The organism is Pseudoalteromonas piscicida, from assembly GCF_002744175.1.
Taxonomy (GTDB): Bacteria; Pseudomonadota; Gammaproteobacteria; order Enterobacterales; family Alteromonadaceae; genus Pseudoalteromonas; species Pseudoalteromonas piscicida_B.
The window spans coordinates 1-57671 of the sequence record NZ_NKHF01000029.1 but is presented as its reverse complement, the minus strand read 5'-3'; the positions used below and the strand labels follow the sequence as shown (position 1 = coordinate 57671).

Here is a 57671-nt window from a genome sequence, read left to right as displayed (position 1 = left end):
TGGTTTCGATGGGCAACTACGAGATGCCATGCGAACGAGCTAAAACTGATGATGCCAATCGTTTTGGCAACAAACTGTTTGTACCTGCGGTGCTTATCCCAATCATCACTGTGATTTGTACCATAGTGTTGAGTGACCTTCACTTCGGCACAATATATATCTTCGATCAGAACCACGTTACCTTATCGGCATTAACCCTTGCCTGTACTGCAGCTCTACTAGTTAGCTGGAAGATAACCAAAGGAAGTCCATTACAAGCACTTTCGGAATCGAGACGACTGGTAGACTCCATTGGCTGGGCGGCAATATTGCCACAAATGCTGGCCATGCTTGGCGGCGTCTTTATTGTAGCTAACACCGGTAACGCCATTCAGGAACTGGTGACATTATTCATATCGCCAGACAACCGCTTTATGTTAGTTGTACTCTATTGTGTCGGTATGGCGCTATTTACTATGGTGATGGGTAATGCATTTGCCGCTTTTCCAGTGATGACCGCAGGCATTGCCTTGCCCTTTTTAATCCAAGGCCATGGAGCTGATCCCGCTCCGCTCGTTGCAATCGGCATGTATTCAGGCTATTGCGGCACGTTGATGACTCCGATGGCCGCCAATTTTAATATTGTGCCGGCTGCACTACTGGATTTAAAAGATAAGTACCAAGTCATTAAAGTGCAAATACCAACCGCTATAACTTTATTAGTGATTAATATTTTCCTTATGTATGGAGTCGTTTTTTAATGTCCAGCTACAGTAAACCTTGCGTCTTAGTAACGGGATTTATGCCTTTTGGCGGTGAATCCATCAACCCTTCTTGGCAATTAGCCCAACAACTTGAAGGCGAATCCATCGAAGGTCACGTCGTACACACCAAAGAATTACCTTGTGAGTTCGACAAAAGCATTAGTGCATTAACACAAGCCATAGATAAGTATCATCCAAGTGTGGTGATATGTTTGGGGCAAGCAGGTGGTCGTTGTGATATTTCCATCGAACGTATCGCCATCAACATCAATGATGCTCGGATCCCAGATAATCAAGGAAAGCAACCAATTGATACACCTGTAGTAGAGCATGGACCGGATGCCTACTTTGCTTCACTGCCAATAAAAAGCATGCTGAGTAGCGCACTGCAAGCCGGAGTCCCCGCTAGTATCTCAAATACCGCTGGCACCTATGTATGTAACCATGTGATGTATGGATTACTACATTATCTAAAAACTCATGATCTCGTTTGCCGTGGTGGGTTTGTACATATTCCCTACTTACCATCTCAAGCTGCGCACCACCCTGGTGCACCCAGTATGGAAATTGATACATTAGTGAAAGGCATAAAGATACTGTTAACAAGTGCTATTACGCAAAAACAAGATATTAAGCTTATCGCCGGTACAACCCACTAACCCGCTCGCCCCACAATGGTGCAAACCCGCACCATTGTGCATCACAAAAAATTCACATTTTCGCTATTTCATTGTGTGACTTATCAAATTATTTTTGGTAGAACTGAACTAACCCAATGGCGCATAAGTTGGCATTGGCAATAATAATTTGTTGGTATAAAACCAACACATCGATAGGAATGAGGAAATATGTGTTCAATTTTCGGCGTACTTGACATTAAGACCGATCCCCTTGCCCTTCGCGAGCAAGCGATCGAAATGTCAAAAAAACTAAGACACCGAGGTCCTGACTGGTCCGGGGTGTATTCAAGTGAAAAGGCTATTCTAGTTCACGAGCGTTTGGCCATTGTTGGGGTATCTAGCGGTGCACAACCTTTATTTAACCCAGAAAAGACGCATATTTTGGCGGTCAATGGTGAGATTTATAATCACAAAGAACTTGCCAAATCACTGACGGTCCCCTTTACATTTCAAACACAGTCCGATTGTGAAGTGATTTTAGCCCTTTACAAACAAAAGGGCCCTGAGTTTTTAGATGATCTCAATGGAATTTTTGCGTTTTGTCTTTATGATGAAACCGAAGACGCTTTTTTAATCGGTCGAGACCATATTGGGATCATTCCACTTTATACCGGCCGCGATCAGAGTGGCAATCTCTATGTCGCCAGTGAAATGAAGGCATTAACCCCAATTTGTACACAAATTGAAGAATTCCCTCCTGGTCACTATTGGTATTCAAAAGAAGGAGGTCCTAGGCCTTACTACCAACGCGATTGGCAAGATTTTGCGGCAGTTAAAGATAACCAAGCAAGTCCAGAGGCGGTGAAAAATGGCTTAGAAGCGGCGGTTAAACGCCAACTTATGTGCGATGTTCCATACGGTGTGTTGTTATCCGGTGGCTTAGATTCGTCGGTCATTTCAGCCATTACACAGCAGTTTGCAGCAAAGCGTATTGAAGATGACGACGCATCTGATGCATGGTGGCCAAAGCTGCATTCATTTTCAATCGGCCTAGAAGGCTCGCCTGATCTCGCTGCAGCACAAAAAGTAGCGGATAAGATTGGTACAGTGCACCACCCTATTCACTTTACCGTACAACAGGGTATTGATGCACTGAAAGAAGTGGTTTATCACTTAGAAACCTATGATGTAACTACCATTCGAGCTTCTACGCCAATGTATCTCATGGCGCGCTATATTAAAGCGATGGGGATTAAAATGGTGCTGTCGGGCGAAGGCGCTGACGAGCTGTTTGGTGGTTATTTATATTTCCACAAAGCGCCTAACGCTGAAGAATTTCATAACGAGCTAAATCGCAAAGTCTCGAAACTCCATATGTTTGACTGTTTACGTGCTAATAAATCCATGGCTGCTTGGGGCGTGGAAGCAAGGGTGCCATTTTTAGATAAAGAGTTTGTAGATATCGCCATGCGCACTAATCCAGACTACAAAATGTGTAAAGATGGTCGTATTGAAAAGCATATTATTCGCGAGGCATTCGACGGTTACTTGCCAGATGACGTACTGTGGCGCCAAAAGGAGCAGTTCTCTGATGGTGTTGGCTACAGCTGGATTGATTCGTTAAAAGACTATGTTGAGCAGCAAGTGAGTGATAATGATTTGGAAAATGCACATTACCGTTATCCAATCAATACACCAGATAGTAAAGAGGCTTATTACTATCGCACCATTTTTGAGTCGCACTTTCCGGGTGAAGCCGCAGCTAAGTGTGTACCACATGGTAAGTCAGTGGCATGCTCAACACCAGAAGCGCTTGCTTGGGATGAGGCATTTCAACGTAATGCCGACCCATCGGGTCGAGCAGCAAGCTCACACAATGAAGCGTATAAGCAACAATAATCAATAAAAAAGGGACTAACGTCCCTTTTTAACTAGCATTAAATAAAGCGTTTAATAATAAAGTCGACCTTAACGCGCTTGGCTTGACCAAGTAGTTTTTTAACTGGTGCAGGATAATCAGCCAGTGTTTCTAGGTCTTCATGGCTTTCGATCCTGCGACTATGCGTTAAAATAGCTTGCTTTTCCAGTTCGATTTGAGGGAGTAGCGACTTATCAGGGTCTTCAATCAAGATCCCGTTTTCAATATCCAGGCCCCACGCTCTAGGATTGAGGTTGTGACCACTCATTAAATGGGTGTCCCCATCTTTACTAACGCCTTTGAGATGAAATGAGTTATTGCCATCTTGCCAAAGGTATACGTCTAGTAGTCCCGCGCTAATAAAACGTCGCTGCGATTTGATAAACTTGTACAAAATCGTTTCGTATAGATAAGGCAAGGCACCAATTCGACTAAATGGTTGATCGGGACTAATGTAAAAGTCGTTTGCAGTCTTATCACCAACCACTATTGTCACTTTTTTACCTGTTTTCAGTAAGCGACGTAATGAACGTAGCAAAGGCGCCGGAAAATTAAAGTAAGGTGTATACAGGACCAACTCATGTTCAGTGGTATCAAACAAGGCTTTAATCAAACGATTTAATTTATTCGTTCTGCGGCCAAAGCCTAAAAATGGTCGAACTGTTAGACCGCTTTTACTGGTGGCATTAGAAATATCATAGCTGGCCTTTTTAAGCTGTTTCATCAGCTGCTTTTGATCTGCCCGAATATCCAACAAGGTAGGTAAAGGTCTCACATCTAATCTTGGCACTGCATCAGATGCAATAAGTACATTATCTGTAAAGTGACAAAAGCTGTCAGCCAATTGAGCTTGCTTGATCACAAAATAGCGATCGAGACGGTATTTTTCGCCCTGATGTAAGTAGACGTTATTTAAACTAGCGCCGCTATAAAGCAAAATATCATCTATTACAAACCCTTTGAGGTGCAGCACACCAAACAACTCTTTTGCCTTGACGGGTACGCCATACACTTGAACTTGCGTACCGAGTTGTTCTTTTAAATCGCAATAAAGTTTGGCATTGCCTTCAGACTTTTCAGCACCAATAAGCCCTCGTTGAGCACGATGAAAATCGACTAACACTTTTACGGTTAAGTCTGGGTTTTGCTTCGCGGCTTCATGCAACGCATGCAATATTTCACGACCGGCCTCATCATCTTGAAGATAAAGTGCTGTGATATAAATACGTGTCTTCGCCTGCGAGATTAACGTTAAGAGTGTCTGATGATATTGTTTAGCATCAGTTAACACCTCACAATCTTGCGCACTTAGCCCAAAGCCTGGGGTATTCTGCCAAAATGCCATATGTACCTTTTCAATTAGACTATCAACTCGTGATAGCAAAACAAAATTCTCTAAAACATATCAAAAAAATTTCGTGAGGTCATGAATTACTGTCGTTTTTTGACTTTAGCTTATCGGATTGCTCAATGTATAGACAGTTTAAATCACAACAGTACAAATTTTTTGACAACTTTCCAATTTACAACAAATCGGATTACGTTTTTTTATTTACTTCCCTATTGAATTACATAGAATCGAACAAACTTTTGCTTAATAGCATTTTTTAGAATATTAGTTAGGAAAATTACATGAGCGATGCAAAACACTGCAAACTGTTGATTCTAGGTTCAGGCCCTGCAGGTTATACGGCGGCAGTATATGCTGCGAGAGCTAACTTAAACCCAGTACTTATCACTGGCATGCAGCAAGGTGGTCAGCTGACAACAACAACAGAAGTTGAAAACTGGCCAGGTGATGCACATGGTCTAACGGGTCCGGCACTAATGGACCGAATGAAAGAGCATGCAGAACGCTTTGAAACAGAAATTATTTTTGATCATATCAACAAAGTCGATGTGACCAAACGCCCGTTTACATTAACAGGTGATCAAGGCACATATACTTGTGATGCACTGATTATCGCAACTGGCGCTTCGGCGAAGTATCTTGGTCTTGAGTCAGAAACAGCATTCCAAGGTCGTGGTGTATCTGCATGTGCAACATGTGACGGTTTCTTTTACCGTGGCCAAAAAGTTGCTGTTGTAGGTGGTGGTAATACTGCGGTAGAAGAGGCACTGTACCTTTCAAATATCGCTGAAGAAGTACATGTTATTCACCGTCGTGATTCTTTCCGCAGCGAAAAAATACTTGCTGACCGTCTAATGGACAAAGCGGCTAATGGTAACGTGGTACTGCACCTAAATCGCACACTAGACGAAGTGCTTGGCGACGACATGGGTGTAACCGGTATCCGCATCAAGGACACTGACTCTGATGCAACTGAGCAACTAGATCTTGCTGGTGTGTTTATTGCGATTGGTCATAAGCCGAATACAGATATGTTTGAAGGCCAGTTAGAAATGAAAGATGGCTACTTAGTGGTTCAGTCTGGTTTACATGGTAATGCCACACAAACAAGCGTTGAGGGTGTTTTTGCTGCAGGTGACGTGTCAGACCATATCTATCGCCAAGCAATCACTTCTGCCGGTACTGGATGTATGGCAGCACTAGATGCTGAACGCTTCCTAGATAGCCAAAAGTAATTTAACCGACCTATCGGGTCAGTAAACACTGGCCCGCTTTCCTCCTAGCCTCAATTTGCTATATTGAACTAAATAGCAGTCCTATAGTTTGTTCTATGATCCAACAATTGTTTCACTTGTCTTATGACGATTTTAGATTTCCACCTAATCATTACGCTTTATTGGAACCTGATGGCCTCTTAGCTGTTGGAGGTTGCCTGCAGGTCGAGCGATTAAAACAAGCATATGCCAATGGTATTTTCCCTTGGTTTAATGAAGGTGAGCCTATTATGTGGTGGAGCCCAAGCGAGCGTGGCATTCTTGAATTGAACGACTTTCATTGCGGTAAAACACTAAGAAAGGCTCAACGTAAGCTAAACCCAACAATCACTGTTAATACAGCTTTTGATAAAGTAATAGAAGCTTGCCGCAATCAAAGAATGGCGGCAGAGGGAACCTGGATCACCAACGCCATGCTGAATGCTTACCAGCAAGCGCACATTCAGGGTATAGCGCATAGTGTAGAAGTCTGGCATGAGGAAAATTTGGTTGGCGGGCTATACGGTATTATGCAGTCAGGCGTGTTTTGCGGGGAATCTATGTTCCACACAATACCCAATGCCTCCAAAATGGCGATGTGGGCATTAGTCAATTGGATGACGGCACACAATGCCCACTTTATTGATTGCCAACTAGAAAATCCTTATTTAACAAGTTTAGGATTAAAAGTTGTACCAAGGACTGAGTTTTTGACTAGACTTAAATTGGCGGATCAATTTGAGATCCCAACATCAATGTGGCAGCCTCAGGAGTTGAAAGCTATCTATGAATGAACACTTTCCTTCTAAAATTGGACTGAGCCAACAATTTAGTTGTAGTTATTTACCTGAGCAGAAGGAACAGTTACTGGTTATTCTCGACCCGAATTGTTACAGCCCAGATAGGTTTGAACAGTTACTAGCGTTAGGTTTTCGTCGCAGTGGGGATCAAATATACCGACCACACTGCCCTGCGTGTTCAGCTTGTCAGTCAGTTCGAGTATTAGCTGCGCAATTTAAACCAAGCAAATCACAAAAACGTAAGCGTAATAAAGTTAAGCAAGACTACCAAATTGTTGTGAGTCATCAAGAGCGTCCAGAATATTACCCATTGTATGAAAAGTACATTACAGTTCGACACAGTGATGGCTCAATGTACCCGCCTAATCACTTACAATATGAAAGCTTTTTGTTTTGCCGTTGGATGAACATTATTTTTGTTGAATTATGGCACCAAGACAAACTTATCGCTGTCGCAGTGACAGACTCGATGCCAAGTTCATTATCAGCTATCTACACTTTTTTTGATCCTGATTATGAAGACTTAAGTATTGGCACTATCATGATCATGGCGCAAATCGAACAGGCAGCAAAACAAAATAAACCTTACTTATATTTAGGCTATCAAATTGATGAGTGTAAAAAAATGCGCTACAAAACGCAGTTTCTTCCAGCTCAGAAATTGGTTAAAGATATCTGGCAAGATATCGACCCTAAAGCGACTACGCCCTGCGGATAACCAGATAACGCTCCCTTGTAGTACACTATCGAAAAGGAGTTCCAACCGCATTACCACTCATGGTTAAATTCCAACGTTACTAGACGATTTAGTTATGCTAAAATCTAGTACTTGCCAATTCTGTTCATATCATTCAATTGAACCATAGTGGCAAATAAGCAGAAAATTTAAGGTGTAGAGGCTGAAAACAAGTGCAAACTAACAAAAAATCGGCTTGTAACTTTACTTATTCCCCGCTTTTGGGCAAAATCTGCATCGTTTAATTTAACCAAGAGGTGATACGCTACACATGGCGAAAGAAGACGTAATTGAAATGCAAGGCACAGTCCTTGATACGCTACCAAACACAATGTTCCGTGTTGAACTAGAAAATGGTCACGTGGTTGTTGCACATATTTCTGGAAAAATGCGCAAAAACTACATTCGTATTTTGACTGGTGACAAAGTTACCGTTGAAATGACGCCTTACGACCTAACAAAAGGACGTATTGTCTTCCGTGCTCGTTAATCTGCGTGTGTAGATTTGTACTAAGTTGATGCTGTAAACTCGTTGATACCCAAGAAACCTCATCAAAATTGAAGTTATTTAGGTATAGCCAAGTTCATTCAAACAATTAGTATACACGAACGACTAACACTGAGTTTAAGCCGACATGGCTAGTATTAAACTGAGTGATAACAAAGAGCCCAGTCTGTCTGGGCTTTTTGTCGTTTACACTACAACCATATCGAACTGCGATTCTGATATGCTATACGCCATCAGGAAAAAGCCAGCTTTAGCACAGCGTATCTCTGCGAGTATCTCCCTGCATAGTTATTAAGAGCACTTCGCTTTTCTAACTTTTCTATTCGACCCGAAATCTTACAGTGAACCAAAATCAAGCTGTCACCTTCCCATAAAGCGCGACATGCACCACCTGACAAAGCGACAAAGTAAAACTACCACACAACAAAAAGCCCAGCTTAGCTGGGCTTACAAAAACTATCACAATAAGTCGTGCGCTTACGCAGAGACGGCTTCCGTTTGATAGTCAAAAGACAGTTTATTGTCTTTTACTGTCACCTTAACCGTACCACCATCAGCTAATTGGCCAAATAGAATTTCGTTCGCCAGTGGCTTTTTCAGATTATCTTGGATCACTCTCGCCATTGGACGTGCCCCCATGGCTTTATCATAGCCGAGATCTGCTAGCCAGTCTCTTGCTTGTGTGGTGAGCTCAAGGTTCACTGATTTCTTATCAAGCTGCGCCTGAAGTTCTACAATGAACTTATCAACAACTTGCAAGATAACCTCTTTTTCAAGATGGTTGAACCAAATAATATTATCTAGACGGTTTCTAAACTCCGGTGTAAACACCTTATTGATTTCCACCATGGCGTCATGAGTATAGTCCTGTTGCTGGAAGCCAATCGACTGACGAACCGTCTCTTGTACCCCTGCGTTTGTTGTCATTACTAACACAACATTTCTGAAATCAGCTTTACGACCATTGTTGTCGGTTAGCGTACCGTGATCCATAACTTGTAGCAAAATGTTATAAATGTCCGGATGCGCCTTTTCGATTTCATCGAGCAACACTACGGCATGAGGATGCTTAATTGCGGCCTCAGTTAGCAATCCGCCCTGTTCAAATCCAACATACCCTGGAGGCGCACCAATTAGGCGACTCACCGCATGGCGTTCTGCATATTCCGACATATCAAAGCGAATAAACTCGATTCCCATACACTTAGCAAGCTGCTTAGTCACTTCGGTTTTACCCACCCCAGTTGGACCTGCAAATAAGAACGAGCCTACTGGCTTGTCTTCATTAGCCAGTCCTGAGCGTGATAAGCGAATTGCTGATGTAAGTGCATCAATTGATTCGTCTTGGCCAAACACCAACATCTTCAAATTGCGATCTAAGTTCTTCAGTGTTTCTTTATCGCTGGATGATACACTTTGCTGTGGAATACGGGCCATCTTAGAAACAATGGCCTCAATATCAGAGACATTGATGGTCTTTTTACGTCTAGAAGACGGCTGCAATCTCTGATTAGCACCAGCCTCGTCGATTACATCTATCGCTTTGTCAGGCAAGTGACGTTCATTGATGTATTTCGCACTGAGCTCTGCGGCAGCTTTCAGCGCTTTTTGTGTATAGCGAATGCCGTGGTGCTCTTCATACCGCTCTTTTAAACCATGCAAAATCTTTGTGGTGTCTTCAACGCTAGGCTCCACGACGTCAATTTTTTGAAAACGACGAACCAAGGCTCTATCTTTTTCAAAGATATTCTTGAACTCAGAATACGTGGTAGATCCCATACAACGAAGCTGTCCACTAGACAACAATGGCTTAATCAAGTTAGACGCATCCATCACTCCACCCGATGCCGCACCGGCACCAATAATTGTGTGGATTTCGTCGATAAATAAAATCGCATGGGGCTTAGACTGCAATTCTTTAAGTAGCGCTTTAAAGCGTTTTTCAAAATCACCGCGATACTTAGTACCAGCAAGCAGGGCCCCCATGTCTAATGAGTAAACAACGGCATCAGCGATAACATCTGGTACTTGGTTGTTAACAATACGATAGGCAAGCCCTTCAGCGATAGCCGTTTTACCAACCCCAGCTTCCCCGACCAAAAGCGGGTTATTTTTCTTACGGCGACATAAAACCTGTACCGTACGCTCTACCTCTTCATCACGACCCACTAACGGATCGATGCGACCTGACTCGGCCTGAACGTTGAGGTTCGAGGTAAAGTTCTCCAGCTTGGTTTTTTCTTCCTGTTGTATATCACCACTGTCGTCTTGCATCTCCTCATGATCTTCTTGCTCGTGTTCATCTTCGATTTTAGAAATACCGTGGCTGATGAAATTAACAATATCTAAGCGACTCACGTCGGCTTTTTTAAGGAGATAGACAGCTTGACTCTCTTGTTCGGAGAAAATTGCAACTAGTACATTCACCCCAGTCACTTCAGAGCGGCCTGAGGATTGAACATGGAATACGGCGCGTTGCAACACACGCTGAAAGCCAAGTGTAGGTTGTGTTTCTCTGTCTTCCTCTAAATCAGGAATAACAGGTGTCGTTTCATCAATAAACTCTGATAACTCGCGCTTTAACGTGTTCATGTCGACACCGCAGGCATCTAGCGCTTCACTAGCAGAGGGGTTATCGATCAATGCAAGTAATAAGTGCTCGACAGTCATAAATTCATGACGACGAGAACGAGCCTCACGAAACGCGGCGTTAAGAGTAAGTTCTAAGTCTTTGTTTAGCATTGGCAACCCCCAACAAGATATTAATAGGTCATTCCTGCTCACAACTACAGAGCAGCGGGTGCTCGTTGTCACGAGCATATCGGTTTACCTGCTCAGCCTTGGTACTGGCTATGTCCGCAGGGTATACTCCACATACCGCTTTTCCCTTGTGATGCACTTCAAGCATCACCTCAGTTGCTCTCTCGCTATCCATATTGAAGAATGTCGTCAATACCTCGACAACAAAATCCATGGGCGTGTAATCATCATTATTCAAAATCACTTTATATTTTCGCGGCGGTTGAAGTTTTTGCTTCTGTTCCTCGCGAACGGCGTCCAATACACCAGAATCTTTTGTCCCACTCATAATTAAATATAGTCTTGTCTTATATACTCAAGCAAATAGATTTGAGAAATAAATAAAATGTTAAAAAAAAGAGCAAAAAACTTGACTGCTTGCTCATATAAACTACAGTCTTACATGACTGTCTAATCTATGGGCAGTTTAGCAAAATTAAAAGAGTAGATTAACTTTAATTTAGTCAACTTATAGAAGGATGTAGAAGTATGGCTTGCGGAAAAGTCAAATGGTTCAATAACGCCAAAGGGTTTGGTTTCATCGTAGAAGACGGCAGTGACGAAGATATCTTTGCTCATTACTCAACGATTGTAATGGATGGATACAAGACGCTTAAAGCTGGTCAGGATGTATCATTCGAGCTACAAAAAGGGCCCAAGGGTCTGCACGCGACCAACATCGCACCGATCACGGAAGATGTTGTTTAAGTGTTAGTAGTTTTTGGCTAAAGCGGGTTACATTCGTGCTCGCTTATTCCTCTCCCCGTTAACCTATCCCCTTTAGATCAATTCAGTCTTCAACATATGCACCAGTCGCTTACTTAGCGTTTTCTTATAGAAATTGTTATAACTTTTCACTTTTACACTTTAAATTTAATAATTAGCCCCCATATGCAATCACTGTTAGACTAAAGCACGCTTGCAATCTCTATCATAGGTTGGTTAGATATTTCTACTTTAGCATGTATCGCTTGCTTCATCGCAAATGACTACATGCACTAAAAGAGTAGCAATACCTAATAAACTTGCTAACGCAACGCACGTATTGCCAGTTGATATAATTAAACAGACAAGTTGGAGGCGAAGCACACTATTTGTTAGCCATAAAGAGATTTTTATTCATCTTAGACAAAAATCGTCAATAAGGTTGACTCAGTGCAGCGTATCCACACTACACGTAATTATTTCAATAGGCTCTGAGCTGTAGGTCGTATGTTGGACTTTGCTCAGGTTTGTCGCTCACGCTCCCGTATTAACGGTGAGTATTGAGCACTTAACACTGTGTTGCTTAGTCCTAATAGCAATTGTTGAACGGCGCAAGCCCACAACTATCTAGGAATGATGATGACATCGAAAATTATCTATACCAAAACAGATGAAGCACCAGCATTAGCCACTTATTCGCTACTGCCAATCATCCAAGCATTCACCAAGCCTGCAAATATCGAAGTAGAAACGCGCGATATTTCGTTAGCAGGACGCATCATTGCGATTTTCCCTGAATATTTAAAAGAAGAACAACGCATTGGTGATGCATTAGCAGAATTGGGCGACCTCGCAAAAACGCCTGAAGCAAACATCATCAAACTACCTAATATCAGTGCATCTATCCCACAACTACGTGCAGCAATCAAAGAATTGCAAGCAAAGGGCTATGCATTGCCAGAGTATCCTTCAGAACCAAAAACTGAGGAAGAGAAAGAAGTTAAGGCACGCTACGACAAAATTAAAGGTAGTGCAGTAAACCCAGTACTTCGTGAAGGTAACTCTGACCGTCGTGCACCGACGTCTGTAAAAGGTTACGCACGTAAAAACCCACACTCGATGGGCGCCTGGTCAAAAGACTCAAAGTCTTATGTAGCATCAATGACTGACGGTGACTTTTTCGGTTCTGAGCAATCAGTAACGGTTGCTGAAGCAACAGATGTTCGTATTGAACACGTGGCGAACAATGGCGATATCACAGTGCTAAAACAGAGCACACCGCTACTTGCAGGTGAGATCATCGACGCGTCACGTATGAGTGCAAAAGCATTACGTGAATTCTTAGCAGCACAAGTGCAAGAGGCAAAAGAAAAAGGCGTGTTGTTCTCATTACATATGAAAGCAACCATGATGAAAGTGTCAGATCCAATCATCTTTGGCCACGCTGTTAAAGTTTTCTACAAAGAGGTGTTCGAGAAGCACGCCGCAACGTTTGCTGAAATCGGTGTTGATGCAAGCAATGGTGTTGGTGACGTTTACGCTAAAATCGAATCTCTAGATGATGCTAAACGTAAAGAAATTGAAGCAGACTTAGCAGCAGTTTATGAAACAGCTCCAGATATCGCAATGGTTGACTCCGACCGTGGTATCACAAACCTACATGTGCCAAGTGATGTGATCATTGATGCATCTATGCCTGCTGCAATTCGTTCAAGCGGCCAAATGTGGAATGCTGAGGGCAAGCAACAGGACACTGCTTTTGTGATCCCTGACCGTTGTTACTCAGGTGTTTACAGTGCGACTATCGACTTCTGTAAAGAACACGGTGCATTTGACCCTCGCACTATGGGTACTATTCCTAACGTCGGTCTAATGGCTCAAAAAGCAGAAGAGTACGGCTCTCACGATAAAACGTTTGAAGCACCATCAGCTGGCACAATTCGTGTAGTTGATACTGCAGGCAACACTTTACTTGAGCATGCAGTTGAAGAAGGCGACATCTGGCGCATGTGTCAGGTAAAAGATGCACCAATCAAAGACTGGGTGAAACTGGCGGTAAATCGTGCTCGCGCAACCAACACTCCAGCAGTATTTTGGTTAGACGAAAACCGTGCACACGATGCTGAGTTGATCAAAAAGGTTAACGCATACCTACCTGAGCATGATACAAGCGGCCTAGAAATCCTAATCAAAGCACCTGTTGATGCTACGCTTTACTCTCTTGAGCGTATGAAGAAAGGACAAGATACTATTTCTGTAACAGGTAACGTGTTACGTGACTACCTAACAGATCTTTTCCCAATTCTAGAGCTTGGCACTAGTGCGAAAATGCTATCTATCGTGCCACTAATGAATGGCGGTGGCTTATTTGAAACAGGCGCAGGTGGTTCTGCACCTAAGCATGTTCAGCAGTTCGAAAAAGAAAACCACTTACGTTGGGACTCTTTAGGTGAATTCCTAGCGACGGCTGCTTCTTTTGAACATTTAAGTCAAACAACAGGTAACGCTAAGGCACAGGTTCTTGCCGATACTCTAGATGCTGCAACAGCGAAATTCTTAGATGAAAACAAGTCGCCTTCACGTAAAGTGAAAGAACTTGATAACCGTGGTAGCCACTTCTATCTTGCAATGTACTGGGCACAAGAACTAGCCGCGCAAGATAAAGACACTGAGCTTAAAGCTAAGTTTGAGAAAGTAGCTGCAGAGTTAACAGCTAAAGAAGCGGAAATCGTTGCGGCCCTAAACGAAGTTCAAGGTCAAGCAATGGATGTTGGCGGATATTATCAGCCAGAAGACGATAAAGCGTTTGCGGCGATGCGTCCATCAGCTGTATTTAATGACATTCTAGCTTCACTGTAAGTGTTAGGTTAGATGACTAAAAGCGGCCTATGGCCGCTTTTTGCTTTCAGGCGACACATCTGCCTAATTACGTTAATATAGCGCTTTTCGTGAATACTAGGAATATGGCGATGAGCACAAGTAATAGAGCCAATACAAACAACCCCAGAACACAGCAACGGAAAAAACCACCTCACTCTCAACGCTCCAAGGCACGAAAACAACCATTCAATCAAAGACAATCGAAGCCTGCATTACCACCGGAACAAGTCAAAGTCGTATTATTTAACAAGCCCTTTGACGTTTTGTGTCAGTTTACTGATGATCAAAACCGCCAAACCTTAGCGGACTTTATCGACATTAAGGGAGTCTATGCCGCTGGTCGCTTAGACCGAGATAGTGAGGGATTATTGCTGCTTACTAACTGCGGAAAGCTACAAAACAAACTTACCTCCCCTAAAAAATCTACCTATAAAACCTATTGGGTGCAGGTAGAGGGTGAGCCTTCCGAACAGAGTCTCGACGCGCTTAGGAAAGGGGTTGAACTTAAGGATGGCGCAACCTTACCCGCAAAAGTAGAAGTAATGTCTGAACCGGATGTTTGGCCCAGAAACCCGCCGATCCGAGAGCGTAAAAATATCCCAACAACGTGGCTGAGCATTTCAATTAAAGAAGGTCGTAATCGCCAAGTTCGCCGAATGACCGCCCACGTCGGACATCCAACACTCAGGCTAATTCGCGCACAAATTGGGCAATATCAGCTCGGGGAGCTTAAAAGTGGCGAATATCGCGTACTCTAACGGGTTCTATACAGCGCAGTTGTACTGAGCTTGGCCGTCTCATGGACGTGCAATTTGAAGAGATTTGAGTATAATAAGCGCTTTCTATCTGAGCATTAAGATTAATAGCGAAATTATGAGCGATAATAGTCACATTAAAGTCATTGTCGGAATGTCCGGCGGTGTTGATTCTTCCGTATCTGCCTATCTTTTAAAACAACAAGGATATCAGGTTGAAGGCCTGTTCATGAAAAACTGGGAAGAAGACGATAATGATGAGTATTGTGCCGCAGCTGAAGATCTAAAAGATGCGCAGGCGGTGTGTGACAAGCTTGGTATAGAGCTCCATACCGTTAACTTTGCAGCAGAATACTGGGATAACGTGTTCGAGCATTTCCTTGAAGAATACAAGGCTGGTCGTACTCCAAATCCAGATATCATGTGCAACAAAGAAATCAAGTTTAAAGCCTTTTTGCAGTTTGCCGCCGAAGCCCTCGGTGCTGACTATATTGCGACTGGCCACTATGTGCGCCGAGCCGAACGCGATGGCAAGTTTGTTATGCTGCGTGGTGAAGACGAAAACAAAGATCAAAGCTATTTTCTCTACACATTAAGCCACGAGCATATTGCGCAAACACTTTTCCCTGTTGGTGAAATAGAAAAGCCAGAAGTACGCAAAATAGCAGAAGAACAAGGCCTAATTACCCACGATAAAAAAGACTCTACAGGTATTTGCTTTATCGGTGAGCGTAAATTTAAAGACTTTCTAGCTAAGTTTTTACCTGCACAACCCGGCACAATCGAAGACTGTGAAGGTAATCCAGTTGGCGAACACGAAGGACTGATGTACCACACACTTGGCCAACGTAAAGGTTTATTGATTGGCGGTTCAAAAGAAGGTAATGGTGAACCTTGGTATGTGGTCGATAAAGACATTGAAAGAAATGTGCTAGTTGTTGGTCAAGGTAAGAACCACCCTCGCCTATTCAGCAATGGTTTAAACGCAAACCAATTACACTGGGTTGACCGCGTAGGGCCACAAGGTACAACACGTTGCACAGTAAAAACTCGATATCGCCAAACCGATATCCCATGTACACTTTTAGTCGGCCAAGATGGTATGGCTCGCGTGCTGTTTGATGAGCCACAAAAAGCAGTTACACCAGGACAATCAGCGGTGTTCTATGCCGATGATGTTTGCCTTGGTGGTGGTATCATTGAGTCGGTAATCAAGTAATGCACAATCAATACGTTATGCCTTTGGCGGCGATGTGCCAAATTAGTAAACTGGTACAAAAATGTGCCCGTTACGGTACATTTAATGAAAATGAAGTAGAAGGCTTTTTAAAAAGTATTATCAATACCTCGCCCGAACGACCTGAGGACGTCTACCCAGACAAATTCGCCATAAAAACTGGATGTAAAACCCTCATTGAACAGCTTTCTGCTGGTGGTGAAAAAGATGTCGAGATGGTGAAATATGTCGGTGCAATGATGCAGCTTGAACGAGTATTGACCAGCGATAGTAAGTCGCTTGATTTACTGGCACAAAAAATTCAACAAGTGGAGCGCCAGCTTCTCCACTTTGATATTTGCGAAAGCCAAATCGTCGCATCCCTTGCTGACATTTATGGACAAGTAATAAGCCCGCTTGGACCCAAGATCCAAGTCTTCGGAAAACCCGAATTATTAAAACAACCAGCTACACAACAAAAAATACGAGCATTACTGCTGGCGGGGATCCGCAGTGCAGTATTGTGGCGTCAGCTTGGTGGTAAACGTCGCCATTTTTTCTTTGCTAAAAAGAAAATCATCAGCGCGGCAAAAAGTTATTTGTAAAATTCGTAGTGGCCTTGGTGCCACTCTATAAGTATCGTTCAAAAACAAACAGTTAGGAGTTATTATGGAGCTTTCAGCGTTAACCGCTATCTCTCCTGTGGATGGTCGCTATGGCAGCAAGACCAAAGAACTGAGAAGCATCTTCAGTGAATTTGGCTTGATCAAATACCGCGTCATCGTAGAAGTTCGTTGGCTACAAGCATTAGCGAGCAGCGACGCCATCACCGAAGTACCTGCTTTCAGCGATGAAGCAAATGCACTTCTAGATAGCATTGTTGAAAACTTCAGCGAAGCTGACGCAGCACGCGTAAAAGAAATTGAACGCACCACCAACCACGACGTTAAAGCTGTAGAATACCTTCTTAAAGAAAAAGTCGCGGATAATGCCGAGCTAAATGCGGTTAATGAATTTATTCATTTCGCCTGTACTTCTGAAGACATCAATAACCTGTCACACGGTTTGATGCTTACAGAAGCTCGTGACAAAGTGCTACTGCCTTATTGTGATGAGCTACTCGCTGCGATTAAAGAAAAAGCAGTAGAATACAAGTCAATTCCAATGATGACTCGTACTCACGGTCAGCCAGCTTCTCCATCAACGATGGGTAAAGAGTTTGCAAACGTTTATGTTCGCCTGCAACGCCAGCGTCAACAAATTGCAAACGTTCAGTTACTTGGTAAAATAAACGGTGCTGTTGGTAACTATAATGCACACTTAAGTGCATACCCTGAATACGACTGGCACGCGCATAGTGAGCGTTTTGTCTCAAGCTTAGGTTTGACATGGAACCCGTTCACAACTCAAATCGAACCACATGATTATATTGCTGAACTATTCGATGCTATCGCTCGTTTTAACACCATCCTAATCGATTTTGACCGTGACGTTTGGGGTTACATTGCGCTGAATCACTTCAAGCAAAAAACCATTGCTGGTGAGATCGGCTCTTCAACCATGCCTCACAAAGTGAACCCGATCGACTTTGAAAACTCTGAAGGTAACCTTGGTATTGCCAACGCCATTTTTGCCCACCTTGCGCAAAAGCTACCAGTATCACGTTGGCAACGAGACCTAACGGACTCAACGGTATTACGTAATTTAGGCGTTGGTATGGGCTATGCACTGATCGCCTATCAAGCAACCCTTAAAGGTGTTAGCAAATTAGAAGTGAATGCAGATCGCTTACTTGCTGAACTGGATGACAACTGGGAGCTACTTGCTGAACCAATCCAAACTGTGATGCGTAAATATGGTATTGAAAAGCCATATGAAAAGCTTAAAGACTTGACTCGCGGTAAACGTGTTAATCAAGAGATCATGGCCGAGTTTATTGATAACTTAGCATTACCTGATGAAGTCAAAGCGCAAATGAAAGAAATGACGCCGGCAAACTACATTGGTCGTGCAGAAGCATTCATCGACGAACTAAACTAAGTAATAAGAGGTTTAGCTAGCTAACTTGCTATCCAAACCTCGAGTTATGCCACTTAGTTACTTAATGCCAGTTCAATTGTTGCTTTGACCCAATCATGGGGTTTAATCTGCAATGAATTGGTATAAGATAAGCGAAAGAGCTCCCCCTCTTTCGCTTTTTTTATCACTGGAATTTCCTCATGTATCAACTGCAAATCAACGACCTAACATTTGAACAATTTCTTGAACAATACTGGCAGAAAAAGCCGCTACTTATCAAACAAGGCTTTCGAGATTTCGACGATCCACTTGAGCCTGAAGAGCTAGCAGGTCTTGCTACCGAAGAGTGTATAGAGTCACGCATTGTCACCAATCATAAAGATCAGTGGGAAGCACATCATGGTCCTTTCGAACAGTTTGATCTGTTAACAGAGACCAACAGCACGCTACTCGTTCAGGCAGTCGATCACTGGCACCCACAAGCAGCCGAGATAGTAGAAGCATTTAGATTTATTCCAAATTGGCGAATAGATGATTTAATGATCAGCTTTTCTACACCAGGCGGCGGTGTTGGCCCACACTTAGACCAATATGATGTTTTTATTATTCAAGGACAAGGGAAACGCCACTGGCGAGTTGGTCTACGTGACGAAAGCTTAAAACAATTTGCGCAAAATAAGAGTCTATTACAAGTTGAACAGTTTGAAGCAGTTATAGACGCAGTACTTGAGCCCGGCGATATTTTATATATACCACCAGCATGTCCACATGAGGGTTATGCCATAGAAAATGCATTAAATTATTCAGTGGGTTTTAGGGCGCCGGATCAAAAAGACTTAATCTCTAGTTTTGCCGATCATATTATTGATATGGAAGCTGGAAAGCAACGATTCAGTGATCCAGACTTATTACCTCGCGATTCCATAGGTGAAGTGACAAACTCAGATAAACAACAAATTCACGCTATGCTACAAAGCTTACTTGAGGATGATTCGCTTTATAGTAAGTGGCTTGGTAAAACACTCAGTGAGCCAAAACATGAAATGGATTTAGCACCACTCGATCCACCGATTGAACCCCAAGCACTTGAAGAAATCGCAACAGAAAACCCCATCATTTACCGAGCAGGAGGCGTTCGGGCACTTTATCAAGTATGTGAAGATCATATTTTATTCAGTGTTAACGGCGACAACTATACGGTAAGTCATGCGTGTTTAAATGCTATTAAACAATTGACCGATAACGTCGAGTTTGAGTTTAAAGCAATAATTCCTGCATTAAGCAGCTTGGAATTTAAACAAACGTTAACTAAACTCATTAATGATGGGACCTACTTCGTTGAAGACAGTGATCCAGCCGACGCTGACTTCGATGAGGGCTGGGAGTAGAGCCTGTTAGAACAAGATAGTCGCGTTCACAATAACAACAACATATCACGAAAGCCCGTATATTAAAGGCTTTCGTAAGCTCTAGCTTGTCGCTAAACAGGGAATGCAGGTGTGATCTGTAGATCGGGGGCAGTATGAGTTATAGGATCAGTAGAGTAAATTGGCAATCCAAGAAATTGCAGCTTAAAGCAATACGAGAGCGCGTGTTTGTTTGTGAACTTCATATCCCAAAAGACGTTGAGTTTGACCAACAAGACATTACCGCAGAACATTTAATCATTATTGACGACCAAGACGGACCCGTAGGCACTGGTCGACTGTGTAACGATGGACTATTAAGTCGAATCGCTATATTTAAGTCACATCGCAACCGAGAAGCCTACGCATCCTTGATTGGTGGACTTGTGGAGATTGCTAAAGACAAGGGCTTTGAGGATATTTACATCCAATGTATTCTTGATGAGGTGCCTGAGTTTTTACAATCTGGATTTTCCCCCCATGGACATGTGTTCATGGAAGCAGGCATTCCAAGGCAGCGCTTGAAGTGCCCAATTCAATCAATTAACACAGAACCCTTTACTATGCTTCACTAGCCCAAAGTTCATCTTTGGCAAATAAATCATATAAACCGTGGGCTCGGTTTACTAGCAAGTTAGCAAATTGAGCCTGCGTTTTATCAACTGGCTTGGTTGCCATAATTTCATCGGCCTTCAATTGCCAATGGAACGAAAATGAACGCAGTGCATCACGAGGCGTTGCAGCCGCAGAAGCTTCGATGTGATCAGTCGGTAGGTTGCCGGTAACCACCCAATATCTTTTACCGTTTTGACCTTTGATTTTCCAAAGTGCAACCAGCGGCTCAATATAACGACACTCTTTTTCGATAATACTTTCCGGTAGAATGCCTTTATCAGCCAAATGTTTTTGCGCAGCCTGTACACAACTTCTTTGCCATTGAATAGACCTTTGTTGCTGCTGCTCTGGTGTTAGTGTTTCTTGTTGTGGCTGGTTTTGTTCTTCACTCATTACTTACCCTTTTTATTCTTATTCAATCGACAGTTCAATTACTCGCAATCAGTCATGTCGATAAATTTATTCAAACGCAACGCATCCTAACGCGCACGGAGTACCCCGATACTAAGCTTTTGCGGGCGCTTCGGCAATCGAATCTTAGTAAATTTAGAATTAGGTGATTATTTTATAAACGGTAAGTTTCGAGAAAGTTTACTGCCCTACTCTAGCTGCAACAACACAAACATTAACTTCAAGGAATACCATTATGGCTAGAAAACTCGTAAACCTCGTCGCCGCTATTTCTATTATTTGTAGTACCCCAATAAGCGCTGCATCTCAACCCGAAACGCAACCACTTCAATGGGGAATTGGCGCAGCGATCATTTCGCAAGATCTAGGTTATATTGACATTGGTAATGAGACTGAATTTGTTCCTGCAGTTGCCATTCAGTACGGCAACTTTAGCTTACTCGGACCAAGAGCAAGCTATAAATTGTACCAAACCGAGCAATTCGAACTCAGTCTCGGCGCACACCTAAGGTTAGATGGGTTTGAAGCGGCTGACAGTGACTACTTTATTGGAATGGAAGACAGAGACATGAGCTTTGATGCTGGGTTTGAGGCCGAGTACGATACCCAGTTTGGTGAGTTTGGTTTTGAGTTTATGCATGATGTTAGCAGCACGCATAAAGGATATGAAGCCAGTTTAAGCTATGGCGTCCCATTTAGATTTGAAGATGGTCGAGTTTTTCCTTATATCGCCGCCAACTTTCAAAGTGAAGATCTAGTCGATTATTACTATGGCGTAAGAACATCAGAGGTCCTAAACAATAGGCCATTTTATCTCGGTGACGCCAGCACCGCATTGGAGGTAGGTGTACAAAGTGATTGGTTCTTTGGTAAGCATCATATGGTTAAAGCCGATATCAGTTACACCAGCTATGGCAGTGAAATCAAAGACTCTCCACTCATAGACGCTTCTGGAAGTGCACAAATTATTCTTGGGTATGTATATGTTTTTTAAATTAGTTTTCCTATTACTCACTGCAGTCCTAAGCGGCTGTAGTGAGGGGCCAAAGGCAAAGCCGATAGAAAAGCAGGTGACACCAGCGGTGTTTACAGCGGTAGAGTTGGCTGAAACAGTCCCTGCCAGACATTTTTACAGCCGCATTGTTGGAAGTGACGTGATATACGTCGCTTCTCTTAGTGAAGGCAGAATTGAATCATCAACAGCTTACTCTGGGAAGGTGGTAAAGCAAGGTGAGGTGCTTGCGTCTTTATACTCACCTTACTTAAAAGCACAGCTTCGTGAGAAGCAAGCATTATTAACCAGTGCCAAACGTGCCTCACAACAAGCCAAACTTGATTTTGCTCGAACTGAAAAGCTATTCGCTAAAAAACTCGTTTCAGACTCCTCGTTGGATGTCGCTAGGCTGGAACTTACTACACGTGAACAGCAGGTACGCTCTGCAGAAGCTTTGGTTGAAGAGGCCCAGAATGCGCTAAACGAAAATCAGATTGTGGCGCAAAGTGACGGCATAGTAACAGATGTATATGCCCGTTCAGGTGATGTTGTCAACTCAGGCCAAGCCATCTTCCAATTACAAACGCTTACGACATTAAAAGCCGAGTTTCTGCTGCCCGAGCAAGAATATATTGGTTTATCTATCAATCAACCTGTGACTATCTTTGTGCCATCAATCAATAAAACGCTTACTGGTAAGGTGATTGAAAAAAGTCTGCCATCCATGACTGTGGGACGTTTGTTTAAATTGACAGTCGATCTATTTAATCAAAATGCAGAATTGGTTGGGCTACTCACACGCCTAGAACTTGCCATTTCAGCGGCTCCGCCATTTAAAGTGCCAGCTTCGGCTGTGCATTATGATGTTAATGATCAAGCTTATGTTTTTGTTGCCAAGCCTGAATTCAAGCGTATTAACGTAAAAGTCCTTGGCAACCAAGGGGATAAAGTGTTGGTTACCGCACCACAGCTGGCAGATAATAATGTGCTCACCACTTCTGCGGCCAAACTTGGGTTTAACTTAGCCATGTTAGGGAGTAAAGGTCATGGAAAAAAATAGCCTTGCTTATTATGCTCCACCACGTTTGGTGCTTGGGTTAACCCTTATTTTGGTTATCACGGGCATATTGGGCTGGTTCAACGCGAAAAGCCAAGAGGATCCAAGTTTTCCCTATCGTAATGGCTTTATTCAAATCATTAATCCCAATCTGAGTACTACTCAGATAAATGACAGTATCGTCAAGCCGCTGGAGCGTAGCTTGGCCAAAATTGAGCAGATCCATACCATTCAATCTAGGATCCGCTCTGGTAACGCTATCATAGATATTGAGCTAAACGAGCAAGAATATGATACCGAGTTGATATGGCAACGCATCAAAGAGGAAGTTTCTCCATTTCACGCAAAACTGCGTAATAGCACAATTCGTGTTGTTGACCGAGCCCAAGATACCCAAGGGATCTTACTCACGGTTAACACAGGAAGAGGGTTAGCAGTTGATCGAGAGTTAGCGATACAAGTACGTGATGAGCTACGTCAACTTAGGGTTATCAGAGATGCGACACTGATTGGCGACCCTGGGGTTGAATTGGCTATTGCATATTCTCAACATCGGATGCTAGCGCTAGGCCTGACTCCTTCATCCATTGCAAAGCAGTTACAAGATGCCAATAATCAAGACAGTCTCGGCGCATTATCCGATAATCAGAGCACTTTTTCTGTACTTCCTATCAACCACTTAAGTAAAGATGAACGGGTTGCGAATGTGCAATTGACTACGCCAGAGGGAGCTAAGATCCCACTCACAAGCATTGCAGACATAGGATACAGATCGATACCAACAGCAACCGAGCAATTTTGGCATAATGGTCAGCAAGTTGTCGGTATCGCCCTCTCTTTGCCTCCCAATCAAGTAAATATTGAAGCCGCAGGTCAGGCGATCAAACATGCTGTAGACAATATTAATGCTCGATACGAAACGGCACCACTTGCAATCGAAATTTTCCAGCCTGACTGGTCAAAAAAACGTCGGGATGGTTTGGTCAATTCCTTAATCTTAAGCTGTATTGGTATTGCCGTTATTTTGGTGTTTTTTCTTTCCATACAAAGTGCGCTTGTGATCAGCCTGACTGTACCTGCTATCGTCCTGTCATCAATTGCGTTATTCACAACTTTTGATGGCGTGATCCACCAAATGACCATTGCCGGCTTAGTACTGTCACTTGGCCTGATAGTTGACAACTGCATTATTGTTGCCGAGCGCCTTAGCTACCATACTAGTCAAGGACTCACTTTAATGGCTGCTGCAAGGCGTTCGGTCATAGAATTAAGAAAACCACTTGCAGCCGCCACAATGACCACCATTGCAGCTTTTGTTCCTATGGTACTCGCTAAAGGCAGTGTTGCAGATTTTATCGCAACCATCCCTGTCCTTGTGATCATTTGTATTTCATTAAGCTATTTTGCTGCTTTGATACTCATCCCTGTATTATTTGGCAGTACGGACTTTTCTAATACTAAGCTTGAAATGTGGCAGCGCAGCTTCGCAAATACGCTTTCAAGGTTTGGCTATTTCATATCAACACAGGTACTAAAAAAACCAACCCTAACATTACTATCGGCCTCAGTGTTAGTCGCTGTGTTACTTTCTTTACCCAGTGCAAATGGCCAGTTTTTTCCGAGTACTAACCGAAACCAGGTTTATATCGATGTGCAATTACCTTTATCCAGCCATATTGATACGACGACTAAAACGGCAAACCAAGTTGCTGAATTTGCCCGTCGCAACAATGAGGTCACCGATACTATGGTTTTTAGCGGATTTTCAGGTCCTAGATTTTACTATAACCTCGCGCAAAAACCGGGAGAAACACACATTGCTCGCGTCGTATTAACGCTAACTGAGGCCGCTGAACCAGTCGAGTTTTCACGCTCACTCAATGTGGCTTTAGCACAACAATTCCCAGAAATAATAGTCAAAGCACGAGAGCTGGGACAAGGTCCCCCGATTGAAAGTCCGATAGCGCTCAGGCTCACAGGAATTGATCAAAGCGCATTACTTAATGCCGCTGAGGCGATGTTTTTAACACTGCATCAACACCCCGAAGTCGAATCACCGTACAGAAATTATAGTTACGGCGCACCTGCTATCGACCTAAATATGGATCAAAATACACTGTCAGCCTTTGGGTTAAGCCACCAAACGATCTCTGACTATATCGCATGGAGAAGCTCAGGACTCAAAGTAACGACGCTTGATTATAATGCTGAACCTATAAATCTTGTCTTGTTTGATCCAAGCTCAACACAAAGTAGTAATGATATTTTAAATACACAAGTGTTGTTGCCACAGCAAACCACTACTGCATTAGCAGGATTTGTATCGCCAGACATCATCAGCGCTCCCCCATTTATCGAGCGACGAAATGGTGAGCTTGTGGTGTCAATAAAAGCAGATGTCATTGCAGGCAGTGACGAAGAGACCGTCTTGGCAGCGCTGCAACCCAAGTTACAAGAAATTGCGCAACAGTATCAAGTAACATTGGACTTTGGAGGCGAGTTAGAAGAATCAGAGGAAGCAAACGGCGCATTACTACAAACACTTCCTTTTGGCGTTGCACTGTTGTTTGCGGCGCTCATGGTGCAGTTTAATTCTTATCGTTTAACCACACTTGTGATGCTCACCATTCCCCTTGGTATTGTTGGTGCACCGGCCATGTTGGCCATCGCGGGGATCCCATTTGGGTTTATGTCGATTTTAGGCATATTGGCCTTGATGGGTATTGTGGTCAATACAGCCATTTTATTGATCGAAAGTACCTTAACTCACTTAGAGCAAGGTTCCGAGCTGGAACAAGCAATTTGTTTATCGGTACAAAATCGCATTCGTCCTGTTATAGTAACTACGTTAACCACAATAGTCGGCATGCTCCCGTTAACATCAAGTGCCAGCCCATTGTGGCCGCCATTGGCTTGGGCTGTGATCGGCGGGCTAATAACGTCTACCCTATTAAGCATGCTTGTTTTACCCGTACTGCTCAAGCTCATGCTGATCGGTAAACGTTTCCATCAACAACAGATAAAAATAGAGAAAAAGGAAATTGCAAGCTAATGAGAGTGCTAATCACTGAGGACAACCAACAACTTGCTGAGTTTATTCAACAAGCTATCGCCCAAGACGGTCATGCAGCCGACATTGCCACAACCGCGGCACAAAGTACGCAATTCATGCAAAGTTGGCAGTATGACGCACTCATCTTAGACCTTGGCTTGCCCGACAAAGACGGGTTAGAGGTTATTCGTGAGATCCGCAAACAACAAAACACGCTGCCAATATTGATCCTCACGGCAAGAGGCAGTGTGGATGATCGTATTAAGGGTCTTGACTTAGGAGCTGATGATTACTTAAACAAGCCCTTCGCGATTGATGAACTTAAAGCCAGATTACGGGCCTTGTTGCGTCGTCCAAGTAGTTACACTGGAAATCTACTCACCCACAATAACCTGTCGGTGGATACTAAAGCCAGACGGGTTACTGTAGCCGGTGATAATTTGACCATGGGCAAAACCGAAGTGGCTATTTTAGAATATATGATCCGCAATGCCGGCTTAACAGTTGGAAAGGATGCGCTCTATGACGCCATCTACGCCATGGGTTTTGAGGTAACCGACAATGCAATTCAAGTTGCGGTTCATCGGATCCGAAAAAAGTTAGAGTCTTCCAATGCGCAAACGACTATCAATACGTTACGTGGAATAGGATATATTTTGACATGAAACCAATTTCCCTAGCGAAAAAAATCTACCTTCATTTCTTTGTGATCGGCTCCTGCGTTTTTAGCTTAATAGGGGTAAGTTTATACCTGTTTTCGACTAATTACGCCAACTTAGCCGTTGAGCAGAGTATGTTTGGAATGAGTGAGGATATTCAAGAGCAACTTTCTTTCAATAATAACCAAACGCTCATTTATCAATCGGATAACGTTGCAGAAAAATGGGGGTATGACGCTCTGTACAACAATTTAGTTTTTAGAGTAACCCATGCCGAAACAAACGAAACCTTACTGCAATCGACATCTAATTCAACGAGTTCAGCGGCTCTCAGAGCTTTACTCGACAGCCAAGATATTCCCGTTGGCTATTCTCATTTAGACGGCATAGATCGTTACCGTATACAAACTGAGATAGACAGAGTACCTGTCAATATCTATTTGGGTAGAAACGACCTCATTGGTGAGCTTGCCAACGAAGCAGTCATGCCAGTGCTGAGCCAAGTGTCTATTTTTATCATCAGTGCCGCGTTTTTCGTTTTTATGCTCGTGGGATACCTATCCATTCGCTCTATTGTTCGGCCAGTAAAGAGCGTAGCAGCACAATTAACCCGAGTAAGGCCAGAGCAACTTAACTTTCGACTGAGTGAGCAAGGCTTACCAATTGAAATTGTGCCTATTGTGCATTCCTTAAACCAAGCAATAGAACGCGTAGAAACCGGGTTTGACGAGCAAAAGCGGTTTGTTGCCAATGCCGCCCATGAATTAAAAACACCGCTCGCCATTTTGAACACTCGAGTGGAGCTTGCGAAGCTGGATAAAAATACTCATGCTGGGATTTTAGCTGACGTCAGCTATATGACCCGAGTCGTACAACAGTTACTCGATTTGTCCCGCGCTCAAAGTCTCAATGCATACGAAAAGCAACCTCTTAGCATCACACCTCTGGCAAAAGAAGCCTGTATGATGCTGGCTCCCTTATCCGTTACTTTAAACAAGCGATTAGAACTAGAAATAGACGAAGATGGCGAAATGTTTAGAGGCGATCAGTCCTCTATTCATATCATGATCAAAAATCTCATCGAAAATGCACTTCGCCACAGCTATGAAGGGGCAATTATCAAAGTAAGCGCTGCAGGCAGCTGTATTGCGGTAATGGATAGCGGACCTGGAATTGACATTCAAAACTATGAAAAAATCTTTGAGCGCTTTTGGCGTAAAGAGCAATCTTCAATGACAGGCAGCGGCCTTGGTCTTGCCATCGTTAAAGAGGTCGTAGATTTACACCACGCAATACTTGACGTTACCTGCAAAAATGAATTGGGTGGTGCGACATTTAGCGTAAGGTTTACTCCCTCACATTAACTGAGCGCTCTGTCAAAATAATATGTTTCCCACTCATCACCAAAATTGTGACAAATCGAGTGGGGAAAGCTTTCTAGCAAAGTATTGGGCCATAATAAATACAAGTTGTTACTTATACTTTTATAGTACCCATTTGATCTAAAAAAGCATGTAGATTGTTGCCGAGCGGTCGTTTTTCCACGCTAATTGGTTTTTTGCTTATTTATCACTCAGATTTAAACAACAAACATTTAAGGCTACTCTGTTCGTCGATATCCTTAAACTCAGGTGGATTAGGTAGTCTTTCAATAAAATTCAATGAAGGCGCTTCTCGTGCCATTTCATCGATTAAAAATTGACTGGAAACCTCTGGGGAGTTGACACAAGCCAGTACTTGAGCGCCTGATGTCAATAATTCAGGAAGTTTTCTTAAAATCCGCTGGTAGTCTTTGGTTAGTGCAAAGCTCCCTTTTTGAAAGCTGGGCGGGTCTATTACGATAAGGTCATAAGGCCCATACTTACGCACCTTCCCCCAAGACTTGAATAAGTCATGGCCTAAAAAAGACACTTTACTGAGATCATGCTGATTAAGTTCATGGTTGACTCGTCCCTGTTTCAGTGCGGCTTTGGCCATATCGAGATTTACTACATGTACAGCACCACCGGCAATGGCCGCAACGGAAAAGCCACAGGTGTACGAAAATAAGTTGAGAACTCTAGCGCCACTTGCGTGTACTTTGACAAATTCACGACCCAAACGCATATCTAGAAACAGCCCCATATTCTGTTTGACGCCAAGCTTTAAACCATATTTAAGGCCGTTTTCTTCAACGATAGGCATAGCGGTTAGCTCACCATACAAGACTTCAAGATCCGATTCGGGTTTATAACGATGCTGAAGTAAAATAGCTGAGACTTTGCCTGCAAAGGGCTTGGCATCCACAAGCGAAAGCATAGCCTGTTTCAATAGCGTCAGAAAATCGGGATCATGCTGTTTAAATAATGAAACCAATAACTGACCTTGCAACCAGTCTACGGTGATCTGCTCTAACCCCTCATAACAGCGACCTCGACCATGAAATAGTCGACGAAGCTCGCAGGGTAGGTTTTGCGTTTGCAGGTGTTGAAGCAATGTAGATACTGAGTTTTCGGCAGTCATATGGAGATCTGATTTTACTAAAAGTTCAGCATTTTACTTGCTTCCTTTCAACAAAAGCAAATGGTTAAGGTCGCGATAACACGGTTGTTGCACCATTAACCGAGATTAAGGCACTAAACCAAAGCTGATAAGAAACCCTTTTTGCTAGGGGACTACAAAGCCCATTCTTATGTTTCGCTTTTTGGCTTGCGAGTTGATATCAAACACGTGCTCAGCGCCCTATTCTTGGCTTTTCTTTCGAGTTTTAAGTTAACTCAAGCTGGTATAAAGCTAGGCTTGATTAAGAATGTAATTTGATGGTCAATTTACGCCATATGCGCTCAACAGGCCCAACTTTGCAGAAATGCCCGTACAGCACATTGAGCAACAACTGTACCACCACCATCACTCCCCATAGTAATACTAACTCACTGCGGCTTAGAGAGTTATGTAACCCAACTCCATAAAATATCATCATCAATACTACTGACTGTAATAGGTAGTTACTTAACGCAAATCTACCTATGGTGTTTATTACTCCAAGTAGAGAAAACCTATACAGCCAGCGATTGTAAATTAGTGACAATAAAACCAAATAAACAATGGCTTGAAGCTCACGATTAAACACGATAACTAGTTGCTTCGAATAAGAAAGCACGGGAGTATGAGGGCTGAGTAGCCAGTGAAAATATCGGGCTTGAGTGGCATAACATGATAATGCAATTAAGCAACACAGGGTTACAACCGCAAAGGGACTGAACTTTGTTTTGGAAAATAATCCCCATAGATACAACTGCGACCCTATTAGCATCATCATTAATGTCGACCAAAAAATACTGGAATAAAAAAGCTTCCCTTTATGTACTTGCGGGTTGTCAAAGTTGTCCTGCCAATACGCTGTTAAGCTCGGTGGCTCTGCCACAGTACGGTGCGTGGGTACTCTTGGCTCGGTCCTGTTTTGCCATCGCTCTATCACTTTTTTCTGCTCATGTGACCGTGCCGCCTCTTTAACACTGAGCGCCTTTTGGTAGGCCTGATATTGCACATTAGTACGCTCAGCTTTACTATAACCAAAGAATAAAATAATGGTTGCACATATAGCTATACCAACTCTTGTGACATTGGGACCGAGCACAATAATCCAAACAGCAATCATACCTATCACCGCATAGTGATACAGAATATCACCGCTCCAAACTAGGTAAGCATGAACAATACCGATTAAAAATAGGCTAAGTAACCTAGCTGCACTTAATTTAATCGCAAAATCATAAGGCTGCTTTTGTATAATAATCGTTAAACCTGCGCCAAATAGCATCGCCAGTAGTCCGTAAAACTTCCCCTGTGCAAACACATAAACCCAGTATCGTACATAACTATCGGCGTCTGTCATAAAGCCATACTGGTAGCTTCCCCAAGGATTAGGATAAGCAAAGGACTCGATATTGATAAGTAGAATACATAGGATGGCTATCCCCCGAATAAAATCTAGGCTGTTAATCCTGCTTTGCTGAACACTATTCATTCGGTGCATCATTTATACCACTAGGTTGGTCATCATTGTGTGCGACTCTTGTATTATTCGTTTCTAGCAATGCCGTTATTGCTTCTACTTGTGCTGAAAACGTATCAAACTGAGTATCACTTAGCTTAGTATTTTTGGGTTGTTTCAGGGTGAGTGGGTTAATCGCTTTACCATTCTTATGCACTTCATAATGTAGGTGGCGGGCTTGCGAAAGTCCTGTGTTACCAAGATAACCTATTACATCACCCTGCTTCACTCGCACACCCGCCTTTACCCCTTTGGCAAAACCACTTAAGTGTGCGTAGAGCGTTCGATATCCTTTGTCATGTTCTAACACCACGCGATTGCCGAAACCACCGCCCCAGCCCGCTTTTAGCACTTTGCCAGACCCTGCTGCCATTATCGGTGTGCCAACCGGGGCGCCAAAATCAATCCCTTTATGCATTCGGGTGTATCCCAAAACGGGATGATGACGCTTGCCAAAGTTTGACGATAAACGAGCACCATTCAAAGGGGTTTTCATTAAAAAGCTTTGTGCAAGCGTACCATCAGGATGATAAAAAGCAGTTGTTCCTGCACTGTCGGTAAATCGGTATAAGCGATATTCTTCTTTCCCTGAGAGTAGTGCAACATACTCAAGTTCAAGCGCTTTTGAAGCTTGCTTCAGCAAGTCTGTCGAGTGGATAAGTCGCTGCTGTTGAAAAACAAAATCAATTTGATCCCCAGCATAAACCTCCCGCTGAAAATCAATGAGATGTGATAGGGCTACAATGCTTTGATTAATAATGTCGTTTGGCACACCTATTTTGTTAGCATCCACAAAAAAGCTCGAATCTATGGTGATGGATAAGCGCTTGGTTTGGCTTATTGTGTCGAGCTCTACCAATGATGCTTGCCACTGCTCTTGCTCTCTTTTGATCTCAATTACCTTAGCAAACGCATGTTCAAATCTTATCTTTTGTACCTCTTTTTCAACCAGCTCTACCTCTATCAGCTGCCCAGCTTTGAGTGTAGTGAGAGATGTCCAAGTGTTCACCGCTTGTTCCACCAACCAACTATCTCGTGCACTAAATGCAAATGGTTCCAGAAGACTTGCTAAACTTTCGCCCGACTTTAGCGCGAGCAAACGTATATCTTGCTCGGGCTTCTCATTTTGTAAAGCCTGTTCGGTCATTACTTCACTTTGGCCAACTGCATTAATGTTCTGAGAGGACTGACTCACTGGTGTTACAGTCGTAGTCACCTCTGTTTGTGTGCTTACGGAATTGGCATGTTCGGGCTGTTTTGAGCAGCCGAATGCCGCCATCATCGCAACAGCAATTGAAAATATTCTTATCATGTTAATTGTCCAATAGGCTCAACGGGTCAATACGCGTATTGTTATGAAGCGCTTCCAAATGTAAGTGAGGACCTGTTACTCGTCCTGTTTCACCTATGGTACCAATCACTTCCCCTTGTGAGACTTTCTCACCCGCTACAACATTCACGCTATCTAGGTGTGCATATAGGCTTTGGTAGCCATTGCCATGACTGATTAACACCACTTTACCGTAGTTTTTAGGTAACGTTTTATCATCAGCAATAATCACAGTTCCACTTGCAACCGCCATTGCAGGCTCGCCAATATTCCCACCAAGATCTAGCCCTTGATGGGCTTTGTTGTGACGAAAATTGGAGATATGCCCAAATTTTGAGGTGATTTCTGGGTTAACTACAGGGTATGCCCAAGCTTTACTGATTATTGTCGTCCCTGCTGTCCATTGAAGATTGGCGTAGCCAAGGCCTGAGGTAAACAGCATACAGAGTCCAAACAATATGGCGTTACTTGGCTTTTTATGCGATTTCAAAATCACCGTAAAGCGCTTTTTATAGTCCTCTAACGTTAGTGAGTTAGATGCAAAGCTGACCGTCATATTCACTGTGTCCGTTTGAGTCGCAGCGCGTTTCAACGAGTTCATCAAGGCTTTGCTGTATACCAGAGGCTCAAGCCGATGCGCAGTGATAGTCGCTTCGTCACAACGATATTCCATCGCTCGCACAAAGCCTTGCTCCATCTTTACTATGAATGGATTAAACCACGCAATCGATGCCAGCACTCGCCATACCATCACAGCGATATGATCGCCTTTATTTATATGTGTTAATTCATGAAAAATAAGCGCTTCTTGTTCAGACTTTGGTAACCCATTGAATTGTGCTGGCAGGTATATTTTGGGCTTAAGTACACCAAACACAAACGGCGAGCAGCTAACAGGTAACTGATAACATGTTAAATAGCCAAAGCTAACCTTTGACGCCGTGCTACACAGTTGTCTGACTCGCCAATATTGTTTGATAAATACACTTAGCTGAGCTGTCAATCCGGCCCCATAAACCAGTATTAATACTGTCAAAGCAAAATCCAACCAGTCTGATGTTACTTGGGTTTGTTTAGTCATCATAAATAGTGGTTCAGCCAGTTGCTGCAGATTAGTATTTAGCAGCACACTCGGAATGGTATGTTCTTTACTTATGTAATCAAGTGGGATCCAAGGAATAACAGTGATCAGTATGGCGGCCCACCAAAGGCTGGTATTTTGAATGTAATAGCTAGCAAGTTTGCTTGCCATTAGATAACTTAAGCCACAGAGCAAGGTCCAAAATACCACGCCAAACAATATCATTTCCATATGCTAGGCCTTACTTTTTATCACTTTGGTTGTTAGCCAATGTATCTAACATAGCCTCTAACTCATCTAGTTCATCTGCAGCGATTAGTTTACTATCAGAGAACATGGCAATAGGAAGTGGCTCATCCAGCTCCATAATTTGTTTCGCAAATTCTTGTGCATAGAGTGCTAACGTGGGGACTTTTGCCAGTACCGCAGTATAGATCTTTTTGTTGCCTTGCTTTTGTTCAGCTAAATAACCCTTTTCACACATTCGTTCTAAGGTTTTTCGCGTTGATGAATAACTCCAACTCAGCTTAGATTCCATTTCTGCATGGATCTCTTTACCAGTTCTGGGCTGTTCGCGCCAAAGAATTTTTAAAATAATGAGCTCAGTAGAATTCGGTTTCATGACCTTTCCTTATATGCGACATTTGTCACAGGATAGCAGCACCACTAATGCGACACAAGTCGCACTAGCGATTTTTTTAAATATCTACCCTTCACCATGGCGACATTTGTAATTGCGCTTATACTTGAAGGTGATACGTAAAAGAGAGTTGTGTAGTGCTTGAACTAATCAAAATCAGCCATAAACTTTGGCTGCTCATTTTATTTCCGGTTATCGCACTTGCTTTGCTCCTAGGGTACGCGTTTGACCGATATGCCCACCTAGAAACCGAAGTTGAGTCTTTGTATGCAGACAGGGTCGTACCACTTATTCAAATTAAGAAAGTGTCTGATCATGGCGCCATACAAGTGGTCGATATTCTGCATAAATTTCGGGCGGGGTTAGTAAATAAAAGTACCGTGCTTAACGAGATAAATAGCGCCACAAGCACCATGAAGCAAGAGTGGAACAGTTATCTTTCAACTTATTTAGTCACAGCTGAGCAAGTAAAAATTGAATTGATTGCGTTTCAAATGCAAAACGTATTCGATTATCTAGATACTATTCGAACAGCGATCACTTCGAACAGGTTTTTAGCTATTTCACAAAACCAGTTTGTCACGGAGCTATATGATAAATTTGATCCACTTACCGCTTCACTTCAAGCCCTCACCGAAGTGCAAAATGATGTCGCGCTCGACGTGGTAAAACAAACGGAACAACAATTTAGTAAGCTTAAACTCTTACTGATTGGATTTTCTCTGGTTGTATTTGCGAGTATTTTGGCCGTAGGTTTTGCGTTATTTCGGTCTATTCAACATCCAATTAATCATATTCGCTCGCAGATTCACAACATTATCGAAAGCTCAAACCTAGATAAAAGAATTGAGATTGCAAACCATAATGAATTAACCGACGTCAGCCAAGCTATTAACCAACTTCTTGGTCATATTCATGTCATCCATCAACAGTTGATTGAAGCAGAAAAGCTTTCAAGCCTAGGTAGCCTAGTATCAGGTCTAGCTCACGAAATAAATACGCCGCTAGGCGTTTCGATAACCGCGGTCTCTTCTTGCCAAGAAAAAGTGGATGTAATGGACAATGGCATGCGTACCCAACGGCTCTCTCATGCCGAATTTTTGGAGATTATGACGGCTTTGGGGTCTGGGTTATCAATTGCAGAGCGAAACTTGAGTAAAACAGCAAAGCTAGTACAAGAGTTTAAATTGATTTCTGCCGAACAAGAAGCTGATGTAGAAGAATGTATTGACCTGGAGACATTTCTTAGAGATTACTGTGAACAAACTGCTCGTTTTCAACTCAAAATGCATGTTGAATTTCAAGCTTCAGGAAAGCTAAACCAGCTTATTAAAATCAATACTAAGGCTTTGCAACAAGTTTTATTTCAACTCCTTGAGAATGCACGTGTACATGGCTATAGCAGTGAAATAGATGAGCAACCTACAGCATTAGTGCGGTTAGAAGTAACCGAGAATAAAATATTTATTCGGGTTCAAGACCAAGGTGTCGGGATAAACGAAGATACCCTAGCACATATTTTTGAACCGTTTTATACCACAGCACGACAACATGGTCATGCTGGGCTTGGGCTCTGTGTCACTTATAATTTAGTGAAGAAGCACTTACAAGGAGAACTAAAAGTGAGCTCGGATAAAACCAATGGCACCACTTTTACCTTGATATTAACAAATACTGCGTTAGCAAAGATCGCTTAGCCATTTTTACTAACGCGTCACAAAGCCACCATTAATAAATAAGGTTTGCCCTGTTGTCCAGCGAGACGCTTCTGAAGCAAGGTAAACCACTGCAGGGATAACATCGTCTATTTGACCGAGTCGATTCATGACACTTGCGGATTTTAAGTAATCAACAGTTTGGGGGTTTTCTTCGCCGTGAAAAAAATCCGTATCGATAGCACCTGGTGCAATAGTATTAACCGTCACTCCTCGATGCCCAATTTCTTTAGCCAGCGCTTTTGTAAATTGTTCTAATGGCGCTTTAGAACCAGCATATAGCGCATATCCCCATGTAAATGCAGCTAACAGCGAGGTTGCCATATTGATGATCCGACCATTGTCACGGATATGCTTGGCAGCGGCTTGCATCACAAAAAAGGCCCCCTTACAGTTGATCCCAAATAGCGCATCAAAGTCACTCTCCGTATACTCTACAAAAGGCTTTTTACTGATCGCACCTGCATTATTGATAACGATATCTACACCACCGAACTCACTAATAATATGCTCAAAAATATTCATGACTTGTGCTTTATTGCTAATGTCTCCATGAACTAGGGTCGCCTTTACACCGAGAGCTTCTACTTCCCTCTGCGTTTCAATCGCTTGTGGCTTTGAGTGGACACTATGGTAGTGAATAACAAGGTCAGCGCCTTGCTCTGCAATGGCTATAGCAAAGCTTTTACCCATATTTTTGGATGAACCTGTAACAAACGCGACCTTACCTGTTAATTGCTTAGACATATGTATTTTCCTATTTGAAATATTCAGCCGACTTTTAGTGTAGCTAGGTGAGAGAGATACAGGTATAGTGATTTTAGTCATTTACTAATTGCATTTTTTACATCCGCTATGAAATCGATTACTGAAGAAGATCTGTTTGTACTCACCGTTGAATCTGGCAGCCTTAAATCAGCGGCTGAAGTGATAGGAACCGATCCCTCCTCGGTTAGTCGAAAACTTGCACACTTAGAAAGTAGATTAGGAGTAAAACTATTACAACGTTCTACTAGACAAACGGCGGCGACTGAGGTCGGGCTTGAGTACTACAAAGGTGTAAAGCAATTATTAGAGGAAAAAAGAGAACTAGAAGAGTCGATATCCGGCACTTCAGCACTTCCCTCAGGGACACTAAGGATAGCCGCTCCACACGACTTTGCCGAACGCTTCATAGCGCCTGTGGTTCAATCCATGATCACCACCTACCCTGATCTTAATATCGAACTAATGCTTGGTAGCCACTTTGAAGATCTTAAAACTAAACAAATCGATATTGCGATTAGGATAGGTAAATTAGATGACTCTTCCTTGATTTGCCGACAACTTGGCCATGTACCACGGGTATTAGTGGCATCTAAATCCTATATTGAGCGCGTAGGGCAACCACAAAGCTTTAGCGATTTGAGCAAGCTGGATTTTATCTTTTACAACAAACCAAAGCTTGGTAATCAGCTCATTCTAGGTAAGGGCCTACATCGTGAAGCCGTTACGGTAAGTGGTAAACTCGTCGCCAACAGTGTCGCAGTGCTAAAAAATTGGGTAAACGCTGGCCTTGGCGTTCATTACGGACCACTTTGGGCATTCAAAGATGAGATTGCACAAGGCAGCTGTATACAACTGCTACCAAAGCTACATAATGAAAGCTATCCTATCCATGCGCTCTACTTGTCGAAGCAATATACGCCCGCAAAGGTACGGGAGTTTATTGAGCTATTAGCTTCAACTTATCAGCAATACCGCTTTGAATAAGCGCTAACCAATTTCAAACGACGTCACCCCAAACACTCGCGCTAATGGCAAATCTGGGCGTTCACCGGTGTACATTCTGGCGGTTTCAAAAGAAAGCGACATATCATACTTTTGCGCAAGCGCAACAGCAGCCGTGTTTACCTCTGGCACATCCAAATAAATGGCCTCAGTTGCAGGTACTTTGGACTTAAGCGCTAAGAAGAGTGTTTCTGCAAGCGCTTTACTATCAGCATAAAGAGGACCTATTTTATATCCAGAATAACAAGGGCGGATCACGCCAAGGGCTGCAAGTGTGTCGCCGTGCTTAATACCTAAAGCGTGGCTGTTTGGCTGGTTAATCCAAGCGTCAACAAAGGCTACTCTTTTTGTTGGGAAAAACGCACTATCGTACGCAATAACATCTTTTATGGGTAATTGTTTAAGGTCTACTAGGTTTGCACATTCAGGTGCTTTCCCCCCACCTATTCCTTCATAGCGGATATTACGATAGGCGAGCTTAAAACCCGATTTTTTGTAATTCTCTTGCTGCGCGACCACTCCATCAAGTGCGACGTTACAACCAGCTAAATATTGAAGTCCAGCCTGCCAAATCTGCATCCCATAACCCTGACCTCGATATTCTGGCTTAACGATATAAAAACCTAAAAAACCAAATCCGTCATCGTACTTAACCACAGAGATAGAAGCGATAGGTTCATCGCCTAGATAGCCAATCAGAAAACCGTTTGGATCGGCTTGATAGTAGCACTTAGCGTCGCTAAGCCCAGGGTTCCATCCTTCTTGCAAAGCCCAATTTGCTGCAATTTCTAATTCAGTTAGGTCCATTACTTTGATTTTAAACGTTCTATTTTCCATGGCGTATCTACTTTCCTCACCTGATGTAGTTTGTATTATAGCGGACAATGCTGCACCGCAATGGCCCAGTGATAGGCATAGTAAGCCACAAATTTGGAGCAAATATAAAGCAAAGATAAAGGACAGGCACACCAACGCTCTACCGATTATCATCACTGATTGATTTTCCATACGCATCGCTATATTGTGTGCGCCAAACACAAGCATATTGTATTAATCTATAAATTTCATACCATAAAAAGGAGTTATTTTATGGCCCTCTACGTTAAAGATTCGGCAGTTGCATGCCCTGCGACAAAAGTGTTACAAGCTACTGATTTTTACAAGCCATTTCCGAGCCCCCAAGATGTCCCATTTAATGACACTCAGCTATTACCAATAGGGCTACTTGCCTATTCAAAGTTAGACGCAAATAACGATGATAAGGTACTGATCGCGTTACCGATTTCGATGGAGATTTTTGATGGCGACCTTCCTTATATCTCCTACTCACTGACTGATAAAGGGTGGCAGGTTGACGCTCACAATGTTGACAGTCTAAGTGAAGAAATGGAGGATTTTGGAGACTATAGCGAATACTATCAGCACGCAGCCAGCTTCTACGCCAAACATCAACGACTTAACTACGCTCTTGACGAAAACGATGAAAGCGATCCGCTATTTGAATTCGGTGGCCAACCCATACTCGGTTGCAATTGGGACGCCTATTTGTGGGATGAAGAAGGTGATGATGAAACGCGCTATTTTGACGCTATGGATGAGCAAAGTGGCGAGAATTACAGCCACTACTCCACTCGTGAAATTGGCTTTTTTGATGAAGAGCATGACGTAGATTTTACTTATCTTGGTACCTTCTGCTTCTCCACTTATTTTGAGGGCGGTGGTGAAGGGATTGTTTTTTATAGTGCTAAGCACAAGAGAGTATTGGTTATCGCCGAGTTTTCTTAAGCTCAATTAAATTCTATTAAGGCACGATAACGGAAGTCACCGTGCCTTGCAGTCTCAGCTAGATTAGCTCAATAACTGTAAGCCCTAAGCAAACTTTAAGTGAACCGACACACCCGTTTCGCTACTTTCAATCATCACCGCCACAGAAAACTTCTCACAAAGACGTTTTACGAGCGATAATCCAATACCTGTACCCAAACTATTGGGCCCCCGCATTCCAGACTCAAAGACTTGCTCGTTAGCTGTAAAGGTTTGTGGTAACCCCTGACCATTATCCGCAATCGTTAGTGTGTTATCTCGGTAACAAATATGAATTTGTTCACCTTGGCTATGATGTACAGCGTTCTGTAACAGGTTTTGTACCACCAATCTTAGCTCCTGCGCAGCCATTGGAACAAAAGTGTTATCTGGTAAGTTAATACTGAGTTGCTTATGCTCAAACAGCGTTTGATTATTGATAACACATGCCTCTATCACTGATTGTAGATTAGTTGGTTCCGGCTTGTCGGCTTTTTCTCGGGCAAGGGCAAGCAAAGCTTCTAGCGTTAACTGCATTTGTTTGTCCGACTCCGCAATTCTTGCCACCAGCTCCTGCTGTTTACTCGTTAACTCAGTATGAGCAAGTAAACTAACTGCGCCTTGGGATATAGTAATTGGTGTTCTTAATTCATGAGAGATATCTCTGGTAAATTGCCGTTCACGCTCGACAAATGCGTGAATGCGAGCCAAGGCTGATTCAAGTGTTTGTGCAAATTTACCAATTTCATTTTGAGAAAACTGAGACGCAAAATTGGTGGGTAAGTTTTCTACGGGGCTTGCCTCTACAATTACCATTAGCTCATCCAAAGGCTTAAGTAGTCTTTTCGCTAGCTTGACCGTACCAAGCGCTAATAATAATGCCACAACTAAGCCTATCGCCAATAAAGAAAGAGAAAAGCCTAGCATTAAGCCCCTCAGTTCGCGAACCACCAGATGACCGCTTACTTCAGCGAGCAATATGCCTTGTCCACGCTCAGCTTTGTTAATAAAGGCGATATGATAATGTTTACCTGCCTCAGCGCTAAATTCTGTACGATTTGGCTCCTCTGCGAGCAGTGTTTTCACAACCGTGGGCAAAGTCTCTGTAGTCGGATGAAAAGTAACAAAGTCAAAATGTGGCTTTGGTGTTTCGTTATTGACGATTTGAAGCGCTACCTGCTTTCTTTCATCCTCTAAAATTTGATAAAAAAAACTGTCTTCTATGATGTAGCTAAAAAGCAAAGTGATCAGTGAGAATAATACACTGAGCAGTACGACGATAGAGACAAAATAAGTGATGATGCGGTTTCTTAATTGTTTTGTTTTCATTTTTCTCAGTTGCTATTTCAGCTATAAATCCAGCACTAAACCAACGCTATGAATGGTTTTAATAATGGCAGTTGGAAATGGCTTATCTACCGTTTTGCGTAATTGGTAAATATGCGACCGTAACGAATCCGAGTCGGTGCCCTCCTCGCCCCAAATACGCTCTACAAGTTCACTTTTTGATACCGCTCGAGGGTAACTTTCCATCAATATTTTAAGAATATTAAATAAAATAGGTGGAAGTACTAAAGCAGTATGATCTCTAGTGACCGTTTGATTTTGGTAGTTAAGCGTAACCTGCCTGTCGCCCTCCCCCAAACACAATGTTCTAGTTACTTGCCTTGGATTCAACCGACAAGTCAATGCACTAACTCGGGCTGCGAGCTCCTCTAGCGAAAAAGGCTTGGTGAGATAATCATCCGCACCTTGTGCAAATCCTGCTAATTTATCGTCCAAGGTATCTCGAGCAGTTAACATTATGATAGGAATATGCCTGTCAGCTTGTTGCCTTAATCGCTGACAGACTTCAAGTCCCTCGATATCTGGCAGCATAATATCTAAAATAATGCAGTCGAAATACTGTGTTAGTGCAAGCTCACAACCCTGCTCCCCAGTGTAGGCAAAGTCCAAACTATGCCCGAGCATGTCGAAGTAATCGGCAATATTGCTTGCAATCGCAGGATTATCCTCAATGACTAAAATGGTAAGTTGTGAGCTTGTTTTCATTAATACCAACCTTGTAATTTCTTATAGTAGCCCTCTGGTAACACGTGTTCACCAGCAATCACCACATGCTGCTTTTTATCACTTGAGATTGCTGCAAAAAGCGCTTCGTTTTCACTTTCACTTGAATATTCGTCGTCATCCGCAGAGACTAACCACACTTTTTGGGTATTAATTGCTGTTGCAAAATTTTTAATTGCTACCTTTGCAACGGTGTCATTAAGGTAAGGTGGCACGATAGCCAATACACTATCCACTCGCTTGTCTTGCGCCGCTAGGATCAAACTGATTTGGCCGCCCATGCTGTAACCAGCTACACCAATTTGGTTTTGGTCAAACTGCGGTTGGGTTGCAATCCAATCAAGCAACACTCGATGATCCTTCACCGAGTGAATGATCATATTCTCGTAGGGTTCGCGCTTGCCCCACCAGTCTAGATCATGCATCACTTCTATAATATTGTAATCAAGATCTTTTCGCTTACCGTGATTCCGAGAGTCTATGGCGATAACAGCATAACCTTTTGCAAGTGCCATCTTAGTTAACTCATCAGTTTGTTCGTATGTTTCACGCCCTTTGAAGCTTTCTTGTATCCATCGCACATCACTTCGACCCATACCATGGACACCCACCATAACAGGAATTGGTTTAGTCGCATCGTAATTACTTGGATAAATAATATGACCATTGACGTTATCGCCATCAAACGTCTTGTACTCAAGTGCAAAGTGATTGGCTTTTAATGGCGATAGATTTACTTCAACCGCTTTTTGCTCATAGCTATAAATTTGCGTTAATTCAGCTGCGGTAACACTATATGGCTTTAATCCAAATACTGCGTACCAAACAGCGGCAACACCTGCGATAATTCCTGTAACTACTAACATTGTTTTTCTCCAGCTTTGCTTAGCCATAAACCTTTGCCTTTAACGCAATTAGATTTTCAGCTTTACTGTGCTTACCAAGTGCTAATGCCAAAGTCGATTTAGCTTCGCTGACACGGTTTAGCTTTAACTGAGCTTGAACTAAAGCTTCGTACAGCATTGGATGGTCGATATCCGCAAGCGTTAGTTGCATTAACTCCACTGCGACAGTTAACTGATAGGCTGTTTGCGCATGCTTGGCTTGATATAAACCTGAGATCCCTATCAGCATAGGGTCGAATTTTGATTTATCCGCCAAATACTGCGCCTTTGCTTTAGCACTATCAGAAAAGAATTGCTCGACGAGCAGAATACTTTCATCATCTTTAAAACGAGGTCCATCGCTGGTAGGTAATCCAAGCGCAGCAACCATTGCTTTGGCGGTATCTGCGGTAGAGAATGGGTTTTGCCCGGTGATCAATTGTCCATCAATGGTGACCTGATTAAGCATCAATCCATCTTGTACAAAAGATGCACCACGCTCAATCAACTTGTCTTCCAAAAGAAAGGGGAACTGCTTGGTCCACTTTTTACCAAAAGCGGCTTCTTCTTCATTGGTAAACCCGTTTACCCGCTTACCAGAGATCAAGTATTCGCCGTTTTCAAGTGTCACATCAACCAGCGCCGCTGGGCCATGACAAACAGCACCAATAATACCCTGATTAACATATATATCGCGAATTATTGCCTGCAACGCTTTCGAGTTATGCAAATCAAACATTGGGCCTTTGCCACCAACCACAAACACACCATCAAATTCTGCCGCCTCTAAGGTACTTAGTTTTTTAGTATTCTTGAGTTGCGCCATGGCAGTGGCGTCATCCTGATAGGCTTTATTGTAAGGTTTGTTTTTATCAAATTTATCCGCCAGCGGCTCGCCCCCTTTTGGAGAAGCCAGCGTGACCTTAACCCCACTGTGCTTAAAAACCGCGTAGGCTTTAGTAAGCTCGTCAAATTCAAAGCCTGGTTTAGTCAAGGTGCCATCTGCACCCATTTCGCCATAACTACTGAGCACCATGAGTACATGAGGCGTGCTCTCCTCTTGCGCCAAAGTGTCGGTTGAAGCCGCTGATAACGCGGCAACCAAAGATAAGGTTAATATTGATTTGTTCATCATCCGGTCCTCGTGTTGTTTTGTTACAGACACTTTATGCGGACAGGTGTGAAATGGATGTGAAGTGAAGTGAAGTAAAGTCAATTCACATTATTCAAAAGCAAAAAACAGCTAATTATGATGTTAAAGGCTTTGGAAATCTTGCTCTTACGTCGTCGATTAAGCGCTTGCGTGAGCTACGTTCACGCTCATGAGGCGCGAATAAGGCACTTGCCTTGTCTAATAGGTCAACCACTTGGTGAAGGTTAATTAGTTCATCCGGGCTCAAGTGTTCATCTCGTGCCAAGTACTCGTTGATAATAACAATAGCGGCTTCTTTATTGGCAATATCTTCTGGCGAACCCGTTTTAGTACAAAGGCCGTAAATACCGCCAAGGAAGTGTTGCCATTCATTTTCTAGGTGTGCATCTATGCCTTTATTCAGTTTTGCATCTTGCGGATTAAGACCTTGGGTTTTTAATCTATGCAGTTGATCTTTATAGCGTTTACTAAAGAGTGCAAAGGCTTGTGTTTCATCCGTTAGTTGCGACACAGCACCTAGCCATACCAAAGCGCCCTGCGGATAAAATTCAAGGTTACTTTCATCACAGTGCTCCCCAAAGAAAGAGTCACATTCGAGCTTTAATGTTAGTTTATAGGCAGCTTTTGGCATCAAACGCTTTTCAATTAACATAGCCAATTCGAGGTGGGATAACTGCGACTCACGCAGTAAACTCTCTTTGGTAATAAAATGTGTTTGCAAATAACTAAGTAGTTCCATTGATTATTCCTTTGCATTTGTTAGCTTTATTTTTGCCGTAAGCGCAGTCGCGATGAGAATTAAACCAAGCAAGTTGATGTTTATTGCTATGGCTTCTAGATTCAATTGAACCGTTAATAGCAGTCCTGATGAAAATTGGATTAGCGTATCATCGACGACAACCCCAATTGACATAAGCCCGCCAAGCAAGGCTGCCCAACTCAATGCATTGAGGTGCCTTTGATATAGCTTAAACGCGACGAATAAACACAAAAAACTAGCGGTAAAGTCTAGAATTAAGGTCCATTCTGGGGCGCCAAATACGCCCAATATGAATAATACAAACCCTGCTATTCCCGCGAAGGCTAATAAAAAGGTGGTAATTTTTGAGCTCTTTATATGGTGAGAAAACATCGCTTTTATTATTATTTATTAAGGTTAGCAGCAGTATAACCGCTAACCCTTTGCGTAAAAAAATATTATTGTACCTTTTTCACCATATCTTCAATATATTTGATGGCAATAAATGGGTCCGTTTGATCAAACAGATGAGACGCGTACTTCATAGTAACTGGGGTGACATTATCGCCAATTTCTTGCAGCTTAATTTGGGAGTCTTTTGAAGTTTGAGTATAAACATCAACATCGGCATAACTCATACCAGTAGAGCGAATAGAAACATGAGGGATCCCACGTGACAGTATAGTAATTGGCATTTTCCGATTGATTTCGTACATCGCTGTATGGGATGAAGCTTCTTCAAAATCTTCTAGTGAATGAGTATCTCGCTCCCAGTTGATGATCCAATCCATGATCTTCCATGCATCTTTGGACATCTTACTTTTCATTTCGTGGTACCAAGACTCATGAGTGATATCAATAAGTACCATCCCTTTCACTTTCTCAGGGTTTCGATTGGCGTAGGCTCTTGCAACAAACCCACCAAAAGAGTGAGGCACAAGTACCAACTTATCCATTTTAGTGGCTTGAGTGAATGCCTCAAGCTCTTGTGTAAGCTCTAACATAGTCCGCACTCGTGGCTTTGCAATAGTGCTTTTCCCGGTGCCAGCTCGGTCATAAAAACACAACCGATAGCCTTTCGGATCTGCGTTATGAATGGTGTTTTTATAAGTTTCATGAGCATCTAACCCCATGCCTGCGAGTAAAAGTGCGGTAGTCTCGCCCTCTCCTTTACAAGCATAGGCAAGTTTATTGCCGCCTATTTCTACAAATTGGTAATCATGTTGATGAACTGACTGGTTGGCGCTGGCCACTGAACTGATAGCAACAAGCCCTAGTACTGTTGATATTATTGTTTTCATTATCCTTTCTCACTTTTTAAGTTTTCCCATCAGCGATACTAGTATACTTTTTCAATAACTACAACGAAGTTTCAGAAACTTCTGAAACATTCATAAAAAGCAAAACTTCTAGCTTGGTTTATTTCAAGATTTGTCACTCTTGACGAGCAAAATAACTCATTAGACTGAAACTTTCTAATTGTGTCTAATGCGCGAAAATTAATTAACCTGAGCTCGGGATAAAAAGTTAACTAATCAACTAAAATATCCATGCTCAAAAGCGTAATACCGCTCTGACCAGATGTTATTTCTTAATACAAGGCTAATTTGTGCGGCAATAGCTGGCCTATTGCAAACAAATTTAACGCTGTAGTAAGGGATAACAGCAGCCAGAGAATAAGTTGTTATGCCGAGTTCTGGTTAATTCTACCTTTCACTCAGTGAGTAGCCGCCAATGATGGCGCACTGCAGGCTGAACCCAATTTACGTTAAGGAACTTGAATGACCAAATTTACCTCTTCTGAGCAAGCACGTGAATGCTACAACGTGCGCCACTGGAGCCAAGGCTTCTTTGGTATTAATGATCAGGGAGAGGTTACTGCGATGCCGAACCAACAGCAGCCACAGCACGCCGTAACTCTGACAAACATTGCACAACGAATTAAATCTGAGGGTTATACCCTACCTGCACTAGTGCGTTTTCCACAAATTCTAGAACAGCGTGTACATAATATTGTTGGTGCGTTTAATCAGGCAATTACTGATTACAGCTACCCAGAAGATTATTTATTGGTTTACCCAATTAAAGTAAACCAACAAAAAGAAGTCATAGAGGGGCTTATCGCAAGCCAAGCAGCTAGCGATAAAAAACAGCTTGGTTTAGAGGCTGGCAGTAAAGCTGAGTTACTTACCGTATTGGCGCTCAGTGAAAAAACCAGTGCAGTGATCGTGTGTAACGGCTACAAAGACAGAGAATACGTCCGTCTTGCGCTGATCGGCGAGAAATTAGGTCATCAGGTTTATATCGTTTTAGAAAAGCGTTCTGAGCTCGACATTGTGATGGCAGAAGCCAAGACACTAAACGTTAAACCACGTTTAGGCTTACGCGTACGTTTGGCATCGCAAGGTAAAGGAAAGTGGCAAGCAAGCGGCGGCGAAAAGTCTAAATTTGGTCTGTCTGCCTCACAAGTACTAACGGTTGTGGACCAATTAAAGCAAGCCGATATGCTAGACGCGCTGCAACTGGTGCACTTTCACTTAGGTTCACAAATGGCCAACATTCGTGACGTGCGTGTTGGTGTGGGTGAAGCCGCTAGATTCTACTGCGAGTTACGCCGTTTAGGTGCAAACCTGTTGAATTTAGACGTAGGTGGCGGACTTGCGGTGGATTACGACGGTACACGCAGCCAATCGTCCAACTCGATGAACTACAGCTTAGCTGAATATGCAAACAACATCGTTTACACCGTAGGCGATACCTGTAAGCAATACAATCAGCCAATGCCAAAGATCATCTCGGAATCAGGCCGTGCGTTAACTGCGCATCACGCGGTATTAATCACCGATGTGATTGGCACAGAGAGCTACCAAGTAGAAGAGATAACTGCACCGGCAAGTGATGCCCCAAGATTACTGCACAATATGTGGACGTCTTGGCAGGCTCTCAGTGAGCAAAGTGATGACCGTGCATTGATTGAAATTTTTCATGATACGCAAGGCGACTTGGCAGAAGTACACAGCCAATTTGCGATGGGCCTATTAAGCCTTGAGCAAAGAGCATGGGCGGAGCAAGTGAACCTGCGCGTATGTTATGAACTAAACAAGCGTATGGACAACAAAAACCGTTTCCATCGCCCAATTATTGACGAACTCAGTGCCAAGCTTGCGGATAAATTCTTTGTGAATTTCTCGCTATTTCAATCTTTGCCAGACGCTTGGGGTATTGAACAAGTGTTCCCTGTACTACCACTCAGCGGGTTAACAGAGGCACCCAAGCGCCGCGCGGTATTGCTAGATATTACCTGTGATTCTGACGGGACGGTGGAGCATTATGTGGATGGCCAAGGTATTGAAGCCACGCTACCAGTACCTGAGTTTTACAAAGATAAACCCTATTTACTGGGATTTTTCTTGGTGGGTGCATACCAAGAGATTTTAGGTGACATGCACAACCTATTTGGCGACACCCACACCGTTGTAGCCACATTAGATGACCAAGGTGAATTGTCGCTTGGTAATGTCGATGCAGGCGACACCGTTGCCGATATGATGCGTTATGTACACCTTGATGTTGAACAATTTAAGCGTAACTTTGCCAACCTAGTTGAAAGTAAACTACCGCTTGAAGAGCAAGCAACCTGCCTAGCAGAGCTTGAAACCGGCCTTTACGGCTATACTTATTTGGAAGATTTTTAACCCATGAGCCACTTATTCGATCACACCGATCATTCTCTGTACTCCAACGGCATGACGTTTTTACGTCAGCCAATGGTACGCAATATCACAGATATTGATGCAGACGTTGTGGTACTTGGCTTACCATTTGACCTGGCAACCTCTGGACGCCCAGGCGCTCGCTTAGGTCCGGACGCAATCCGTCGCGCATCCGTGCACTTAGCGTGGGAAAGCAAAAAATACCCTTGGTCATTTGCATTGTGGGACAAAATTAAACTACAGGACGCCGGCGATTTCACTTACCCGGTTGGCGACCCTGAGTATTTTACTGCGCAACTCGAGCTAGCTGCTCTGCAAATTTTGCAGCAAGGCAAAACGCTATTAAGCCTAGGCGGCGATCACTTTGTGACCCTGCCACTGCTGCGTGCTCACCAGCAAATTCACGGCAAAATGGCGCTGGTACATTTTGATGCGCACACAGACACGTACAGCCAAGGCTCACGCTATGATCACGGTACTATGTTCTATCATGCCCCCATTGAAGGCTTGATAAGCCCAGAGCATTCAATGCAAATTGGCATTAGAACCGAGTACACAGAGCAAGGTCACGAGTTTGGCGTGATTGACGCCATGGCAGCAAACGACTTAAGCGCCGAAGAAATAGCAGCGCAAATCAAAGCACGCGTCGGCGACTTGCCGGTGTATTTAACCTTTGATATCGACTGTTTAGACCCTGCATTTGCACCTGGCACCGGCACCCCAGTGTGCGGCGGTCTAACCAGCGACAAAGTGCTGAAGATTTTACGCGCACTGCAAGGGCTAAACATAATAGGCATGGACGTAGTAGAAGTTTCACCCTCCTACGACCAAAGCGAGCTCACCGCAATCGCCGCCGCCACCATTGCACACGAACTATTGCATCTGTGGGCTGTAAAGCATAAATAACTGAATGCGTGGTTGTACTAAGCCATCTTAACAAGGTGGCTTTTTTGTTTGGGGTTTGTGTTAGTGATAGTTATGCCAAACCAACGTTCGAAAGACACAACTTCTCGGCGGGTAAACCGCCTCCTACAAAAAATGATTATATTTTGAATTCTGAGACACATCACGCTGATAGTTTTTGCAATACGTGTAAGCAGCTTAATTGCTATAACCGTAGAAGATCTCACATACAGCTTGTTATCCCACCCTCACACCAGAAAACATAAATTCTCGGCAGGCAAACCGCCTCCTACAAGGCTGTTCACACTATTAAGCACCTTGGGTGGTGCTTCATTTATTTCAACCTACCAGACATGTTACAAGAAGGTTTACACCCTCACTCAAATTGCGTTAGCCACTCTTTTAACACACCATTTAACAGGGTTTGCTGCTCTCTACTCATTCCTTCAACCAATTGGGCTTGAATAGCTATATGTGGTTCTATCAGCTTTTCAATCAAGGCGAGGCCTTCGGCTGTCAATTCCACCGTTACACTGCGGCGGTCTTCTTTACAATGTTCACGCTTAATAAGGCCTTTTGCCGCTAGCTTGTCTAAACGGTTGGTCATCGCGCCAGAAGTGAGTAGCATGGTTTTAAACAGTTCTGATGGAGTTAAACGAAATGGCTCACCGCTACGACGCAAGGTAGCTAACACATCAAATTCCCCTAAGTTTAAACCGTATTGCTTGTGCAGCTTTTCAACTTCGGCCTCCATATGTTTAGCTATACGCACTAAGCGACCCATTATCGCCATTGGCGTTGTTTGTAACTGTGGTTTTTCGCGAGTCCACTGCTCTTGCACTCTATCAATCGCATCCATCAATATTTGCCCCGACAACAAACTTATAAAGAAATATCTTAACATAAAGATACTTTACAAAAAGTGTTTTTAGTAATACCTTACCGGAAAGTATCTCAACGTAAAGATAGTTAATGTGAATATACTCCTCGCGATGATCCCTGCATTTTTGTGGGGCACTACGTATGCGGTAACACAATACACCCTTGCGGATTGGCCGCCCCTGTTACTTGGTGCTATTAGAGCGCTGCCGGCTGGGCTTATTTTGCTGGCAGTTAAGCCGAGTTTGCCAAAAAAAGCCGACTGGAAAATACTATTCGGCCTTGGGGCGATTAATATCGCGACCTTTTTTAGCATGATATTCGTAATGTCGTTAACGCTACCATCTGCCATATCGAGCGTAGGCATGGTGTCTGTGCCGGTATTCGCCATGCTTTATCATTGGTTAGTCAACAAACAACGTCCAGGATTAGTGCAAGCATTATGCGGTGCAGCGCTTATTGTGTTGGCATGGTTGCTATTTGATCCGAGCTCTCTGAGTTTAAATCCACTTGGGTTAGGAGCAATACTGGCGGCAATTACTTGTATTGTGATTGGCAGCTCAATTACTAAGTCTCTTGGTGATCGCATGCATTGGTGGACGGTATTAACTTGGCAGCTAATTATTGGTGGCGTTATTCTTACGCTGATATCTAGCGTTCACGGTATTATCGCACCAGCTAAGTATATTGCGGCTTTTAACAATTTTTCGATGATTAATCTCACTGGCATGCTCTGGGTTGTGGTGCTTAATACAGCACTGGGTTACAGCTTGTATGTATGGTTACTTCAACGTATGTCTGTGGTGGATTTTACCTTTGGTGGGATCGCAAATCCGATTGCGGGGATTCTAACGGGGTTGGTACTACTGGGCGAAACGTTCACACCGCTTCAATATAGCTTGATGATTGGCATGATTGTAATGCCACTATTACCGCAAATTATCATCACCACTCTACGAAACCGGACTGTACCTGCTAAGTGTGAGGCAAATTAATCAGTTGAGCGCATAGCACCTACGCGCTCCTTCCTCTAAAAAACGAAATTAAAGTGCGAGTCGATAAATATATAACGACTCGTCACTTGCTACGCCCAAATCATTGACACAGGACTCGACAAACTGGCCACCTATTTTTTCAATGATCCGCTGGCTCGCAATATTCGACTGTAAACATTGAAACTCCACCGTTTTAATATCACTTACCTCTCGAAGTTTGGCAATTACCTGTTCAAGCACTTGGCCAATTAAGCCATGGCCTCTTGCCTTTTCACCAAGCCAATAGCCGATTTCAGCGGTTTGCGTTTGAGCATCCATATATTTGATCCCAAACACGCCGCAAAATTCGCGATTAAATTCAATAGCAGACCAAAGCCCGCCGACTTGGTTGTTTATGCGTGTGTCGATGTATCGCTCAGCATCAGCCTCAGAGTATAAATTCGCCACCCAAGGCAACACGCTTTGTAAACTTGCACGACTGCTTTGCACACAATCAAACAAGGCCTTTGCGTGTTCTAAAGCCAGTTCTTGTAATCTGAGATCGGCAGAAATATCTAGTTTCACGTAATGTTCAGCTCCATATGCCAACGTTTTTTGGTTAAGGCCCTAAATGGCGCCCTGTACCTCTAACTTTAAGCTTTAATAATATGAAGTTAAAGTGATTTTGACGATTTAACCTGAGCTTTGGATAATTAATGCCTTTCTAGTAAAACGTTATAGCGCTAACTGCGTTGAATTCACTTCCAGTAGCTAGTCGTCTTGCCTACAGGGATGTAGGTATCAGGACGCGAGCGGAATTATTCCCAAAACGCTCAGACTAGCCAAAGAAGTAATTTAATGTAATTTAGAAAAAACAATGAGTTAACTCATTTCTTTTCCAAACCTCAGGTTATTTACGCTCATACTTCAGCTGAGTGTAAGACTACTGACAATAGCTGACAAACTGAGAGAGTATCCTAGCCACAACTTTTTAAACATAATGGAATTTAATGATGATTACCGTTGACTCTTTGGTGTTATACGTAAGCGATATCAAGCTTAGCGCAGCGTTTTATGGACTGCTATTCCAATGTGAGACTGCACAGCTTTCTCCAACTTTTGTTTCTTTGAAGTGTGCAAGCAACGTCTCGATTGCACTGAAACAAAACACAGCGCTTACGCCTCCAAGTTCCATTACGGGTGGCGGCACAGAAATCTCTGTTCTGCAACCAAGTCAAGAGGCGTTTTTGGCTTTATACGATACATGGAATTCAATTGATATTGAGTTTGCTCAGGCACCGCAAAGCGAGGTCTATGGCATGAGTTTTGTCGTATTAGACCCTGATAAACACCGTATTCGTGTGTTTGTTAATCAACATAACGAGTAAACCTATTAAACAACACGAACAAAGCGCATATGTTCATTTTATCTATACTTTCAGACTGGTAATTTAATAATAAAACAGGTGCCCACACCCTCTGTGCTATCAACCATTAATTCACCACCGTGCTCTTTGATAATGTCATAACTAATAGAGAGGCCTAACCCCGTGCCCGTTCCAACCGGTTTTGTTGTAAAGAAGGGATCAAAGATCTTATCGATGATTGTCGGCGCGATACCTGGGCCATTGTCTTGTACTTGTATCTCTACAGCCTCGTTATTGTGGCTTGTTGAGATAATGATCTCTCCCTCTTCGGCAATAGCTTGAGAGGCATTCATGAGCAAGTTTGTTAGCACTTGTATTAACTTTCCTTGATTCCCTTGTATCGCCGGGATTTCATCAAAATGCGTTATCACTTTGGCATGGTACTTCAGTTTGCTCTCTAACAGGTTTAATGTGGTTTTAATGCAGGCGTTAAGGTCACAGGACTGCATCTGTACATTCTCCACCCGTGAAAACTGCTTCAGATCTTTTACAATGGCAGATACACGCTGCAATCCGGAAATTGATTCATCGATAAGATCTGAACAATCATCATTGATAAAAGCAAAATCTTTACTATTCAATAATTCATGTAAACCATTGTCTTGCTCTGGCTGCAGTTTTAATGCCATCGCTTGGTTTGCAAGCGTTACATAATCATAATGATAGTGACGCATCACATCTAGGTTGCTCATCACAAACCCTAATGGATTATTAATTTCATGGGCAACACCGGCAGCTAGCTGACCCACAGATGCCATTTTTTCAGAATGTATAAGTTGCTGCTGTGCATTTTCTAGCTCGCGGTTGGTCGCTTCAAGTTGCAAGTTTTGTTGCTTAAGCTTTTCAGTTCTTTGTTCGACGAGTTGCTCTAGCTGCTTATTTAGCTCGATTAACTCCAGCTTGTATTGTTCTCGCCGCTCATGTTCTTCGGTCAATGTTTGGGATAGTTCATCAAAGGCCAATGAGAGTTCTTGCAGTTCATCCTTACTTTTTATGGGTTGCCATTTAAAATCAAATACACCTTTTGCGACATTCCGTGCAATCTTGTTGGCTTGATTTTTAAGGATATAGAGGTTAGTTGTTAGATATATTCCTAAAAAGTAAGAAAAAATGGCAACTAGTGCCATTTCAAATAAGGCGATAGATACTGTCCACTTTTTTACCTCAGAGATGGCTCTATTGATGCCACCAATGTCTATGCCTATCTGAATAGTACCAAACCGAGTTCCACCTTCGATTATATCGGCATGGATGTTAAACACTCCATCATCGACTTGCTCTACTAACACATCCTCGCTGAATTGACGTGTTCTGTAAATCTCATTTCCTGCAAAGGACAGCGTTTGCTGCTCTGCATCTACTACTTTTACATACAGAATATCTGGGTTACTGAGCAGCTCAGTTGTAAAGGAGTCTAATGTAGCTAAATCGTAGGATAACACCGCATTCTTGGTTGCGCTGGCAAATAAGCTTGCTGTAGTAGTTGCACGTTTATTCATGGCTTCATTAGCAGATACCTTCATGTAATCAATCACAACAAGTATCAACACACTGAGCAACACAGCCTCGATGACGGCTGTACCTATCATAGTTTTGAGCCTGAGTGATACTTGCGCCATGTAAGTACTACTGCCCTACTAGTGTTTCTAATTGTAATGCTTTCACATCTTGCCACTCTTCATTGGAGGCGGGAGTAATAGCCGTAAAGTTTACCGTTTTTAGTAATACTCTCCCTGCTTCACTTTGGTCAAGTGAAGTTAGCGCATCGACCAAACGTGCTCTTGCATCCGCTGGCATTGTTTGTTTTACCGCAAAGGCGTGAGGAGTATATCCTTGTGTTGTCCACAAAATGGCTAATTGTGATTTAACTGCGGGATCAGCATTGTTAAACGTTCGCATCACCCCACCACCGGCTTTTACAAACCCTCGCGCAACATTTAAATATACTGAATCATGAGATGATACATATCTTGGGGTAAATGCAATCCCTTGTTTTGCCAGCTCACCTCGAGGCAAAATACTTGCAGCAAAGGCCGCAGGTGCCGGAAACGCCAACGTTTCGCCTTGTAACTGAGCAAGCGCGGTAATCTCAGAATCCTTCTTTACTACGATAATCCCTTGGATTTTTTTATCCTTTTGCTTGGCTATTGCCTGGTAACCCGAGCGCTGATTAAACACCACAAAATGATAAGGGTTCATATAGGCTACGTCATAACCTTGTTGTGCTACTTGTTGTTCAAAAGTAGGAATATCTTTCGCAGTTTTAAAAGTATAGGTATCCCCTGTTCTGCTATTAACATAATCCAGTATAGGCTGCCAATTTTTGGCCAGCTTGTTCGCCGATTGTTGTGGTACAAACGCAAAAGTATAGTCGGCCCCAAAGCATAGAGTTGAAAATAGCCATAGCCAGAGGAATATAAGCTGTTTCAAAAGTTCAACACCCGTAGATAGTTAGTAGAATAATTAAAGGTTAAGCAAATCACTACTTAAGCTACATACGAAGTATAGAACAGTTTTTGAAAACAGCTTACCGAGCACAACAAAAGAAACACTATATTGACAAGCAAAAACAATTATGAAACATTGAAGTTCCCTAATTTAGGGGCTAATAATTATAAGGAAGATATATAATGAAATTATCAATAAAAAAAACCGCACTAAAATCATTAACAGCAAACAAACAGCTCGCGCCAAACATGACACCAAATATCGCTGGTGGTGCAGTAGGCCCTGATAGCAGTTATCCTGACTCAAGACGCGTTGATTGTTTACCAACGGATACATTTGCATCTTCGCCGGGTCCAACTCAGCCATGTAATGTAACTGGTATTTGCTAAGTTAACAGCATGCATAGTAATTAACTAAATTACTATGCATGACGCTCCTGCAGCTCCTGCTCTAGCCAATGTGAAAATCGATTTATTTCTGCATCATATTTACGATGATGAGTCCGCCTCATCCAATAGCTATAGCCCTCAAAACTCTTTATTTTATTGATTTTACGCAACCAACCTTGCTTAAGCGCAGAATATGCTAAAACATTACTCATTAGAGCCATTCCCTGACCAGCTAAAGCAGCTTGCAATACAAAGTGCTCCTGTTCAAAGCGATGAATCGCATATAGGTTTTCATCAACATACGTCTGCCAAAGAATATTTTCTAATAATGCGCTTTCTTGCCAATGGGTCACGAAAAGTGTCGGCTTACCCTGTTCTGGCACTTGATAATTAGCACTACAGTAAAGTCCAATTTGCTCAGAAACTAACTGTACTTCGTCAGTACTTTGATTAGGTAGTCCGTATCTTAAGGCGATGTCAATGTGCTTCTCTTTGTCTAAATCAATAAGCTGATCGCTGGCACTAATGGTAATTATTTGATTTGGAAAGATCCGGTTTATCATTGCCATATTTGGTGCGAACCAAAGCGCCGCAAATGAATTACAGCATGATATTACCAGATTATTTTTCTGCTCATTAAACTCCATACAGGCATTGTCAAGCATATTAAGTGCATCAATACAGCTCACAGCCAATAACTTCCCCTGTGGGGTTAGTTTAATCGCTCGTGTTTGTCGTTCAAAAAGTTGCACTCTCAACTGAGATTCTAGTGACTTTATCTGATGTGAGACCGCAGTGGGCGTAACATTAAGGGCTTGTGCTGCTTTTTTAAAGCTTAAGTAGTGCGCCGCAACAGCAAACGTTTTTAAATTATTCAACGACGGTAAATGTGAGAACATACTGGCTCCATAAGTTAGCTTATCTCATCTATATGGCTATTTTCCTCAGTTGTCAAAAAAGCGCTTAAACCTCACAATCAAAGGCCTTAGATAAATGGAGAAAAATCATGGAAAACATTTTATACATTAGCTGTAGCGCAAGAAAGTACCACGAGAACATATCGCAACACCAGTCCATTAGCAGAATGTTAGGCGCGCAATTTCTAGCCGAATTTAACCGCTCAGGATATGAAGTAGAAGTCACCCACCGCAACCTATCAGAAAAACAACCAGCATTTATTGATGATACCTTTATCGCCGCTGCATTTGCGAAAGGAACGTTGACCAAAGAGCAGCACTTGATACTCGAAGAATCCGACGAAATTATCGAAGAAATCTGTAATGCCGATATCATCGTGATCTCCAGCCCTATGTATAACTATGGTATGCCTGCGGTATTAAAAGCTTGGTTTGATATGGCGATCCGTATTAACAAAACCTTCAGTTTTGACTTAGCGCGAGGCAATAAACCTCTTAAACCAACATTGTCAGGTAAAGCACTCGTGCTACTGGCCTCTTGGGGGGAGTTTGGATTTAGAAAAGGTGAGTCACAATATCATTTGAATCATCTCAGTAGCCACATTGAGCAGCTCGCTCCCTACCTAGGCGCCGAGAAATTCTATGAAATAGCCTCTGAGTATCAAGAGTTTGCTGATCACAGGCACCAAAGCGCTAAACAGCTTGCGATTGATGAAGTAACAAAACTTGCAAGTATGCTTAGCAAACCGAAGCACTAACGAATCCAAAATACATGAACTAGTCGGTTTAAAAAATACCGTAGTACCAATAGATTGGGCCTACTTAATCATGCATCGTTAAGTAACCTGAACTTCAGATAATTGATGCCTTTCTAGCAGCCTTTAGCGCTAACCGCGTTGAATTTACGCACCAAGCCAGCTGTTGGTGCGTAAATTCGCCTTGCCTACAATGATATAGGTACCAAGGCGGTAGCAGGATGCGAGAGCGGAGTTATCCCCAAAACTCGCTGACTAGATAAGAAAATAATTTAATGTAACTTTAAAAGCAATGAGTTAGCTGATTTCTTATCCAAACCTCAGGTTAAGTAGGCAAAAAAGCTAACATTAATATACTGTATCTAAGTTAGCAACAACTTCTATAGAGACTAAATTATCGAATTTGCGATTCTCCCTAGAATCTCCCTTCGCGTACTCATCCAATAACGCGGAAAAAGATTTATTATCTGTCGCCTGACCTTCATAACCATACAAATAGATGGATAAAATCTCAAGGTCGATTTGTCCTTTTGGCTCAGGGAAAACTTGCCCAAATGACAAGTCAGGGATCTCGCCACGAATACCACCTCTAATGCTCCAATCAAATCGAGTTTCGGCAGCGTCATCTACGAGAAAACTGAAGCCCCAAGTCGCCCGAGCAAAACGCTCATCAGTCGAGGAAAAGTCATAGGATGCAGCGCCACTATTGGATGCCGCAATAAGGTCATCTGAAAGTGCAGTCGATATCTCAGGTAATTGGGTTAGAGTGTACTTTCCCTCCTCACTTACCGCATTTCGTGCGTAAACGTAAAAGTCTATATCAATTCTATTTACCGAAACACTCTGGGTAATATATTGGTTTAAAAAGTTAACATCAGTATGGGCTGGGAAAATATACATAGAGTCTGTTGACTGTCCAGACACTGATTGGCCGAAAACATATCGCCCTAGGCTATTTATATAACCTCTAGTAGACATAAATTCGGCGTCAGTCCAAAAAACAGGCTCAATCGCTAGCCCGTCATAAGCAAAGTCACTATTGCTTAGTTTAATCGTATCACTGTCTGTAGGCACTTTAACTATAGCCGCTTTACCCAGATCATAGCGATAATCTGTTGCGGTAATGTATAGTTCAGTTTGATCAGGGCAAATCTTTACAGAGTTTCTTAGAATGTTTCCAGAACCGTATCGCATAGCAGCATTGGCTATGTCACCTGAGAGTTCAGATTTATCCACAAGGTACTCAGAGCAACCACAGTTTTCAGTGTAGTTTTGAAAGTAAAAATCACCTAAATTTGTTCTCTCAGATATATCAAGTTCAGTATAGATCTGTTTAAATGTTTCTAAATCACGATCTCTTACATCACCGATCACTGAAAGATGCTTTGTACCTTCAGGTAAAGCACCATTGAAAGCACCATTACTATCCGTTTTTACGCTGCCTACTGGGTCGCCATCAGCGTTGTGGAAAACGATATCTGTACTGTACGCGACTTCTTGACCACATTGGCTCTTAAACGCATTTAGTGAGATTGTTTGGGCAGTTGCTTT

Annotated in this window: 53 protein-coding genes (1 of these 53 running past the window's edge); 29 read left to right on the top strand and 24 right to left on the bottom strand. The window is 42.8% G+C overall.

Annotated features, from left to right (window positions below):
• From CEX98_RS07060 to asnB, 3 genes are all read left to right on the top strand, one after another.
• Positions 1-740, top strand: the 3' portion of a protein-coding gene (locus CEX98_RS07060) for a DUF979 domain-containing protein (protein WP_099641398.1). 271 nt of this gene lie to the left of the window's left edge; only the last 740 of its 1011 coding nucleotides appear in the window; the start codon falls outside the window, past its left edge; the stop codon is at positions 738-740.
• Positions 740-1402: a pyroglutamyl-peptidase I gene (pcp, locus tag CEX98_RS07055; protein WP_099641397.1), complete on the top strand. Its 663-nt coding sequence runs from the start codon at positions 740-742 to the stop codon at positions 1400-1402. The genes CEX98_RS07060 and pcp overlap by 1 nt, the downstream gene beginning before the upstream one ends.
• Before the next feature lie 189 nt (positions 1403-1591).
• Positions 1592-3262, top strand: a complete 1671-nt coding sequence (asnB, locus tag CEX98_RS07050) for an asparagine synthase B (protein WP_099641396.1) — start codon at positions 1592-1594, stop codon at positions 3260-3262.
• A 38-nt stretch (positions 3263-3300) separates the two neighbouring features.
• Here the strand turns inward: asnB and pssA are convergent, their stop codons facing one another.
• The gene (pssA, locus tag CEX98_RS07045; protein WP_099641395.1) at positions 3301-4626 is read right to left on the bottom strand and encodes a CDP-diacylglycerol--serine O-phosphatidyltransferase; all 1326 of its coding nucleotides are present in this window, start codon (positions 4624-4626) and stop codon (positions 3301-3303) included.
• A gap of 287 nt (positions 4627-4913) precedes the next feature.
• On the opposite strand from pssA, the gene trxB reads away from it, so the two are divergent.
• The 4 genes from trxB to infA all read left to right on the top strand — a co-directional run bounded on the left by trxB (position 4914) and on the right by infA (position 7911).
• Entirely contained in the window at positions 4914-5867 is a 954-nt protein-coding gene (trxB, locus tag CEX98_RS07040) for a thioredoxin-disulfide reductase (RefSeq protein ID WP_099641394.1), read from the top strand.
• A gap of 95 nt (positions 5868-5962) precedes the next feature.
• A complete protein-coding gene (gene aat / locus CEX98_RS07035; protein ID WP_099641393.1) occupies positions 5963-6679 on the top strand; it encodes a leucyl/phenylalanyl-tRNA--protein transferase in 717 nt (238 codons plus the stop codon).
• Entirely contained in the window at positions 6672-7403 is a 732-nt protein-coding gene (locus CEX98_RS07030) for an arginyltransferase (protein ID WP_099641392.1), read from the top strand. Before aat ends, CEX98_RS07030 begins: the two co-directional genes overlap by 8 nt.
• Positions 7404-7692: 289 nt before the next feature.
• Positions 7693-7911 (top strand): translation initiation factor IF-1, encoded by a 219-nt coding sequence (infA, locus tag CEX98_RS07025; RefSeq protein WP_058029687.1) that lies wholly within the window; start codon positions 7693-7695, stop codon positions 7909-7911.
• Positions 7912-8406: 495 nt separating this feature from the next.
• On the opposite strand, the gene clpA is transcribed toward infA, so the two are convergent.
• Together clpA and clpS are read right to left on the bottom strand one after the other, a co-directional pair.
• Positions 8407-10671: an ATP-dependent Clp protease ATP-binding subunit ClpA gene (clpA, locus tag CEX98_RS07020; protein ID WP_099641391.1), complete on the bottom strand. Its 2265-nt coding sequence runs from the start codon at positions 10669-10671 to the stop codon at positions 8407-8409.
• 28 nt (positions 10672-10699) lie between these two features.
• Complete coding sequence (clpS, locus tag CEX98_RS07015) at positions 10700-11017, bottom strand: ATP-dependent Clp protease adapter ClpS (protein WP_099641390.1); 318 nt, start codon at positions 11015-11017, stop codon at positions 10700-10702.
• A 200-nt stretch (positions 11018-11217) separates the two neighbouring features.
• Here clpS and cspD point away from each other — a divergent pair, with 200 nt between their 5' ends.
• The 8 genes from cspD (at position 11218) to CEX98_RS06975 (ending at position 20284) form a co-directional block, all read left to right on the top strand.
• Positions 11218-11436 (top strand): cold shock domain-containing protein CspD, encoded by a 219-nt coding sequence (gene cspD, locus CEX98_RS07010; RefSeq protein WP_099641389.1) that lies wholly within the window; start codon positions 11218-11220, stop codon positions 11434-11436.
• A gap of 636 nt (positions 11437-12072) precedes the next feature.
• Positions 12073-14292 carry an NADP-dependent isocitrate dehydrogenase gene (locus CEX98_RS07005; RefSeq protein ID WP_099641388.1) on the top strand — a complete coding sequence of 740 codons (2220 nt, stop codon included), beginning with the start codon at positions 12073-12075 and terminating at the stop codon, positions 14290-14292.
• Between the two features lie 110 nt (positions 14293-14402).
• Positions 14403-15071: a pseudouridine synthase gene (locus tag CEX98_RS07000; protein WP_099641387.1), complete on the top strand. Its 669-nt coding sequence runs from the start codon at positions 14403-14405 to the stop codon at positions 15069-15071.
• Between the two features lie 115 nt (positions 15072-15186).
• Entirely contained in the window at positions 15187-16287 is a 1101-nt protein-coding gene (gene mnmA, locus CEX98_RS06995) for a tRNA 2-thiouridine(34) synthase MnmA (protein WP_099641386.1), read from the top strand.
• Complete coding sequence (gene hflD, locus CEX98_RS06990) at positions 16287-16889, top strand: high frequency lysogenization protein HflD (protein ID WP_099641385.1); 603 nt, start codon at positions 16287-16289, stop codon at positions 16887-16889. Before mnmA ends, hflD begins: the two co-directional genes overlap by 1 nt.
• A 64-nt stretch (positions 16890-16953) precedes the next feature.
• Positions 16954-18324 (top strand): adenylosuccinate lyase, encoded by a 1371-nt coding sequence (purB, locus tag CEX98_RS06985; protein WP_099641384.1) that lies wholly within the window; start codon positions 16954-16956, stop codon positions 18322-18324.
• A gap of 179 nt (positions 18325-18503) precedes the next feature.
• Positions 18504-19691 (top strand): cupin domain-containing protein, encoded by a 1188-nt coding sequence (locus CEX98_RS06980; RefSeq protein ID WP_099641383.1) that lies wholly within the window; start codon positions 18504-18506, stop codon positions 19689-19691.
• Between the two features lie 134 nt (positions 19692-19825).
• Positions 19826-20284 (top strand): GNAT family N-acetyltransferase, encoded by a 459-nt coding sequence (locus CEX98_RS06975; protein ID WP_099641382.1) that lies wholly within the window; start codon positions 19826-19828, stop codon positions 20282-20284.
• On the opposite strand, the gene CEX98_RS06970 is transcribed toward CEX98_RS06975, so the two are convergent.
• Positions 20271-20717 (bottom strand): DUF4826 family protein, encoded by a 447-nt coding sequence (locus tag CEX98_RS06970; RefSeq protein ID WP_099641381.1) that lies wholly within the window; start codon positions 20715-20717, stop codon positions 20271-20273. The two genes, CEX98_RS06975 and CEX98_RS06970, sit on opposite strands and share 14 nt — an antisense overlap.
• 253 nt (positions 20718-20970) lie before the next feature.
• On the opposite strand from CEX98_RS06970, the gene CEX98_RS06965 reads away from it, so the two are divergent.
• Genes CEX98_RS06965 through CEX98_RS06945 form a run of 5 tightly spaced genes read left to right on the top strand, consistent with a single transcriptional unit; the run spans position 20971 to position 27861 of the window.
• Positions 20971-21729, top strand: coding sequence for a MipA/OmpV family protein (locus CEX98_RS06965; RefSeq protein WP_099641380.1), 759 nt, complete (start codon positions 20971-20973; stop codon positions 21727-21729).
• Positions 21719-22789 carry an efflux RND transporter periplasmic adaptor subunit gene (locus CEX98_RS06960; protein ID WP_172439731.1) on the top strand — a complete coding sequence of 357 codons (1071 nt, stop codon included), beginning with the start codon at positions 21719-21721 and terminating at the stop codon, positions 22787-22789. Before CEX98_RS06965 ends, CEX98_RS06960 begins: the two co-directional genes overlap by 11 nt.
• Positions 22776-25838 (top strand): efflux RND transporter permease subunit, encoded by a 3063-nt coding sequence (locus tag CEX98_RS06955; RefSeq protein ID WP_099641378.1) that lies wholly within the window; start codon positions 22776-22778, stop codon positions 25836-25838. The genes CEX98_RS06960 and CEX98_RS06955 overlap by 14 nt, the downstream gene beginning before the upstream one ends.
• The gene (locus CEX98_RS06950; RefSeq protein ID WP_099641377.1) at positions 25838-26503 is read left to right on the top strand and encodes a response regulator; all 666 of its coding nucleotides are present in this window, start codon (positions 25838-25840) and stop codon (positions 26501-26503) included. The genes CEX98_RS06955 and CEX98_RS06950 overlap by 1 nt, the downstream gene beginning before the upstream one ends.
• Complete coding sequence (locus CEX98_RS06945) at positions 26500-27861, top strand: sensor histidine kinase (protein ID WP_099641376.1); 1362 nt, start codon at positions 26500-26502, stop codon at positions 27859-27861. The genes CEX98_RS06950 and CEX98_RS06945 overlap by 4 nt, the downstream gene beginning before the upstream one ends.
• 205 nt (positions 27862-28066) lie before the next feature.
• Here CEX98_RS06945 and CEX98_RS06940 read toward each other — a convergent pair whose 3' ends face one another.
• The 5 genes from CEX98_RS06940 to CEX98_RS06920 form a co-directional block, all read right to left on the bottom strand.
• Positions 28067-28999 (bottom strand): class I SAM-dependent methyltransferase, encoded by a 933-nt coding sequence (locus tag CEX98_RS06940; RefSeq protein WP_099641375.1) that lies wholly within the window; start codon positions 28997-28999, stop codon positions 28067-28069.
• 280 nt (positions 29000-29279) lie between these two features.
• Complete coding sequence (locus CEX98_RS06935) at positions 29280-30503, bottom strand: DUF418 domain-containing protein (protein ID WP_099641374.1); 1224 nt, start codon at positions 30501-30503, stop codon at positions 29280-29282.
• The gene (locus CEX98_RS06930; RefSeq protein ID WP_099641373.1) at positions 30496-31842 is read right to left on the bottom strand and encodes a M23 family metallopeptidase; all 1347 of its coding nucleotides are present in this window, start codon (positions 31840-31842) and stop codon (positions 30496-30498) included. Before CEX98_RS06930 ends, CEX98_RS06935 begins: the two co-directional genes overlap by 8 nt.
• A gap of 1 nt (position 31843) precedes the next feature.
• Positions 31844-33172: a M23/M56 family metallopeptidase gene (locus CEX98_RS06925; protein ID WP_099641372.1), complete on the bottom strand. Its 1329-nt coding sequence runs from the start codon at positions 33170-33172 to the stop codon at positions 31844-31846.
• A 10-nt stretch (positions 33173-33182) separates the two neighbouring features.
• Positions 33183-33563, bottom strand: a complete 381-nt coding sequence (locus CEX98_RS06920; RefSeq protein ID WP_099641371.1) for a BlaI/MecI/CopY family transcriptional regulator — start codon at positions 33561-33563, stop codon at positions 33183-33185.
• Between the two features lie 155 nt (positions 33564-33718).
• Here CEX98_RS06920 and CEX98_RS06915 point away from each other — a divergent pair, with 155 nt between their 5' ends.
• Positions 33719-35278: an ATP-binding protein gene (locus CEX98_RS06915; RefSeq protein ID WP_099641370.1), complete on the top strand. Its 1560-nt coding sequence runs from the start codon at positions 33719-33721 to the stop codon at positions 35276-35278.
• A 9-nt stretch (positions 35279-35287) separates the two neighbouring features.
• Here CEX98_RS06915 and CEX98_RS06910 read toward each other — a convergent pair whose 3' ends face one another.
• Entirely contained in the window at positions 35288-36043 is a 756-nt protein-coding gene (locus CEX98_RS06910; protein WP_099641369.1) for an SDR family oxidoreductase, read from the bottom strand.
• Between the two features lie 108 nt (positions 36044-36151).
• Here CEX98_RS06910 and CEX98_RS06905 point away from each other — a divergent pair, with 108 nt between their 5' ends.
• Positions 36152-37048 carry a LysR family transcriptional regulator gene (locus tag CEX98_RS06905; RefSeq protein ID WP_099641368.1) on the top strand — a complete coding sequence of 299 codons (897 nt, stop codon included), beginning with the start codon at positions 36152-36154 and terminating at the stop codon, positions 37046-37048.
• Between the two features lie 3 nt (positions 37049-37051).
• Here CEX98_RS06905 and CEX98_RS06900 read toward each other — a convergent pair whose 3' ends face one another.
• On the bottom strand, positions 37052-37903 hold the full coding sequence (locus CEX98_RS06900) for a GNAT family N-acetyltransferase (RefSeq protein ID WP_099641417.1): 852 nt from the start codon (positions 37901-37903) through the stop codon (positions 37052-37054).
• A gap of 252 nt (positions 37904-38155) precedes the next feature.
• Here CEX98_RS06900 and CEX98_RS06895 point away from each other — a divergent pair, with 252 nt between their 5' ends.
• Entirely contained in the window at positions 38156-38851 is a 696-nt protein-coding gene (locus tag CEX98_RS06895) for a hypothetical protein (RefSeq protein ID WP_099641367.1), read from the top strand.
• 84 nt (positions 38852-38935) lie between these two features.
• Here CEX98_RS06895 and CEX98_RS06890 read toward each other — a convergent pair whose 3' ends face one another.
• From CEX98_RS06890 to CEX98_RS06860, 7 genes are all read right to left on the bottom strand, one after another.
• Positions 38936-40198, bottom strand: a complete 1263-nt coding sequence (locus tag CEX98_RS06890; protein ID WP_099641366.1) for a sensor histidine kinase — start codon at positions 40196-40198, stop codon at positions 38936-38938.
• A gap of 21 nt (positions 40199-40219) precedes the next feature.
• Positions 40220-40921 (bottom strand): response regulator transcription factor, encoded by a 702-nt coding sequence (locus CEX98_RS06885; RefSeq protein WP_099641365.1) that lies wholly within the window; start codon positions 40919-40921, stop codon positions 40220-40222.
• Positions 40921-41805, bottom strand: coding sequence for an alpha/beta hydrolase (locus CEX98_RS06880; RefSeq protein WP_242441652.1), 885 nt, complete (start codon positions 41803-41805; stop codon positions 40921-40923). Before CEX98_RS06880 ends, CEX98_RS06885 begins: the two co-directional genes overlap by 1 nt.
• Positions 41806-41824: 19 nt before the next feature.
• Positions 41825-42958, bottom strand: a complete 1134-nt coding sequence (locus CEX98_RS06875; protein WP_242441651.1) for a type 1 glutamine amidotransferase domain-containing protein — start codon at positions 42956-42958, stop codon at positions 41825-41827.
• 112 nt (positions 42959-43070) lie between these two features.
• Positions 43071-43715: a DUF6058 family natural product biosynthesis protein gene (locus CEX98_RS06870; protein ID WP_099641362.1), complete on the bottom strand. Its 645-nt coding sequence runs from the start codon at positions 43713-43715 to the stop codon at positions 43071-43073.
• 3 nt (positions 43716-43718) lie between these two features.
• Positions 43719-44108, bottom strand: coding sequence for a hypothetical protein (locus tag CEX98_RS06865; protein WP_099641361.1), 390 nt, complete (start codon positions 44106-44108; stop codon positions 43719-43721).
• Between the two features lie 65 nt (positions 44109-44173).
• A complete protein-coding gene (locus CEX98_RS06860) occupies positions 44174-45016 on the bottom strand; it encodes an alpha/beta fold hydrolase (RefSeq protein ID WP_099641360.1) in 843 nt (280 codons plus the stop codon).
• 480 nt (positions 45017-45496) lie between these two features.
• Between CEX98_RS06860 and speA the strand changes: the two genes are divergently transcribed.
• The gene (gene speA, locus CEX98_RS06855) at positions 45497-47410 is read left to right on the top strand and encodes a biosynthetic arginine decarboxylase (RefSeq protein ID WP_099641359.1); all 1914 of its coding nucleotides are present in this window, start codon (positions 45497-45499) and stop codon (positions 47408-47410) included.
• A 3-nt stretch (positions 47411-47413) separates the two neighbouring features.
• Entirely contained in the window at positions 47414-48334 is a 921-nt protein-coding gene (gene speB, locus CEX98_RS06850; RefSeq protein ID WP_099641358.1) for an agmatinase, read from the top strand.
• 373 nt (positions 48335-48707) lie between these two features.
• Here speB and CEX98_RS06845 read toward each other — a convergent pair whose 3' ends face one another.
• Positions 48708-49190, bottom strand: a complete 483-nt coding sequence (locus tag CEX98_RS06845) for a MarR family winged helix-turn-helix transcriptional regulator (protein WP_099641357.1) — start codon at positions 49188-49190, stop codon at positions 48708-48710.
• 115 nt (positions 49191-49305) lie between these two features.
• Here CEX98_RS06845 and CEX98_RS06840 point away from each other — a divergent pair, with 115 nt between their 5' ends.
• On the top strand, positions 49306-50205 hold the full coding sequence (locus CEX98_RS06840; RefSeq protein WP_172439730.1) for a DMT family transporter: 900 nt from the start codon (positions 49306-49308) through the stop codon (positions 50203-50205).
• A gap of 48 nt (positions 50206-50253) precedes the next feature.
• Here CEX98_RS06840 and CEX98_RS06835 read toward each other — a convergent pair whose 3' ends face one another.
• The gene (locus CEX98_RS06835) at positions 50254-50769 is read right to left on the bottom strand and encodes a GNAT family N-acetyltransferase (protein ID WP_099641355.1); all 516 of its coding nucleotides are present in this window, start codon (positions 50767-50769) and stop codon (positions 50254-50256) included.
• 425 nt (positions 50770-51194) lie between these two features.
• On the opposite strand from CEX98_RS06835, the gene CEX98_RS06830 reads away from it, so the two are divergent.
• Positions 51195-51572 (top strand): VOC family protein, encoded by a 378-nt coding sequence (locus CEX98_RS06830; RefSeq protein ID WP_242441650.1) that lies wholly within the window; start codon positions 51195-51197, stop codon positions 51570-51572.
• Positions 51573-51622: 50 nt separating this feature from the next.
• On the opposite strand, the gene CEX98_RS06825 is transcribed toward CEX98_RS06830, so the two are convergent.
• Together CEX98_RS06825 and CEX98_RS06820 are read right to left on the bottom strand one after the other, a co-directional pair.
• Complete coding sequence (locus CEX98_RS06825; protein WP_099641416.1) at positions 51623-53200, bottom strand: sensor histidine kinase; 1578 nt, start codon at positions 53198-53200, stop codon at positions 51623-51625.
• A gap of 37 nt (positions 53201-53237) precedes the next feature.
• On the bottom strand, positions 53238-54041 hold the full coding sequence (locus CEX98_RS06820) for a PhnD/SsuA/transferrin family substrate-binding protein (RefSeq protein WP_099641353.1): 804 nt from the start codon (positions 54039-54041) through the stop codon (positions 53238-53240).
• 200 nt (positions 54042-54241) lie between these two features.
• On the opposite strand from CEX98_RS06820, the gene CEX98_RS06815 reads away from it, so the two are divergent.
• Complete coding sequence (locus CEX98_RS06815) at positions 54242-54448, top strand: hypothetical protein (RefSeq protein ID WP_099641352.1); 207 nt, start codon at positions 54242-54244, stop codon at positions 54446-54448.
• Positions 54449-54480: 32 nt separating this feature from the next.
• On the opposite strand, the gene CEX98_RS06810 is transcribed toward CEX98_RS06815, so the two are convergent.
• Positions 54481-55347, bottom strand: coding sequence for a LysR family transcriptional regulator (locus CEX98_RS06810; RefSeq protein WP_099641351.1), 867 nt, complete (start codon positions 55345-55347; stop codon positions 54481-54483).
• Positions 55348-55454: 107 nt separating this feature from the next.
• Between CEX98_RS06810 and CEX98_RS06805 the strand changes: the two genes are divergently transcribed.
• Positions 55455-56123, top strand: coding sequence for an FMN-dependent NADH-azoreductase (locus CEX98_RS06805; RefSeq protein WP_099641350.1), 669 nt, complete (start codon positions 55455-55457; stop codon positions 56121-56123).
• Positions 56124-56468: 345 nt separating this feature from the next.
• Here CEX98_RS06805 and CEX98_RS22835 read toward each other — a convergent pair.
• The coding region (locus CEX98_RS22835; protein WP_099641349.1) for a hypothetical protein at positions 56469-57671 on the bottom strand (1203 nt) is incomplete at its 5' end.

What these genes read in the sequence shown, in the direction of transcription:
- pcp (WP_099641397.1), top strand. Translation starts at nt 740, where the DNA reads ATGTCCAGCTACAGTAAACCTTGCGTCTTAGTAACGGGATTTATGCCT.
- asnB (WP_099641396.1), top strand. Translation starts at nt 1,592, where the DNA reads ATGTGTTCAATTTTCGGCGTACTTGACATTAAGACCGATCCCCTTGCC.
- pssA (WP_099641395.1), bottom strand. Translation starts at nt 4,626, where the DNA reads ATGGCATTTTGGCAGAATACCCCAGGCTTTGGGCTAAGTGCGCAAGAT.
- trxB (WP_099641394.1), top strand. Translation starts at nt 4,914, where the DNA reads ATGAGCGATGCAAAACACTGCAAACTGTTGATTCTAGGTTCAGGCCCT.
- aat (WP_099641393.1), top strand. Translation starts at nt 5,963, where the DNA reads ATGATCCAACAATTGTTTCACTTGTCTTATGACGATTTTAGATTTCCA.
- CEX98_RS07030 (WP_099641392.1), top strand. Translation starts at nt 6,672, where the DNA reads ATGAATGAACACTTTCCTTCTAAAATTGGACTGAGCCAACAATTTAGT.
- infA (WP_058029687.1), top strand. Translation starts at nt 7,693, where the DNA reads ATGGCGAAAGAAGACGTAATTGAAATGCAAGGCACAGTCCTTGATACG.
- clpA (WP_099641391.1), bottom strand. Translation starts at nt 10,671, where the DNA reads ATGCTAAACAAAGACTTAGAACTTACTCTTAACGCCGCGTTTCGTGAG.
- clpS (WP_099641390.1), bottom strand. Translation starts at nt 11,017, where the DNA reads ATGAGTGGGACAAAAGATTCTGGTGTATTGGACGCCGTTCGCGAGGAA.
- cspD (WP_099641389.1), top strand. Translation starts at nt 11,218, where the DNA reads ATGGCTTGCGGAAAAGTCAAATGGTTCAATAACGCCAAAGGGTTTGGT.
- CEX98_RS07005 (WP_099641388.1), top strand. Translation starts at nt 12,073, where the DNA reads ATGACATCGAAAATTATCTATACCAAAACAGATGAAGCACCAGCATTA.
- CEX98_RS07000 (WP_099641387.1), top strand. Translation starts at nt 14,403, where the DNA reads ATGAGCACAAGTAATAGAGCCAATACAAACAACCCCAGAACACAGCAA.
- mnmA (WP_099641386.1), top strand. Translation starts at nt 15,187, where the DNA reads ATGAGCGATAATAGTCACATTAAAGTCATTGTCGGAATGTCCGGCGGT.
- hflD (WP_099641385.1), top strand. Translation starts at nt 16,287, where the DNA reads ATGCACAATCAATACGTTATGCCTTTGGCGGCGATGTGCCAAATTAGT.
- purB (WP_099641384.1), top strand. Translation starts at nt 16,954, where the DNA reads ATGGAGCTTTCAGCGTTAACCGCTATCTCTCCTGTGGATGGTCGCTAT.
- CEX98_RS06980 (WP_099641383.1), top strand. Translation starts at nt 18,504, where the DNA reads ATGTATCAACTGCAAATCAACGACCTAACATTTGAACAATTTCTTGAA.
- CEX98_RS06975 (WP_099641382.1), top strand. Translation starts at nt 19,826, where the DNA reads ATGAGTTATAGGATCAGTAGAGTAAATTGGCAATCCAAGAAATTGCAG.
- CEX98_RS06970 (WP_099641381.1), bottom strand. Translation starts at nt 20,717, where the DNA reads ATGAGTGAAGAACAAAACCAGCCACAACAAGAAACACTAACACCAGAG.
- CEX98_RS06965 (WP_099641380.1), top strand. Translation starts at nt 20,971, where the DNA reads ATGGCTAGAAAACTCGTAAACCTCGTCGCCGCTATTTCTATTATTTGT.
- CEX98_RS06960 (WP_172439731.1), top strand. Translation starts at nt 21,719, where the DNA reads ATGTTTTTTAAATTAGTTTTCCTATTACTCACTGCAGTCCTAAGCGGC.
- CEX98_RS06955 (WP_099641378.1), top strand. Translation starts at nt 22,776, where the DNA reads ATGGAAAAAAATAGCCTTGCTTATTATGCTCCACCACGTTTGGTGCTT.
- CEX98_RS06950 (WP_099641377.1), top strand. Translation starts at nt 25,838, where the DNA reads ATGAGAGTGCTAATCACTGAGGACAACCAACAACTTGCTGAGTTTATT.
- CEX98_RS06945 (WP_099641376.1), top strand. Translation starts at nt 26,500, where the DNA reads ATGAAACCAATTTCCCTAGCGAAAAAAATCTACCTTCATTTCTTTGTG.
- CEX98_RS06940 (WP_099641375.1), bottom strand. Translation starts at nt 28,999, where the DNA reads ATGACTGCCGAAAACTCAGTATCTACATTGCTTCAACACCTGCAAACG.
- CEX98_RS06935 (WP_099641374.1), bottom strand. Translation starts at nt 30,503, where the DNA reads ATGAATAGTGTTCAGCAAAGCAGGATTAACAGCCTAGATTTTATTCGG.
- CEX98_RS06930 (WP_099641373.1), bottom strand. Translation starts at nt 31,842, where the DNA reads ATGATAAGAATATTTTCAATTGCTGTTGCGATGATGGCGGCATTCGGC.
- CEX98_RS06925 (WP_099641372.1), bottom strand. Translation starts at nt 33,172, where the DNA reads ATGGAAATGATATTGTTTGGCGTGGTATTTTGGACCTTGCTCTGTGGC.
- CEX98_RS06920 (WP_099641371.1), bottom strand. Translation starts at nt 33,563, where the DNA reads ATGAAACCGAATTCTACTGAGCTCATTATTTTAAAAATTCTTTGGCGC.
- CEX98_RS06910 (WP_099641369.1), bottom strand. Translation starts at nt 36,043, where the DNA reads ATGTCTAAGCAATTAACAGGTAAGGTCGCGTTTGTTACAGGTTCATCC.
- CEX98_RS06905 (WP_099641368.1), top strand. Translation starts at nt 36,152, where the DNA reads ATGAAATCGATTACTGAAGAAGATCTGTTTGTACTCACCGTTGAATCT.
- CEX98_RS06900 (WP_099641417.1), bottom strand. Translation starts at nt 37,903, where the DNA reads ATGGAAAATAGAACGTTTAAAATCAAAGTAATGGACCTAACTGAATTA.
- CEX98_RS06895 (WP_099641367.1), top strand. Translation starts at nt 38,156, where the DNA reads ATGGCCCTCTACGTTAAAGATTCGGCAGTTGCATGCCCTGCGACAAAA.
- CEX98_RS06890 (WP_099641366.1), bottom strand. Translation starts at nt 40,198, where the DNA reads ATGAAAACAAAACAATTAAGAAACCGCATCATCACTTATTTTGTCTCT.
- CEX98_RS06885 (WP_099641365.1), bottom strand. Translation starts at nt 40,921, where the DNA reads ATGAAAACAAGCTCACAACTTACCATTTTAGTCATTGAGGATAATCCT.
- CEX98_RS06880 (WP_242441652.1), bottom strand. Translation starts at nt 41,805, where the DNA reads ATGTTAGTAGTTACAGGAATTATCGCAGGTGTTGCCGCTGTTTGGTAC.
- CEX98_RS06875 (WP_242441651.1), bottom strand. Translation starts at nt 42,958, where the DNA reads ATGATGAACAAATCAATATTAACCTTATCTTTGGTTGCCGCGTTATCA.
- CEX98_RS06870 (WP_099641362.1), bottom strand. Translation starts at nt 43,715, where the DNA reads ATGGAACTACTTAGTTATTTGCAAACACATTTTATTACCAAAGAGAGT.
- CEX98_RS06865 (WP_099641361.1), bottom strand. Translation starts at nt 44,108, where the DNA reads ATGTTTTCTCACCATATAAAGAGCTCAAAAATTACCACCTTTTTATTA.
- CEX98_RS06860 (WP_099641360.1), bottom strand. Translation starts at nt 45,016, where the DNA reads ATGAAAACAATAATATCAACAGTACTAGGGCTTGTTGCTATCAGTTCA.
- speA (WP_099641359.1), top strand. Translation starts at nt 45,497, where the DNA reads ATGACCAAATTTACCTCTTCTGAGCAAGCACGTGAATGCTACAACGTG.
- speB (WP_099641358.1), top strand. Translation starts at nt 47,414, where the DNA reads ATGAGCCACTTATTCGATCACACCGATCATTCTCTGTACTCCAACGGC.
- CEX98_RS06845 (WP_099641357.1), bottom strand. Translation starts at nt 49,190, where the DNA reads ATGGATGCGATTGATAGAGTGCAAGAGCAGTGGACTCGCGAAAAACCA.
- CEX98_RS06830 (WP_242441650.1), top strand. Translation starts at nt 51,195, where the DNA reads ATGATGATTACCGTTGACTCTTTGGTGTTATACGTAAGCGATATCAAG.
- CEX98_RS06825 (WP_099641416.1), bottom strand. Translation starts at nt 53,200, where the DNA reads ATGATAGGTACAGCCGTCATCGAGGCTGTGTTGCTCAGTGTGTTGATA.
- CEX98_RS06815 (WP_099641352.1), top strand. Translation starts at nt 54,242, where the DNA reads ATGAAATTATCAATAAAAAAAACCGCACTAAAATCATTAACAGCAAAC.
- CEX98_RS06810 (WP_099641351.1), bottom strand. Translation starts at nt 55,347, where the DNA reads ATGTTCTCACATTTACCGTCGTTGAATAATTTAAAAACGTTTGCTGTT.
- CEX98_RS06805 (WP_099641350.1), top strand. Translation starts at nt 55,455, where the DNA reads ATGGAAAACATTTTATACATTAGCTGTAGCGCAAGAAAGTACCACGAG.